Here is a 57,370-nt window from a genome sequence, read left to right as displayed (position 1 = left end):
TGGTCGGCCTGGGCTGGACCCTGGCCGGACTCGTGCCGCTGCTGATCGGCGTGGTGCTCAACGCCCGGTTGATCGCCTTCGCCGACCGCGACCGGAGGGTGCCGGCAACGGGCTGCGCCGGTCATTGCGCATTCCCGAAGGTGCGTGGTTGATGCCAAAATGTCACGGCCAGAGGTGGGCGGTCAGGCCGGCCGGCGCTGTGGTGGACCGCAGGTGTCAACCGGTCGGCCGTCCGGCCAGATACACCGGCAGCGAGCGGAGCCCGTTCATGATGAAGGTGCCGGGTGGCGCCAACTCGGCCGGCGGGACCGCGAGGGTCAGCGCGGGAAACCGCTCGAAGAGCGCCGGCAGTGCCACCGACGCCTCCAGCCGGGCCAGCGAGGCGCCGATACAGAAGTGTGCCCCGTAGCCGAACGACAGGTGGTCCTTGTCCGGCCGGGTGAGGTCGAACGTCTCCGCGCTCGCGCCGTACCGGTCAGGGTCCCGGCCGGCGGCGGCGAGGCAGATCAGGATCGGGCTCCCCCTCTCGATGGTGACGCCGTCCACTTCGATGTCCTCGGCCGCGAAGCGCAGCGGAAGCTGGGCGATCGGTGCCTCCGCCCGTAACGTCTCCTCGATCACGTCGGACCAGGAGGCCCGGCCCGTCGCCACCAGCTCACGCTGGTCCGGATGGGTGAGCAGGGCCACGATGGCCTTGGTCAGCAGGTTCATCACCGTCTCCGAACCCGCGCCGAGGACGTTGAACAACGAACCGACGAGTTCGGACTCGCTGAGCAGCCCTTCCCGGTCGTGCGCCTGGACCAGCCGGCTGGTCATGTCGTCGGCCGGAGCCGCCCGCTTGGCGGCCGCCAGCTCCCGCAGCGCCACCTGCCAGTGCGCCACGTTGGCCGCGGCCTCCTCCGGCGGCAGGGTGGTGTCGACGGCGAGTTCGAGGCCGCGCAACACCTCCGGCCGGGCCTCCTCCGGTACCCCGAAAAGCTCGCAGATCATCTGCGCCGGCAGCGGCGCGGCGAAGCTCGCCCGGAGGTCGACCGGCCGGTCCGTGGGACGTTCGGCGAGCCGGTCCAGCAGGTCGGCGACGATCCGCTCGACGAGCGGACGCTGCGCCTCGATCCGGCGCGGCCCGAAGTCCGGTGCGACCAGTCCGCGCAGTCGACGGTGGTCGTCCCCGTCGACCAGGGTCATGCTGTCCATCTTGACCCAACTGATCAACGGCCAGTCGTCGCCGATCTCGCCGTCGATGAACGCCGGCCAGTACCGGCGCGGATCCTTGACCACCCGCGGATCGGCGAAGAGCCGCCTGGCCAGCGCGTAACTCGTGATCGACCAGGCCGGTACCCCGCCGGGCAGCTCGACCCGGACCGCCGAGCCCAGTTCGCGCAGCCGGGCCGCCTCGGCCAGGATGTCGCCCCCGGTGCGGTCGATGACGTAGGGGCAGCGGTCGCTCTCCATGGCTCGTCTCCCGGGATCAAGAGGGGACCGCGGCGGAAGCCGCCGCCGGTCTCGGCGCTGGGTGCCGCCGGCCCAGTACCCGGGCCAGCATCCCGGGCCGCAGCAGTGCCTGCGGCCCGTCGATCAGGCCGGCCACCCGCAGGAAGGACTCCGCCACCACCGGATCCTCGGCCACCGCGCGGTGCACCCGGGCCAGGTACGCGCCGGCCAACCGGACTCTCGGGCTCCGGGCGCCGACGACCCCCGGGTACGCCAGGTCGCCCAGGACGTTGATGTCCCAGGCGGCCCGGATGGTCGGGGCGACGTCGGCGAAGAACTCGGCGGGGCGGGGCTCGGCACCACGGCGCAGGTGGTCGCGGAGCACCAGCGCCTCGACGGCGGTGATCGTGTTGCCCTGCGCGTAGACCGGATTGGGGCTGGCCATCGCGTCCCCCAGCACCAGCAGGCCGTCGGGGAACCTGGTCAGCCGCTCGTAGTGCCGCCACAGGCTCGTCGGGAACTGGTACGCCCGGATCTCGTCCAGCGGTTCGGCGATCCGCAGCGCGTCGTGGATCTCCGGCACCGGTACCGTCCTCGCGTACCCGAGGAAGCCGTCCGGCTCCGTCGGCGCCTGGTCGCCGAGGTGCGCGTTGAGGGACAGGACGTATCGTTCGCCGCCGTCCGGCAGGGCCCGCTCCCGGGCGAAGACCGCGCCGCGCGGGTGACTCGGCGTCTGCGCGACGATGTACGCCAGGTCCGTGCCGAGCACCCCCAGCGGCAGCCGGTAGTGCCGGGTGGTGTAGCTGAGCCTGATCTTTATCCGCTCCTCCGCCGGAGGCTGGTAACCCAGCTCCGCCAACCAGACCGGCAGCCGCGAGCCCCGGCCGGTCGCGTCCACGACGAGGTCGGCCGGAAGCAACTCCGACCGCCCGTCGCGCCGGTGCAGGATCCGCACCCCGGTCACCCGGCGGCGGTCCGGGCTGGTGACCAGCTCCCGGACGTCGTGCCCCTCCCGGAAGGTCACGTTGGGCAGGGCCCGGACCCGCTCGCGGGCGGCCTGCTCCAGCGCGGTCCTGGGGATGGCGAGGCAGACCAGCCCACTGCGTACCTTCGGCAGCCGCCGGCCGTTGATCACCCAGCGCAGGTCGGCCCCCACGTCGCCGGTCGGCACCCCGGCCGCCCGGGACTCCGCGGTGATGCCGGGGAACAGCTCCTCGATGGCGCGCTGCCCCCGGGCGAGCAGCGCGTGCGCGTGGAACGCCTGCGGGGTGGCGTGCCGGGTTCCGGTCACGCCGAGCAGGCGGTCCCGGTCCACGACGACGACCTCCCGGTACGCCTCGGCGAGCACGTGCCCGGCGAAGAGGCCGGCGATGCTGCCACCGAGGACCACGGCGCGCTCACCGAGGTGTACGCCGCCCGCAGGCTGGGTCACCTCGGCCCGTCCGGCAGCGGGATCGGGGCGCGGACCGGTGTGTTGCCGTACCCGGTGATGGTCCACTCGCCGTCCTGCTTGACGAAGACCCAGATGCCGCGGATCGCGTGCTCGACCGGGACCTCGGTGGCGCCCGGAGGGTACGCACCGCCCTGGGAGAGGAGCAGCATCACGTCGTCCCGGATGTACCGCAGCTCCAGCGGCGCCCCGAGCACGTGGGTCCCCTTCCACTTGCCGTCGAAGGCCTCCGCCATCCAGTCGCGGATGGCCGGACGCCCCTTCAGGTGGGCGCCGGGCAGCACGATCGAGGCGTCCTCGCTGTAGACCGTGCTCAGCTCGTCGGCGTTGTTCTCGTTCCACGCTCCGGTGATGCGCGCGACGATATCGCGTACCGCTTTCTCGTCTTCGGGACGGACCGGGGAGACGGCGTCGCTCATTGCGCTTTCCCTTCCTGGGATGGACGCGAAAGGTGGTGCCCCACCGGAGGCCGCTCATATGCCGCCGGTACTCCAAAATCGTCGTGTAGGAACGAACGCGACGCATCTCCTGCTGTGCGGTTGCTGCGCATCCACGAAGACGCGACGCCGGCCACGGCTGGCGACAATCGGTCGACGGAATGGTCCGCACCGCCCGAGGGAGGGCCCGAAGTGTTTGGTTTGGACGGTAAGAGCGCCGTGGTCACCGGTGCGTCCCGGGGCATCGGCCGGGCCGTCGCGCTCGGCCTGGCCAGGGCCGGCGCGAACGTGGCGGTACTGGCCCGTGGCACATCCGCGCTGGCCGAGGTGGCGAAGGAGATCGAGGCGTGCGGGCGCAGGGCCGTCGTGCTCACCTGTGACATCGACCGGCCCGACGAGATCGACGAGGCGGTGACGGCGGCCCGGGACGAGTTCGGCGGTATCGACGTCGTGGTCAACAACGCCGGCGGCTTCAGCCATGTCGGACCGTTTCTGGAGATGACACCGGCGGACTGGACGCAAATTCTGCGCACCAATCTGGATTCGGTCGCGCACATGTGCCGGGCGGTGGGCGGATATTTGACCGGAGTGGGTCGGGGATCGGTAATCAACGTGGCCTCGGTGGGCGGTTACAACGGCGTTCCGATGCTTTCGCCGTACGCGGTGGCGAAGGCCGGGGTCATCTCGTTGAGCCGTACCCTCGCGGTGGAATGGGCGGCCAGCGGAGTACGGGTCAACGTGATCGCGCCGGGCTGGACGCGTACCCAGTTGACCCGCAGCTTCGCCGGGAACCCGGAGCTGGCCGAGGGGCTGATCCGGAGCGTGCCGCTGGGCCGGTGGGGTGAGCCGGACGACCTCGTCGGCGCCGCGGTCTACCTGGCCAGCGACGCCTCCCGGATGGTCACCGGCGCCTGCCTGACCGTGGACGGCGGGGTGACCGCGTACGACACCGGGCCGGCGATGATCGACATGCTGAGCGTCGGCCGGATCCCGATCTAGGCTGTCGCCGGGCCGCCACCGATCTCGACGACCCGGGCCCAGGCCGGGGGTGCGTCCGGCACGTAGTCGGGATCGTCCTCCCGCCAGGACCGGTACGCCGCCGGCCGGGGAAAGAGTCCCACCACCGTCCGGCACGCCGGCCGGGCCGCCGGCCACGGCGTCTGCCCGTCGGTGAGCACCACCACGACGTCCGGGGCGGGTTTCGCCCGCAGCGCCCTGGCGAAGCCGGTGCGCAGGTCCGTCCCGCCGCCGCCGAGCAGCGGGATCTGCCCGGCCCGGCAGAGCGGGTGCACCACCCGGGCCGCCGCGTCGCAGGGCAGCACGGTGACCAGCTCGCGTCGGCCGCCCACCGCCCGACCGATCGCGGCGATTTCGAGCAGCGCGCTGCCCAGCTCGGCGTCGCTCACCGACCCGGAGGTGTCGACGACGACGCAGACCCGGGGCGGCCGGCGGCGCAGGCTCGGCAGGATCACCCCGGGCAGGCTGGCCGAGCGGCGGGCGGGGCGGCCGTACGTGTAGTCGTCGCCCGCCCCGGCGCTGCTGGCGGCCGAGCGGACCGCCGCACCCAGCAGGGCCAGCCAGGGCTGCGGCGGATGGAACGCCTCCTCGGCCCACCGCTGCCACCCCCTCGGGGCGGTACCCGGCCGGGCGGCGATGCCCTGCGCCACCCGGAACCGTACGGCGTCCCGCTCCTCGACCGTGAGCCCGTGCGCGCCGTCCGGTCCGAGGTCCCACTCCCGGTCCAGCCCGTCGGCGCCGCTGCCGCAGTCCAGCCAGACGAAGTCCTGGATGTGCGGCCCGAGCCGGAACTGGCGCAGGTAGTCCTCCATCAGTTCCCCCGGTGGGAGGCCCAGCACCGCCGGCCCGATCGCACCCTCGGGCCGGGCCAGCCCGTCCCCGTACACGTCGTCGTTGATCTCGCAGTCGGCCGCGATGTTGATCCGCAGCCGTTCTCCCGGCCCGACCAGCCCGCGCCGCAGGGCGACCCGGTCACCTCGGCCGTGGTGGTCACGCAGCAGGTGGGAGACCTCGTGCACCCAGACCCCGGCCAACTCCTCGACCGGGGTCCGGTCCACGAAGCCGGGGGAGACGTAACAGCGCCAGTGCCGGTCCACGGCCATCGTCGGCACCCGCCGGGACTCCACGGGGTGCAGCGCGAAGAGCGCCGTCGCAAGGTAGGGCCGGACCCGGGCCGCGTGCAGCCGGGCGGTGAAGAGCTTCTCGGTGTCGAGGGCACCGGCCGGGCGGTTCATCGGCCGACCCCGGTGGTGACGGCGGTCCGGGTCGCGACCTTGTCCGCCCGCCGGGTCAGCGAGACCACCCCGGCAAGCCGGTCGATCGCCGCCGGCACGTCCCAGTCGGGCTGGCGGAGCGCGGCGAGCGTGGCCGCGGGTACCACCACCAGGTCCGGGGCGCCGGTCTCCAGCGCCCGGACCAGCAGTTTCCAGGCCGCGTCCCAGCGGGACCGGTCGGGGCGCTTCCGGACCGCGTCGACCACCCCGTCGAGTACGGCCTGCCGCAGGTCACCCCGCTCGGGCAGGTCGGCCCGGGCCGGGTCGGCCAGCAGCACCTCGGGGTCCGGCAGGTCCAGCCGGTCCAGGCTGGCCAGCAACTCCAGCCCCGGGCCGTCGCCGACGGTGCCTCTGACCAGCATGGAGAGCACCTCCCGGGAGGTGTCGGCGGCGGTGGCGAAGGCGACCAGCCGCAGCGTCATGTCCCAACTGCGCGGTGACGGCCAGGCGCCGCCCCGGCGGGCCTCGTTCTCCGGTAGCCGGTGCACGAGCCCGGGGCGGGCGGTCAGGAATTCGCAGACCGCGCGCCGGGCGAACGCCACCGCCTCGGGCAGCCGCTCCGGTGCGAGCCGGGGAAGTGCGGCCCGGGGCCAGGTCCCGCCGAGCCCTCGCACCACGACCTGCGGGTCGTGTGTCCACTGTAGGTGGACGAAGCGGTTGGCCAGTGGCGGGCTCAGCTCCCAGCCGTCGGCGGCCGAGGAGCGGGGGTTGGCGGCGGCCACGATCCGGACGCCGGGCGGAAGCCGCAGTGCTCCGATCCGCCGTTCCAGCACCACCCGGAGCAGGGCGGCCTGCACGGCCGGGGGCGCGGTGGAGAGTTCGTCCAGGAAGAGCAGTCCCCGGCCGGCCCGCACCAGGCGTACCGCCCAGTCCGGTGGAGCCATCGGCACCCCCTGCACCGCGGGGTCGTCGCCGAGCACCGGCAGGCCGGCGAAGTCGGACGGCTCGTGCACGCTGGCGATCACCGTGGTCAGCGGCAGGTCGAGGGCCGAGGCGAGCTGGTTCAGTACGGCCGTCTTGCCGATCCCCGGCTCTCCCCAGAGCAGCACCGGCAGGTCGGCGGCGACGGCCAGGGTCAGCGCCTCCAGTTGCGGGTCGGGGCGGGGTTCGGTCGCGGTGTCGCCCAGCAGGGTGAGCAGGTCGCCCGCGACGTCGAGCTGGCCCGGCCGGGACGGTTCCGCCGAGCCGCCCGCGCCCGGATCACCCGGAGCGGCCGGATCGCCCGGATCGCCCGGAGCGCCCGGAGCGGCCGGAGCACTCGGATCGGCCGGAGCGCTCGGGGAGGAAGCCGGTGCCGGGGAGGAAGCCGAAGGGCGGGATGAGAGGGCGAAGCGGGCGGGGGAGACGGGCGCGACGGTGGAGGGGGCGGACGGCACGGAGATACGCATGTGAGATCACCTTGGGGTCGGGTCGGGTCCGGACGGACCGGTGCGGAAGCGAGGCAGGGAGGGACGCGCGGATCAGCGGGCGATGGCGTGCCGCGGACGTTCCCGGGAGGTACGCCGGGACCGGGCGACCAGTCGAGCCAGGTCACGGCGGCGCCCGGAGAGCCCGCTCGCCGGGTGTGGCGCTGAATTGACCAGCCCGGCGCGGTACAGCCCGTGCGAGACCCGGCGCAGCGCCGCCGTCTCCAGTTCCTCCCGCAGGGCACCGGCCCGGAGCAGCGCCTCCGGGCCGAGCAGGCGTTCGACGGCGGCGACGGCACCGTCGGTGTCGCCGTGGTCCAGGCGGGCCCGGATGTCGCCGAGGTTCTCCGGCTGGCGGTGTGCCCCGTCGATCGCCCGCAGACAGGGCAGCGGGGTACCGGTCAGCGCGGCCAGCAACTCCTCGCGGCGGATCTCGGCCGGATCGTGGTCCAGCGCGACGAGTACGCCGTCCACCAGGCCGATCCGGTGCCGGGCGCCCCGACACTCGACGAGGCGCGGTGCCGCCCCGTCGCCCGGGGGTGGCCGGGTTCCGGCGACCGGCCGGTCCGGTACGAGTGCCGGGGCGACCAGTGGATGCAGTTCGTCGGCGCGGATCAGTCCGGCCCGGAGCAGGGCCAGGTCGGGCAGGACCCAGGTCGCCGCGTCCGGCAGTACCGGTAGCGCCTCGGTGCGGCTCCGCGCCGGCACCGTCCGGATCCGTGACCGGCCGGGGCCGCCGGCCGGGTCCGGCAGCAGCTCCAGCAGCAGCCGGTGCCGGGAGCCGAGCCGGACGGTGACGTTGGTGCCGCCGTCCTCGTCCGGCCCCGGGACAGCGCCGAGGAGGCCGGCGGGATCATCCGCGTCGAGCAGCAACCGCGCCTCGGCGGCCCAGCGCGGCACGGCGCAGTCGAAGCCGGGCGGTATCGCGCCTTCCGGTTCGACCGGGCCGGCGTCGGGTCGCCGATCCGCCCCGGAGCGCACCCGCAACTCGCCGGCCCGGCGTACGTCCCAGAGGTGACGGTGCAGGTCGAGCCGGAACCGTCGGTCCGGACGGGGATGCGGATGCGGCCCGGACGACCCGGGCCGGGCCGGGTCCCACAGCGTCAGGCAGATCCGCTGCCCCGCGTCCGCCCAGGCCGGCGGGGTCCGGACCACCAGGTGCGGGGTGCCGGCCTCCGTCCCGGGGTACCGGGCCAGCGAGATGGTCAGGCCCGGTCGCAGCAGCCCGTCCGGGGCGACCCGGGGCAGGTGCCAGCGGAGCAGGTCAGGAGCGAGCTGGCAGAGATCGGCCCGGAGTCGTGCGGCCAGGTCGGCACCGTAGGTGCGCGCCACGGAACGCAGTCGTAGATCCACGTCGACGCGTGCGGCGGCGCAGGCTCCGGCCCAGTCGCCGACAGCGCGGCGGGCGGTCGCCAATTCGATCATCGAGGGCGGCACGGCGAACTCGCGCACGCGCAGCCAGAAGGATAGCCGGGAGTCTCTGTCCACAGGAGATGCGTGCATCAGCACTCACCTTGCGTGGGCTGGACCCCCAATCTGCACAGAGAGGTGTTCATCGCCGAGCAGAATACCGCCTCCCGCACCGGTGGGCCAGACAGCGCCCCGCTCGATGCTCCGCCGGACAACCCGGGGCGGGTCAGAGGCGGTCGTCGTTCAGGACGCTGCTGCACCGCCGGATCGTCGCCAGGTGCAGCCGTCCGGTCAGCGCTGGGGTGAGCAGCCGGCCGGCGAGCCGGGTCAGCGCTCCGGGCGGCCGGTTGGTGACCTCGCTCGCCGCCAGGCGGGAGATCCGGCGTACCCGGCGGCTGCGGATCCGCTCGTACCGGCGCAGCGCGGCGGCCGGGTCGCCCGGCATACCGAGTGCGCGGCGGAGCAGCCAGGCGTCCTCCAGCGCCTGGTTGGCACCCTGGGCCTGGGACGGCGGGAACGCGTGCGCCGCGTCGCCGAGCAGGGTCGACGGGCCGGTGCCCCAGCGTGCCGGCACCCGGTGCAGCACGTGCGGGTACGCCTGCACGTCCGACCCGGTGAGCCCGGCCAGCAACTCGCCGACCGGCTCGGCGTACGAGGCGAACCGGGTCCGCAGCCACTCCAGTACGGGGCGGTCGTCCGGTGCCGGTTCGGGTACGTCGAACCACCACTGGAGCAGGCCGGCGCCGGCCGGCATCAGCCCGCACAGTCCGGCGGGGCCGACCAGGCAGCGGGCGTGCACGTCACCGGCCAGTTCGGGTAGTGCCCTGGTCAGTCCCTGCCAGCTCACCCAGCCGGTCCGGGTCGCGGGTTCCCTGTCGAGCACGGTCCGGCGGACCACGGACCGGTAGCCGTCGGCGCCGACCAGCACGTCCGCGGAGTCCCCGCCGACGGTCACGCCGTCCGGGTCGACCCGGAGGTCGGAGACGGCGTGGCCGTACCGGACGGTGTCCGGCGGCAGTGCTCGGGTGAACCGTTCGAGGATGGCGGCGCGCGGCACGGTGGCCACCCCGAAGCCGGTGCGGTGGCGCGCCGTTCGCAGGTCCGCGCGGGCGAAGGGTCGCCCGTCCGAGGTGCAGAACTCCAGCGTCTCGACCTCGCCACCGAGCCCGTCCAGGGGTACCCCGAGCTGGGCCGCCGCGGCCGCACCGTTGCCGAAGATCGTCACCGCCGCGCCGTCGGTACGCGGTCCGGGTGCCCGTTCGAGGACCCGGACCCGGTGGCCGTCGGCCAGCAGGCCGTTCGCCAGGGCGAGTCCACCGATGCCGGCGCCGACGATGACCACGTGCATGACACACCCCGTTCACTACGATCGTTGTACTACGCATATTGGCATACGATCGGGAGGTGCCACCACCCAACCAACGGCGCCGGGCCGAACTCGCCGACGCCGCCATCGCGCTGCTGGCCGAGACCGGGGTGCACGGCGTCACCCACCGCGCGGTCGAGAAACGGGCCGGCCTGCCCCCGGGGACGGCCTCCAACTACTTCCGCAGCCGGGAGGCGCTGCTGGTCGCGGCGGCGGACCGGGTCGGCGAGCTGCACTACGCCGACATGGACGCGGCCGGCTCGGCGTACCGGCCGACCCCCTCGGCGGACACCCGCGAGCGCGCGGTGGAGCTGATCGCCGGGTCGCTGCTCACCGCCGCCACCGTGCACCGGGACCGCTACCTGGCGATCTTCGAACTCCGGCTGGAGAGCCTGCGCCGGCCGGTCCTCGCCGACGCGCTGCGCGGCCTGCTCCAGCGCTCCGTCTCGGTCACCGCCGGGCACCACGCCGACCTCGACCTGGCGATCCCGCCGGAAGCCGTGCCGACCCTCGTCACGCTCTACGGCGGAGCGCTCTTCACCCTGGTCAGCAGCGCGCCGGGCGAGATCACCCCCGAGGCGACCCGGGAGTTGGCGGGTGCGATCGTCCGGGCCGCGCTCGGCGACGGCTGAATCCGCGCCGGACCGCCAGGGGCAGCCGCCGGACCGCCAGGCTCAGCCGCCGGCCACCGGCGGAACCGGGCCGGCCGGTCCGGACGGCCGGTTGGCGGCCAGGAACTCGGCCAGCACCTGGGTGTGGGTGCTGAAGGCCAACTCCGCCGGCTCGGTGAGCACCAGCCACTCGGTGGCCTCCTCGGTCGGTGCCGAGGGCGGCAGCGACTCGACCGGCCGCGCCGGCAGTACGCCGAAGATCAGGATCGTGCCGCCCGCCGGAGCGCTGTGCACCGCGTACAGTTCCGCCGTCCGGGCGTCGGCGACCAGGCCGGTCTCCTCGCGGAGTTCCCGGACCAGCGCGTCGCGCCAGTCCTCGCCGTAGTCGATGAACCCGCCCGGCAACGCCAGCCGCCCCCGGCCCGGTTCGATGTCCCGGCGCTGCACCACGACGCCGATGCCGTCGCCGGTCAGCACCGGCAGGATCGCCAGCGCGACCGGGAAGGGGTTGCGCCAGGTGGTCTGGCCGCAGTGCGCGCAGATCCGGGGCCAGGTGGGTACCGAATAGGCGGTGCCGCAGTACGAGCAGTGCGAGTGCGGGACGCCGGTCACACCGGACGAGGCTACCCGCCCCGGTCAGCGGATATCGTGCGGGAAACGATCGTGAGGGACGAGGTGTTCTCGGGTGGGATGGCTCCGGCCCGCCGCCGGCCGGCTGCGCCAGGGCTGGCTGCCGATGGTCGAGGCGACGCTGGCCGCCACCGTCTCCTGGGCGATCGCGGCGGCGCTGCTCGGCCACCCGCAGCCCTTCTTCGCCCCGGCTGCGGCGCTGATCGTGCTGGGCCAGGCCCGGGGCCAGCGGATGCGCCGGGCCGTGGAGGTGGTGCTCGGGGTCGCCGCCGGGGTACTCGTCGCCGACCTCGTGGTGCAGGCCCTCGGCCGGACCACCTGGACGGTCCTCACCGTCGTACTGCTGACCGTCGCGCTCGCCACGGCGATCGGCGCGAGCAACGTCTCCGTGGTACAGGCGACGGTCTCCGCCCTCTATCTGGTGACGGTGCCGCCGACGACCGACGCGCTGGTGCCGTTCCGGTTCGTCGACGCACTGATCGGCGGGGTGGTGGCCCTGCTGGCGAGCCAGCTGGCCAGCGCCCGGCAGCCGCTCGCCCCGCTGCTGACCGAGTCGCGCCAGACCTTTGTCGCGCTGGCGGAGCTGCTCACCGAGATCAGCGAGGCGCTGGACCGCCGCGACGAGGAGGCGGCGCTCGCCGCGCTGTACCGGGCCCGCCGGCTGGACGCCGCCGTGGAGCGGCTCCAGACGGCGGTACTGGCCGCCGGGGAGGCGCTGCGGCTGCACGTACGGCGACGCCGGCACATCGGGCGGGTACACGCGCTCGACGCGTCCAGCCGGCAGGTCGACTACGCCGTACGCAACCTGCGGGTACTGGCCCGGGCCGGGGTGGCGCTGACCCGGCTGCCGGTGGCCGGCCCGCCGGAACTGCCCGAGGCGCTGCGGTTGCTGGCCGAGGCGATGCGCTGTGCCGGCGAGGCGCTCGCCGCCGACCTGAGCGGGCAGGACGAGGCGGCCGACCGGTACGCCGGGCAGACCGACGCCGCCGCCCTGGACGCGGTACGCACCGCCGGGCGGCTGCTCACCCGGAATCCGCCGCTGCCGATCATCATGATCGTGGGCCAGATCCGGGCGACCGCGATCGACCTGCTCCGGGGTGTGAACGCGGACGACGTCGCCGTGCTGGGCCGGGTCGACGAGGCCCTCGGCCTGCCGCCGCTCTGAGCGGGTGAGACGCGCTCTGCGCGGGTGAGACCTGGTTCGTCCGGTGCCGCTTCCCGTCCCGCGTTCCGGGCCCGGGGGGATCTTCCCGCGTCGGCCGATGGCGGCCGGCCCGGCCTATCCGCCGGCCGGGTCGCGGCGCAGTGCCAGCAGTGCCACGTCGTCGACGGGCTGTTCGACGCCGAGGGCGGCCATGATCGTCGCGCAGACCGTCTCGGCGGGACCGGGCTGGATCGCGGCGCGCAGCCGGTCCAGCCCGACGTCGATGAGTTCGTTCCGACGTTCGACGAGCCCGTCGGTGTAGCAGACCAGCATGCTGCCCGCCGGAAGCTCCACGGCGGTGCTGCGGCGGGCGGTGGGGCGGCCGGTGCCGAGCGGCAGGTCGACGGGGACGGCCACCATGTCGGCCTCGTGCCCGGGCCGGGCAATCATCGGTGCCAGGTGTCCGGCGAGCGAGACGCGGAAGTGCGTCCGGTCCGGGCTGACCAGCGTGTAGAGCACGGTGGCCAGCTTCCCGGCCTCGAAGTGCTGGATCTTGAGGTCGAGCCGGGTCAGCGCGTCGGCCGGGTCGTCGCACTCCAGGGCGTAGGCCCGCAGGGCGCTGCGTAGCCGTCCCATCACCACGGCCGCCGCGAGGCCGTGCCCGGAGACGTCGCCGACCACGATGCCGAGCCAGCCGGAGGGGAGGGTGAAGACGTCGTACCAGTCGCCGCCGACACCGGTGTGGTGACCGGGGACGTACCGGGCCGCCATGTCGACGCCGGCCGCCTCCGGTAACCGGGTCGGCAGCAGGCTGCGTTGCAGGGCGAGCGCGGCGGTCCGGTCGATGTTGCCCATCCGGGCCTGGCTGGCCAGGCTCGCCCGGTCGGCGACGAGTTGCAGCAGCCGTACGTCGTCGGCGCTGAACCGACGCGGGGTGAGGCTGCCGACGTGCAGGACGCCGACGAGTTCCGAGCCGGCGAACATGGGCACGCCGAGCATCGACCGGATGCCCTTGCGGTGCAGGATCGGGTTGACCACCTCGGCCGGGGTGACCCGTTCGAGCACCACCGGCTGCCGGTCCTGGGCGACCCGGCCGGCGAATCCCCGGCCGACGGCGATCCGGAAACCCTGCTGGACCTCCTCCTCCAACCCCTTCGCGGCGGTGGCGACGAGTTGCTGGGCGTGCTGGTCGAGCAGGAGGATCGCGGCCGTGTCGACCTGGAGCAGCCCGCAGACCCGGGCGAGCAGTTCGTCGAGTAGGTCCTCCACGCCGAGTCGGGACAGCGCGGAATCGGTTACCGCCTCGATTCGGCGCAGCCGTTCGTCGGCTCCGGAGTCGTCCACCTCGATCACGCCGGAAAGCCTAGCCCCTGCCGCCTCCGGCAGGACCCTGGTCGGCGGGTGGTTCGGCGCAGCTCTGCCGAGGGGTGGTGAGATGCCGGTTATATCCGGAGGAAGGTTGCGATCGACAACAAGTGGGCGTACCGAGCCGGGGGCACTAGGATCTGCGGGCGCGAGGCCGGTCGCAGGGCCAGACCAGCGTACGAGGAGGTCCAGATGATCTTTATCACCGCGAAGTTCCGAGTGCTGCCGGACTATGCCGACAGGTGGGCCGAGGTGGCCGGCGAGTTCACCCGGGCGACCCGGGCCGAGCCGGGCTGCCTCTGGTTCGAGTGGTCGCGCAGCCTCGACGACCCGAACGAGTACGTGCTGGTCGAGGCGTTCCGGGACGGCGAGGCGGGCGCCGCGCACGTGCGGTCCGAGCACTTCCGACAGGCGCAGCAGAGCCTGCCGACGTACCTCGCCGAGACGCCGAAGATCGTCAACACCTCGGTTCCGCAGGACGACTGGTCGATTCTCGGCGAGATGACCGTCCCCGAGCGGAGCTGAGCCCCCGGCCGGCCCGGGGCGGGACAGGGCGACCGGCACCCCGTCCGGGTCGGCCAGCCAGGAACCTCCAACCCGCCGTCCCGGTCGGTTCCCGAGCACTTCCCGCTGTGCGCGACCGCCGAGCCGACCAGGATGGACGGTGCCGTGGCCGACGGCGGTCCCGTCTCGACGAGGAGCGGCGATTCGGCGGTGACCAGCCGCGACCTGCCCCGCGCGCCGGCCGGGAACCGGTCCGCCGACGGGTGCCGCGCGGTTAGGCTGTCGGGAGATGTGTCAGATCCGACCAGGTGTGACATATCGAGAGGAGACGACCGGCGGCATGCGGCTCGGCCTACAGATCCCCAACATGACCTGGCCGAACGGTCCGGCCGGGCTCGGCGCCGACCTGGCCGCCGTGGCGCGTACGGCCGACCAGGCCGGGTTCGACTATCTGGCCCTGATGGACCACTTCTTCCAGATCGAGACGGTCGGCCCGCCCGAGGCGGAGATGCTGGAGGCGTACACCACGCTGGGCTTTCTGGCCGCGCACACCGAGCGGGCCACCCTGCTCACCCTGATCACCGGAGTGCACCACCGGCAGCCGGGGCTGCTCGCCAAGATCGTGACGACCCTGGACGTCCTCTCCGGCGGGCGGGCGATGCTCGGCATCGGCGCCGGCTGGAACGCCGAGGAGTCCCGGGGGCTCGGCATCCCGTTCCCGCCGCTCGCCGAGCGCTTCGAGCTGCTCGAGGAGACCCTGCGGTACGTACTCCAGATGTGGTCCGGCGACGACGGACCGTTCCACGGCAAGCGCATCCGGGCCGAGCGGCTGCTGAACTCGCCGCAGCCGCTGACCCGGCCCCATCCGCCGATCATGATCGGCGGTGGCGGGGAGAAGAAGACCCTGCGGCTGGTCGCCAGATACGCCCAGGCGTGCAACCTGTTCAACACCCCGGAACTGGAGCACAAACTCGCCGTCCTGCGGGAGCACTGTGAGCGGGAGGGCCGCGACTACGCCGAGATCACCAAGACCGTCTACCAGTTCATGGACGTCGGCGACAACGGCGAGAAGACCGGGCAACTCCTCGACGAGTTGCGCCGGCTGCACGACCTCGGCTTCGACGCGGCGATCGGGGCGGCGCCGCAACTGCCCCGGCTGGACGTGCTGGAACGGATCGGCGCCGACGTCATCCCGGTGGTACGGCAGTTCTGACCCCGTCCACCGGATCGGGCTGGCGACCGGCCGGGCCGATGCCGACGGCGGGCAGGATCGCCTGGTCGACGATGGCGGCGAGCACCTCGTCGCCGGGCAGGTGGTCGTTGTCGGTGCCGTACTTGAGCACCAGCGCCTCGCCGATGTCCATCACCACCGGGGTGAGCAGTGCGGGATCGAGCTGTCCCTGCCTGGCGTAGTGCCGCAGGACGGTACTGGTGAAGGTGCCGCCCCGGGCGTCGAAGACCCGGGTGTACAGCGCCGCCACCAGGTCGGGATGGCGGTGCCGCTCCATCAGGATCGCCACCACGGCGGTGGCGGCCGGGGTGACCATCCAGGCGACGAGTTGGCGCAGCGCCCGGATCAGGTCGCCGCGTAGGTCGTCCGCGCCGGGGGAGGGCACCTCCTGCGGGTGTGCCTCGTGCAGCGCGTCGAGCAGCAGTTCGCGCGGGGACGACCAGCGCCGGTAGAGCGAGGTCTTGGCGGTGGCGGCCTCCTTGGCGATTCCCTCCATGGTGAGCCCGCCGACGCCGACCTCGGCCACCTGGCGGAGTACGGCGGCGTGGATGGCCCGGATCAGCTCGTCGCCGCGCCGCCGGGTACGCCGTTCCGGCTCCGGGCCGGCTTCCTTCTCGCGCATGCTGCCTCGCTAGTAAGAAACGCTTGCGTATCTTATCGTCACGATGTTAGATACGGATCCGTAGCTAATCATCGCAGGTGACCCGGACGATTCTGCCGCCCACCGGCCCACGTCCGATCGCCGCGACCTGCCGTGCCCACATTCCTGGACCATCGGGGGAGAACAATGTCCAGACTCTCCGGCCCCACCGATCTCGCCGCCCCGCCCCGCCCGCCCGGGCCGCCAGCCGCCCGCTCCCTCGCCCCCGACCTCGCCCGGGGGACGATGCTGCTGCTCATCGCGCTGGCCCACGCCCACATGTACCTCTACGGTCACGAGACCCTGTTCCGGGGCTACCGCAGCGACGGCGGCACCGTCGACCGGGTGGTCGCCGGCCTCCAGGTGCTGCTGGTGGACGGCCGCGCGCTGCCGATGTTCGCCGCGCTCTTCGGCTACGGGATGGTCCGGCTGGCCGACCGGCGCGCCGCGTCCGGCGCCGACTGGCCGCAGGTACGCGGCCTGCTGCGTCGACGCAGCCGCTGGCTGGTCGTCTTCGGCTTCGTACACGCGCTGCTGCTCTTCTTCGGCGACATCCTCGCCACCTACGGCCTGCTCGGGCTGGTGCTGGTCGGCATGCTCCGGGCCCGGGACCGTACCCTGCTCTGGGTCGCCGGGCTCTGGACACTGGTCTTCGTCGCGCTCTCCGTCGTCCCGCCGCTCGGGATCATCGAGAACGGCTCGACGCCGATGCCGACCAGTTACGACTCCCCGCTGGCCGCGATCGGTCCCCGGGTCGGCACCTGGGCGGTGCTCGCCCCGATGCTGGCGCTGGACGTGGTCACCCCGATGCTGCTCGGCATCTGGGCCGCCCGGCGCCGGCTGCTCGACGAGCCCGGCCGGCACCGGCGACTGCTGACCCGGGTCGCGCTGGGCGGGATCGGCCTCGCGGTCCTCGGCGGTACCCCGCTGGCGCTGATCGACACCCGGATCTGGACGGACTGGAGCGCCGCGACCGCCGTGCCGGCGTACGTCCTGCACAGCGTGACCGGAATCGGCGCCGGCCTCGGCTACGCGGCGCTGACCGGCGTGGTCGCGCACCGGCTCGCGGCCGCCTCCGAGGTGCCCGGCCGGATCGCCACCGCACTGGCCGCCTGCGGTCAGCGCTCGCTGACCTGCTACCTGCTCCAGTCGGTGGCGTTCGTGGCGCTCTTCTCGCCCTGGGCCGGCGGGCTCGGCGGGCGGCTCGGCGACGCCGGCGCCTCGGCGGTGGCCCTCGGCGTCTGGCTCGGCACCGTGCTCCTCGCCGAGCTGATGCGCCGGGCCGGGCGGCGCGGTCCGGCCGAGGTACTCCTCCGCCGGCTCAGCTACCGAAACACCCCGCTGGCCGCCGCCGGCCAGACCGGGCCGGCGACCGGGCGGTAGCGCCGAGCCGGGCGAACCGGGCCGACTACTATCGTGATCTCAGCGGCCTGTCGCTGGATCGGGCGCCCGACGAGGTGTCGGGCTGCCAGCCGTCCAGCTCGTGGGGCCCGGCCAGATGATCGAGGAAGGGGCCACGCGGTGGCGGCCACAGAACGTACTCTTGTCCTGCTCAAGCCCGACGCGGTCGCGCGCGGGCTGACCGGACGCCTGGTGCAGCGCTTCGAGGACGCCGGACTGAAGATCGTCGGCATCAAGATGAAGCAGATGGACGCCGACTTCACCCGCCGGCACTACTTCGACCTGGAGGAGCGGTACGGCAAGGGCGTCTACGACGCCACCGCCAACTACATGCAGCAGGGGCCGGTGGTGGCGCTGCTGCTGGAGGGCGTCGAGGCGGTGGCGAACGTCCGCCGCATGATCGGCCCGACCTTTCCGGGGCAGGCGGCGCCGGGCACCATCCGGGGCGACTTCGCGCACATGTCGAAGGCGTACGCCGAGGCGACCGGCAAGGCCATCGCCAACCTGGTGCACGCCTCCGGCAGCGTCGACGAGGCGAAGTACGAGTCCGAGCTCTGGTTCGGCGCCGACGAGCAGTTCGACTACCAGGGCCTCGCCGAGCGGTACGTCTTCTGACCGCCCCGGTCCCGAGCTGACGACCGGGAACGGTCGATCCCGCCGGCCGGTACGCTCCGGCCGGCGGGGCAGGTCCGGGCCCGGGTGCCGCACCACCACCGCGACCCCCGGGGCGGTGGCTCAGCCGGCGCTGGCCGCCGACATCGCCCGGTGACTGCGCATCGCGTGTTCGAGCACGGCGATCAGCACCTCCTTGCCGGACTCCCGGCGCCGGGCGTCGCAGAGCATCACCGGTACGCCCGGGTCGAGGCTCAGCGCCTGGGTCACCTCGTCGAGCTGGTACTGGCGGGCGCCCTCGAAGCAGTTGACCGCCACGATGAACGGCGTGCCGTGCTTCTCGAAGTAGTCGACCGACGGGAAGCAGTCGGCCAGCCGCCGGGTGTCGGCGAGAACCACCGCACCGAGTGCGCCGAGCGCCAGCTCGTCCCAGACGAACCAGAACCGGTCCTGCCCGGGAGTGCCGAAGAGATAGAGCACCAGGTCGTCGTTGATGCTGATCCGGCCGAAGTCCATCGCGACCGTGGTGGTGGTCTTCGCCTCCACCCCGGAGAGGTCGTCGACGCTGACACCCTCCTCGGTGAGGAGTTCTTCGGTCCGAAGTGGACGGGTCTCGCTGACCGCGCCGACCATGGTGGTCTTGCCGACGCCGAAGCCTCCGGCAATCAGGATCTTGACGGCGGTCGGCATCGGTTCGTTCGACGTCCCGGCCAGGTCGGCACCGTCAGAGTGCGCGTAGCCCATTTATCACCTGTTCAAAGATGCTGTCATCGGTAAGGACCGGTGTCGGCCGCGGCTCGAACACCCGGACGAGCTGTCGTTCGAGCAGATCACCGAGGAGCACCCGGATGGTGCCGAGTGGCAGGTCCAGATGCGCCGCCACCTCGGCGACCGAGAGCCGCCGACGGCAGAGCGCGACGATCGCCAGATGCTCCGGCCCGAGCCCGACGTCCCGGGCGGAGACCGCCCGTACCGTGCTCACCTGTGAGATCAGGTCGAACTTCCCGGTCACCGGCCGGGCCCGACCCCGGGTCACCGCGTAGGGCCGGACCACCGGGCCGGCGTGCTCGTCGACCCAGTGCACTTCGGGCGGGTCCTCGTACTCGGTCATGGCCGGAGATCACTGCCGTTGGACCGGTGCGTCAGGTGCCCGGGTGCTCGACGCGAGGTACTTACCGGCCCGGGTCACCAGCATCGCCATCTCGTACGCGATCAGGCCGACGTCCGCGTCCTCCGACGCGAGTACGGCGAGACAGGCGCCGTGCCCGGCCGCGGTCACGAACAGGAACGCCGAGCGCATCTCGATGATGGTCTGCTGCACCGGACCGCCGCCGAACCGCTTGCCGGCACCCCGGGCCAGGCTCTGCACGCCGGAGGCGACCGCGGCCAGGTGTTCCGCGTCGTCCCGCTCCAACTCCCGCGACGAGGCCATCAGCAGCCCGTCGACGGAGAGCAGGATCGCGTGCTGGGTCTGTTTCACCCGACCGACCAGGTCGTCGAGCAACCAGGTCAGGTCGAGGTGCGACGCTGTCTTCTGCACGGGTTGGTCCCTCTCTCTACCGGTGATACTCCACATCGGAGACGGTGGCGGTCACGCCTCGGGCGGAGCCGAGCCGGTGGTGCCACGGTCGTCCAGCGGGCGCGCGGCGTCGGACCGTCCGCGCCGGGTGCCCGATTGATAGGAACTCATCATCCGGCGGATCTGTTCAGGAGTACGGGGGGCCTGTTCCTCCGCCGGCTCCGGTTCGGGCCGGTCGTCACCGTTGCGCAGCGGCGCGGCGAGGTTCGCCTGTCGGACCCGGACCGGCAGCCCGGACGGGGTCAGCGAGGCCGATCCGCTCACCCGGCCCGGCCCGGCCGGCGGCGGTGGGGAACCCGTCGGCGCGGACGCTCCAGCACCGGCCGCCGGTGCGGAGCCGGGGACCGGCCGGGCTCCGGGTGAGGCCACATCGGACGGTGCCGGTGCCTGCTCGGAGGGGCCGGAGGCCGGTCCGAGCCGTGTCGCCGACCTGGGGAAAGCCGTCGCGTCCGGTGCCGCCGCGCCGACCTCCGGCCGGGCGGAGGTGCGGTCGAGCCCGAGGGGCGGCAGATCGGGATTCCGGGGTACGAGGTCCGGGGCCGGCGGTGCCAGGTCCGGCTTCGGTGGTGCGCCCGGCGGCCGCCCCGGCGTGCCGAACGAGCCTCCGGCGCTCGGCCACTCAGGTCCGCGGCGTGACTCCTGGGCCGGGTCCGCGCCGGACTCCCGGCCCGTACGCTGCACCGACTCGCGACCCGGCTCCCACCCGGACGGGCCGGCCGACTCACGCTCCGGCAGCCGGTCGAGTTCCCGCACCGGGGGTCGCCGTACGCTGCCGCCGATCGCGCTCGCCGCGAGCCGCTCCACCGGCATCGCACCGGCGGCCGGCTCGCCCTCCGCGCTGCGGTCGGTGATCAGGTTCAACGGCAGGAGTACCACCGCCGTGGTACCGCCGTACGGCGACTCCTTCAGCCGGACCCGTACGCCGTGCCGCTCGGTGAGCCGGCTGACCACGTAGAGCCCGAGCTGGGCGGCACCGCCGGTGAGGGTGAACTCGTGCTGGGTGGCGATCCGCTCGTTGGCGGCGGCCCGGTCCTCGCTGCTCATGCCGAGGCCCCGGTCCTCGATCTCCACGGCGTAGCCGTTGGCGACCAGTTGACCGCTGACCTGCACCGCGGTGTGCGGGGGAGAGAAGGAGAGCGCGTTCTCGACCAGTTCCGCGATCAGGTGGATCACGTCGCCGACCGCCCGGCCGGCGAGGTCCACCGCACCGACCGGGAGTACGGTCACCCGGGCGTAGTCCTCCACCTCGGCGACCGCGCCGCGCAGTACGTCGATCATCGGGACGTTGCGCCGCCAGGCCCGGCCCGGTGTCGAGCCGGAGAGCACGATCAGGTTCTCCGCGTTGCGGCGCATCCGGGTGGCCAGGTGGTCCACCCGGAACAGGTCCTCCAACTCCTCGGGGTCGTTCTCCCGGCGCTCCATCGCGTCCAGCAGGGTGAGCTGCCGGTGGATCAGCGCCTGGGTACGCCGGGCCAGGCTGAGGAAGATGTCCCGGACGCTGCGGCGCAGCTCGGCCTGCTCCACCGCGGTGCGTACGGCGGTCTCCTGGGCGACGTTGAACGCCTGGGCCACCTGCCCGATCTCGTCCGGGCCGGCCCGCAGCGGCGGCGCCTCGGCGCTGACGTCGACCGTCTCGCCCCGGCCGAGCCGGCCGACCAGGTCGGGCAGTCGCTCGTTGGCGAGCCTGAGCGCCGCCTGGCGGAGCCCTTCGAGCTGGCGCACCAGCGAGCGCGCGGTGTTCACCGAGATGATCACGGCGATCAGGCCGAGGATGGACATGGCCAGCATCCGCAGGATGGTGCCGATGGCGCCGGGGGTGGCGGCCTTGACCACCTCGTCACCGCCGGCGATCTGCAACCGGAGCAGTTCCTGTAGCCCGGGGTCGATGGTGCCGCGCCACTCGTCGGCCGGGACGGCGGGGCGGCCGTTCGGCCGTCCGTTCAGGACGATGCGGTCCTCGACCGCGCGCAGCCGGGCGAGCGGCCCCTGCTGGAGCGCCTGGCGGTAGCGCTCCTGGTCGGTCCGGGGCAGTTCGGCCATCGCCTCGTCGGCGATCAGCCGCTCGGTCCCGATCAGCTGGACCACCCGGGCGTGCTCGGCCGGGCTGATCCGGTTGGCGGCGTACGCGCCGACCAGCAGCGCGTCGACCTGGGAGGCCAGCTCCCGCGCCTTGGTGAACCTGATCAGGTTCTCGACGCGGCGGTCGATGTCACCGGCGTCGAGGTCGCCCAGCGAGCCGTACATCCGGAAGATCGCCGCGATCGCGTCGCTGAACGCCTGCGCGGCGGCCAGCCGGTCGATGCGACGGGCGTCGACCGCCTCCCGGACGGCGGTCAGCCCGTCGAGCTTGGCCAGCGCCTCGTCGACCCGCCGTTCGAGTTCCGGCCGCGCCGCCAGCTTCGTGAACCACTTCCGGGTCTCCGATCGGAAGATCGCCACATCCGCGCGTACCCTGCGGCGCTCGGTCTCCAGCGTCTCCCCGGCCGGTGCCTGCACCGTGCCGAGATATCTCAGGGACTGTCGCCGCTCGTTCTGGAGGTTCAGGATCAGCGGCTCGCTCGGCGCGTACACCTGGGCTTCCAGGGTCTGCACCCAGATCAGGTTGAACCCGTCGCGCAGCGTCACCCATGCGCCGAACGCCCAGAGCGCCGTGAGGGTGAGCAGCAGGGCGACAACCTTGGTACGCAGGCGCGAAGCACGAAAGCCCATTACACCGTCCCGTGCCGGTCGAAGGCGATTGATCGACTACTCGCCAGGTTCTGGCGGTCGTGGGCGCCCTGGGTCGCATCCACGATCTTTGAGTACCCGGCGCACGCTAGCAGCGCCCGGTGTGATGCCTCAACCCCCGGTTTGAACGAAGATCACCTTTTTGGTCGCTCCCGGGCGGTTGGCCTGCTGATCAGAGGCACCGGGAATCTCCGCATCCGGCCGCCTCCACTTCGGCCGGTCGCACCGCTGGGCCGTCCACCTCGACGGCAGGGGGCCGGTGACCATTGATAACCTTCGTCGAGATCGGGATGTCCGGGCGGGCCTGTCGGGACCGGAGGGTGATCGGGGGCGGGTGATGCTCGACCAGCGGCTGCACCACCACCTGGTGACCTGGCTGGGCCAGTGGCCGGCCGGCGGGTCGCTGGACGTGGTCGGCTCCGAACGCCGGATCCAACCGGGCTGGGACGGCGCGCCGCACCCGGTCGTCGGGGTCGGCAATCCGCTCGGGGTCGTACTCTCGGTGCCGCCGGACCGGGTCGGCGCGGTACGCGCGCTCGGTGCCCGGCCGGTCGCGGCGCTGCTGGCCGACCTGCCCGCCGTGCTGGGCCTGCCCGGCTGGCTGGGCTACCGGGCGGTGTTCCGCTTCACGCTCGCCCCGGCACCGCTGCCGGACGGCGGTGAGTGGGTCGACGCCGGGGACGCGGTGGTGCCGCCGTGGCTGCGGCCCTTCGGCGGCGAGGTGCTGGTGGTGCGGGACCCGGACGGCGGCTACCTCGCCGGGGTGGGCATCAAACGGCACGACGGCTACGGGCACGAGATCGCCGTCGGCACCGAGCCGGCGGCCCGGGGACGGGGACTGGCGCGCCGGCTCGTGGCGCAGGCGGCCCGGCGGGTGCTGGACGAGGGTGCGGTGCCGACCTATCTGCACGATCCCGGCAACCTCGCCTCGGCCCGGGTCGCCGAGGCCGCCGGGTTCGACGACCGTGGCTGGTCCGCCTACGGGTTGGAGCGGGCGGACCGGCCGACGTCCGCCTGACCCGGCGACGTCCGATCAGGACTCTTCGGCTCAGCCGCAGACCTTGCCCACGCCGACTCCGCCCGACACCGTGCCCGGCACGCTGGCCGGCGGGTCCACGGTGTACGGATAGAAGCCGCGCGGTTCGACCACGGTGCCGGCGGTCTGCGGGGTGCCCGAGTTGACGTAGAGGTTGTTGCGCTCGACCACCCGGCCGGGGCCGCTCTTGTCGTACCCGACGTAGATCGGGTGCGCGACGTTCTCGAAGTAGTTGCCCTCGACCATCAGGCCGGCGTTCTCGGTGGAGGCGATGCCGTAGAGCGCGTTGTTCCGGTAGTAGTTGTTGAAGACGTGCACGGGATCCGCGAACCGCACCCGGGGGTGCCGCTGGTCCGTGCCGTCGAAGAAGTTGTGGTGGTACGTCACCCGGAGCTTCCCCACGTCGGCGGTGTACGTGTCGGAGTGCCCGACCAGCGACGACTTGCTGTGCTGGTGGAACCGGTTCCAGGAGACCGTGACGTAGTCCGACTCCCGCTTGATGTCGAGCAGCCCGTCGTAGCCGTCGGAGAGGTCGTTGTGGTCGATCCAGACGTGGTGGGCCTTGTTGGTGACGCTGATCGAGTCGTCCTCGGCGCCGGTGAACCGGATGTTCCTGATGATCACGTTGTTGCCCGGCCGGGTGGTGGAACCCATCTGGAGGCCGCCGCCGGTGATCTCGGCGGTGCTGCCGACGCCCAGGATGCTCTTGTTCGCCACCACGGTCACCATGTCGTCGAGCTGGATCCGACCGGAGATCCGGATGACGAAGGGCCCGGCCCGTCCGGCGTAGTCCTCCAGCGCGGCGGCGGTGGTCACGGTCACCGTCGGCCCGCCGGCGCCGCCGGTGGTGCCGGCGAAGCCGAGGGCGTTGACCGAGGCGAACCCGATCGGGGCGTCCGTGCAGAGGACGGTCGGGTTTCCGGCGGTGGCGGTCGGGTCGTACGGCCCGGCCTGGACCGGTCCGGTGGCGCCGGGCAGGGCCAGTCCGAGTACCCCGACCAGCCCTGCGGCGAGGCTGCTCCGGTGCCAGGCGACCGGACTGCGGCGGGTGGCGGGGCGGGACGGGGCGGTAGGGGGCCGTTGGGCGGCGGGTCCGGGGCGCGGGGCGCCGAGGTGTCGAGGTGTCATCCGGGTTCTCGGTTTCTCGGTACGCGTCGCCACCCGGGCGACGCGGGGCGTGGCGGGGACGGGTGCTGCCGGCGCGGTGCGCTCGGTCGAGAGGGGCCTCCGCCCGGGTGGCCGGTACGGATCGGGCGGAGGCGGGAAAGCGCTTTCCTAACCTCACGATAGGTCTCCCACCGACGTTCGTCAATGAGATCCGCCGCCGGCCGGCGTCTCGGTCACCCCGCCGAGCGGGCCCCGCGCATCTCCGGCCCGGTCGCGCCGAGACGTCGTCGCCGTGCTCTCCGCTGACCCGCGGGACGCTGGCGCCCGGAGCCGATCCGCCGGGACGGAGGCGCCCGGGGCGTCGTCCGCGGACCGTGGACCCGCGCCGGGTCCACGGTCCGCGTCCTCTCCCAGGCCGAGGTCCGGTGGTGACGCTGCTCGCGGTGCCGGTAACGCTACGTACGCGTACCGGTCGCGACAAGCCTGCGGCGGCCTCGTCCGAACTGGCCGTTCGGTGGATTTGACCTGGTATGGATCAAGATATGGCTAGGGGGTGAGCTGCAGGGCCTCGGCGGCGGCGCGACCGTTGGCGTGACTGGCGCCGTACGTGGTGACGAAGGCGCGTACGCCCGCGGGGCGCCAGCCGGAGGGCCAGCCCATCTCGACCACGGTCACCGGGTGGCTGCCGGCCAGCGCCTCGACCAGTTCGGGTCCGCCCGCCAGGCGGTGCAGGTGCCGGCCGACCAAGACGATCGGCCGTCCGGCGGCCCGGTCCCGGAGCGTCTGGGCGTCGGTCTCGGCGGCGACGACCCGGAGCTGCTCGGTGCCGTTCAGGTGTGGCCCGAGCCCCCACGGCACCCGCCCCTCGGCGATGGTGGAGGCGGCGACGAGCTGCACCACCAGCGGCGCGGTGAGTCCGTCGAGGGTCCCCTCGACCCGTACGGCGCGGCGCGCTGCGGCGTACCCGAGATCTGTTCCGGCGGCCCGGACCGGCGCGACGGCCCGGGTCCACGCGGCGAGTGCGGCGGTCCGCTCGGCGGCCTGCTCGACCCGGGCCCGGTCGAGCCGGCCGTCGCGCAGCGCCGCGACGATCTCCGCGACCACCAGTTCGACCAGTTCGGCGTCGACCTGGGCGCCGATGCAGAGCAGGTCGGCCCCGGCGGCCAGCGCCCGGACGGCGCCCGGGCCGACCCCGCCGGCGGCCACCGCCGCACCCTTCATCTCCAGCGCGTCGGTCAGCACCACGCCGGTGAAGCCGTATTCGCCCCGGAGCAGGTCGCCCAGGACTGCCGGGCTGAACGTGGCCGGGTCGTCCCCGGTGAGCGCGGGCACCCGGATGTGCGCGGTCATGATCGCCCTGCTGCCCGCCTCGATCACCGCCGCGAAGGGCGGCAGGTCGCGGGCCCGGAGCAGCTCCACCGGTACGTCCACAGTGGGCAGTTCGAGGTGCGAGTCGGCGATCGTGGCGCCGTGCCCGGGGAAGTGCTTGGCGCAGGCGGCCACCCCGGCGGACTGGAGCCCGGTGACCGCGGCGGCGGCGTGCGCGGCAACCCGGGTCGGGTCGGCGCCGAACGCCCGGGTACCGATGATCGGGTTGTCGTCGGCGGTGTTGACGTCGACGGTGGGCGCGAGGTTGAGGTTGACTCCGACCGCCACCAGGTCGTTGCCGATCGCGTGGTAGACCCGCTCGGTGAGCCCGACGTCGTGCACCGCGCCGAGCGCGGCGTTGCCTGGATAGGGGCTGCCGGTGGCGTGCGCCAGCCGGGTGACGTCGCCGCCCTCCTCGTCGATCGCGATCAACACGTCCGGCCGGGCCTGGCGCAGCGCGGCGGTGGTCGCGGCGACCTGGTCGGGGTGGTCGATGTTCCGGCCGAACAGGGTGTGCCCGGCCAGCCCCTCGGCGAGCAGGTCGAGGGCCCAACCGGGCGGGCTGGTTCCGGGGAAGGCGGCGAGCAACGTACCCAGCGCCAGCCGGCGGATTCCTGGATCGGTCGGCACGTTCCTCCCCCTTCGGCCCTTTCCCCGGCTCCGAGTGTCGCACCGGGGTGGACCGTCTCGGAGCCAAGCGCTACCGGATCGGCTTAACACTCCGGCCGCACCGGACCATTACGCTACGGCTACTCCCACGAAGGTTAGCCTAGCTATTAGGAAAGCTTCTTAAACAAGAGGGACACTGCATGGCGAGCACCCGGCTACCTGGCACACCCCGCCTGCTCCGCGCGCTCAACGACCGGGCGGCGCTGGAGCTGCTGCTCGCGCGGGGGCCGCTCACCCGCGCCCAGTTGGGCGAGCTGACCGGGTTGTCCAAGGTCACCGCTTCCCAACTCGTGGAACGCCTGGAGGAGCGCGGGCTGGTCAGCCGGGTCGGTGAGCAGGCCGGCGGGCGCGGCCCGAACGCGCAGCTCTACGCCGTACGGCCGGGCACCGCGCACGTGGTCGGCGTCGACGTCGGGCCGGACCGGGTGGTGGCGGCCTGCGCCGACATCACCGGCGAGGTGATCGGTCGGGTGGAACAGTCCACCCGGGACACCGACGACCCGGTGGGCGTCGTGCACAACGCGGTGGTGCAGGCGGCGAGCGACGCCGGGGCCCAGCTCTCGACGGTACGCCGGGTGGTGCTCGGCACGCCCGGCCTGGTCGACCCGGCCACCGGGGACATCACCTTCGCGTTCAACCTGCCCCGCTGGCACCGGGGACTGCTCGCCGCGCTCCGCGAGGACCTGGACACCCCGGTGGTCTTCGAGAACGACGTCAACCTGGCCGCGGTCGCCGAGGCGGAGTCCGGCGCGGCACGTGGGGTGGACGACTTCGTGCTGGTCTGGCTCGGCGTCGGCGTCGGCCTGGCCATCGTGCTGAACGGCCGGCTGCACCACGGCAGCACCGGTGCGGCCGGCGAGATCGGCTACCTGCCGGTGCCCGGCGCTCCCATTCCCCGGGACGCCTCCCGGCGGGCGAAGCCGGCGTTCGGCCAGCTCGCCGGCTCCGACGCGGTCCGCGCGGTGGCCCGGGAGCACGGCTTCCGGGCCGGCTCGGCGGCGGACGCGATCCGGGCCGCCATCGCGGCCGGCACCGAGGGCGGGCCGGTACTCGACGAGGTGGCCCGGAGGCTGGCGCTCGGCGTGGCCAGCAGTTGCGTGGTGCTCGACCCGCCGCTGGTGGTGCTGGCCGGCGAGGTCGGCCAGGCCGGCGGCACCGCGCTGGCCGAGCGGGTGCAGCACGAGGTCGCCGCGATCACCCTGGTCACACCCCGGGTGGTGCCCACCGAGCTGACCGACGAGCCGGTGCTGCGCGGTGCCCTCCGGGTGGCGCTGGACGCCGTCCGCGACGAGGTGTTCGGCTCCACGCTCGGCTGATCCGCCGCACCGCAGGGCGTCGGCCGGGGGCACCCGTCGCGCTGGCATGTAAATATCTTTCGCTACCGACGAGTTGGATGCAAGGTCTCGACATAGACGGATGTGAGGCTATACCGTACGGCCACCCGGCGTCCCGACCCCCGGGACGTCCGCCCCTCGGGGAGGAGTGACGGTGACCGAACGGAACCCCCAACCGCGTGCGAGCCACCTGCTCGGCGCCACCCTGATCGCGTCCCTCGCCATCGGCCTCACCGGCCAGCCCGCACTGGCCGGCCGACCCGGAGCCGACCTGCCGGCCGCCCCCGGCCCGGCCACCGTGACCGGAACACTCGCCGCCGCCTTCGACACGGCGGCAACCAGATACGACGTACCCCGTGACCTGCTCGTGGCGCTCGGCTACGCCGAAACGCACCTCGACGGGCACGCCGGAGCGCCCAGCGCCTCCGGCGGCTACGGCGTCATGCACCTGACCAGCAACCCGAAGCTGCACACCCTGGACGAGGCGGCCGCGCTGACCGGCCTCGGCCGGGACACCCTGCGCGGCGACTCCGCCGCCAACGTCACCGGCGCGGCGGCGGTGCTGCGGTCCTACGCCGACGCGGCCGGGCTCACCACCGCACAGCGCCGCGACGTCAACCGCTGGTATGGCCAGGTCGTCCGGTACGGCGGCGCCAGCACCCCCGCCGTCGCCCGGCTCTACGCCGACACCGTCTACGACCTGCTCGGCTCCGGCCTCGACGCCAGCACCGCCGAAGGGCCGGTACGGGTACCCGCCCGCAAGGTCGCCCCGGACCGGGGAGCCCTGCGCGACGTGGCCCCGCTCGGCAGCCCCGACGGGATGGGCATCATGAGCACCGACTACGGGCCGGCGGCCTGGGCCCCGGCGCACTCGGCCAACTACACCGTCGCCAACCGCGAGTCGACGTACCCGATCAACTACGTGGTGATCCACGTGACCCAGGGCTCGTACGCCGGCTCGATCAGCTGGTTCCAGAACCCGGCCTCACAGGTCAGCGCCCACTACACGATCCGCTCCTCGGACGGCGCGGTGACCCAGTCGGTACGGGAGAAGGACGTCGCCTGGCACGCCGGCAACTGGACCTACAACACCCAGTCGATCGGCATCGAACACGAGGGGTACGTCACCCAGCCCTCCTGGTTCACCGACGCCATGTACCGCTCCTCGGCCGCGCTGACCCGGCACCTCTGCGACCGGTACGGCATCCCGAAGGACCGGTCCCGGATCATCGGACACAACCAGGTCCCCGGCGCCACCCACACCGACCCGGGCCCGCACTGGAACTGGACCTACTACATGCAACTCGTCACCGGCTCGACCCCGCCGCCCGGCGGCTGGTCGCAGACGGTCGACAACTCCACCGCCGGCCGGTTCACCGCAGGGGCGAACTGGGGCACCTCGACGTACTCGTCCCAGAAGCAGGGCGCGGACTACCGGTTCGCCGACCCGGTCGAGTCGAGCGACCCGGCCTGGTACAAGGTGAACATCCCGGAGACCGGCAGCTACCGGGTGGACGCCTGGTATCCGGCCGACCCCGGCTACAACAGTTCGGCGCCGTACATCATCGCCACCACCACCGGCAACCAGACCGTCTACGTCGACCAGCGCTCCGGCGGTGGCGCCTGGCGCACCCTGGGCACCTTCACCCTGGCCGCCGGTGACGCGAACAAGGTGGCGGTGAGCCGGTGGACCGGCGGCACCGGCCTGGTCATCGCGGACGCCATCCGAGTCACCCGAGTCTGACGTGTAAGGAAGGGCCCCCGCTTATCGTTTTCTGTTGTAGCGGGGGCCCTTCCTTGCACTCAGGCGAGGTCGCGGCGGTGGAAGGCGGCGAACGCGCCGCCGAGGGCCAGCAGCGTCAGCCCGAGCAGCACGACGAGCCCGGCCGGCCAGAGGATCGAGTACGACAGGTCGCAGTAGCCCGACCCGGCCGCCGGGGCGCAGTCCCCGGCCATCGCCCAGAGCCTGATCCGGCCACCGACCCAGGCGATCACGTAACTGCTCAGCATCAACTGGTCCGGGCGGGCGACGTCGACGAGCCCCATCACGATCCGGCCGCCCACCTCCCACACCACGCCGTACGCGGCCGCCACGCCGAGCGCCGCCGAGGTGTGCCGACCCAGCGTCGCCGTGGCGAAACCCAGCGCGGTGACCATCAGCACCAGCAGCAGCCCCCGGGCGACGGTGCCGGTCAGATCGGTCCAGAACGCGGCGCCCGGACTGCCGGGCAGACCGCGTACCTCCGCGATGAGCCGGAACGCGCCGAGATAGACCGCCGAGGCGGCCACCGACACCCCCAGTACGCCGGCGAGCAGGGTGCCGAGCTTGGTGCCGAGGACGACCATCCGCCGTGGACGCCACAGCAGCAGGTTGGTCATCCCGCCGGAGGTGAGGTCCGCACCGATGTAGGAGGCGCCGACCAGGAAGCCGAAGAGGCAGAGGAAGGCGATCAGGAAGTACGTCAGGTCGAGGATCTGCCGGTCGAAGACGAAGACCCCGGTCAGGAAGTCCGAGGCGTCGATCCGGTCCGGGTGCAGGTCCGCGCAGTTCCCCTGGTAACGCACCTCCGGGGCGGACGCACCGGCGCGTTCGGCACGCAGGCAGTCGGCGTACCACTGCCGGGCGTCCACCCGCTGCTGCTCGGCCCGGGCCTCGGCCACGCCGATCTCGGCGGCGGTGGGCTGGTGCGAGCCGGCCAGCGTGGTGGCGACGGTGACCCCGAACGCGGTGACCAGCAGCACCAGCATGAGCTGTACGAAGCGACGCGCGGCCAGCCGGCCGATCTCGGCGCGTACCAGGTTCACGGCTCCGCCCTCGTCTCGTCGCTGCTGACGGTCATCTCGAGCGGGTCCTTCGGCGGGGCGTCCGGCAGCACCGACTCGTCGACCTGACGCGGCACCCCGGGGCGGGGCCGGGTGCCGGTGAGTTCCAGGAAGACGTCCTCCAGATCCGGGGTGAGCGGGACCAGCTCGCGGAGCCAGAGGCCCTGCTCACCGAGGATCCGGCTGACCCGGGCCGGGTCGTCGACCCCGGAGACGACCAGGTGGTCGGCGTGCACCGCGACCGGCAGCCCGGCCGCCTGGACCAACTCGACCGCCCGGGGTTGGTCGTCGGCGACCCGGATCCGGAACTCCCGGTGGTCGAAGCCGGCCAGCACCGCCTCGACGGGACCGGCGGCGACCCGGCGGCCCCGGGAGATGATCGTCACATGGTCGCAGATCTGCTGGATCTCGGCGAGGAGATGGCTGGAGACCAGCACCGTGACCCCGTCGGCGGCGAGGCCGCGCATCATGTCCCGCATCTGGCGGATCCCCGCCGGGTCCAGGCCGTTGGCCGGCTCGTCCAGGATCAGCAGCTCGGGCTCCTTGAGCAGGGCGGAGGCGACCGCCAGCCGCTGCCGCATGCCCAGCGAGTACGCCCGGACCTGCTCGTCGGCCCGGTCCCGCAACCCCACCTGCTCCAGTACCGCGTCGACCCGGCCGTGCGGCAGCCCACCGGCCACCGCGAGCAGCCGCAGGGTACGGCGGCCGCTGAAGTTGCCGAAGAACTGCGGGCTCTCCACGATCGCCCCGAGCCGGCCGACCACGGCGGGCAACCGCCCGGGCGTCGGCTCGCCGAACAGGGCCATCCGGCCGCTGTCCGCGCGGACCAGGCCGAGCAGCGTACGCAGGGTGGTCGTCTTGCCGGAGCCGTTCGGTCCGAGGAAACCGTGCACCTGGCCCGGCTCGACCCGCATGTCGAACCCGTCCAGCGCCACCCGGCTACCCCGGCGCAGACTCGTGAACGTCTTGCGCAGACCGGCTATCTCGATCACCGGCGGCACGTCCCACCTCCCGGCAACGTGACATACGACACGGCGCATCACCCTACGGCCCGGACGCTGCTCGCGGGGGGAACGGCGCTGCGTGGTTGGATGGTCGGGTGCGTGATGATCCGGTTTCCGTCCCCGCCGACGCCGGCTCCCCGGCACCGGTACCCCCGGACGTGGTGATCGACTTCCACGGCGTCGGCGTACTGCGCTCCGGCACTCCACTGTTGCGTGACGTGACCTGGCGGGTGTGGCCGGACGAGCGCTGGGTGGTCCTCGGGCCCAACGGCGCGGGCAAGACGACCCTGCTCAACCTGGCGGCCGGGCGGCTGCACCCGACCACCGGCCTGGTGCACGCGCTCGGCGAGCGGATCGGGCGTACCGACCTGGCCGAGCTGCGTACCCGGATCGGACTGACCACGGCGGCGCTCGCCGAACGCGTCCCGGCGGAGGAACGGGTCCGGGACGTGGTGCTGACCGCCGCCTGGTCGGTGGTGGGCCGCTGGCGCGAGCAGTACGACGAGATGGACGAGGCGCGGGCCAACGCCCTGCTCGGCCAGCTCGGCGTGCTGGCCCTGGCCGACCGCACGTACGGGACCCTCTCCGAGGGCGAGCGGAAGCGGACCCAGATCGCCCGCGCGCTGATGACCGACCCGGAGCTGCTGCTGCTCGACGAGCCGGCGGCCGGGCTCGACCTCGGCGGCCGGGAGGACCTGGTGGCCCGGCTCGCCGGCCTGGCCCACGACCCGGACGCTCCCGCACTGGTGCTGGTCACGCACCACGTGGAGGAGATCCCGCCCGGCTTCAGCCACGCCCTGCTGCTCCGCGAGGGTGGCGTCGTGGCGCAGGGGCCGCTCACCGAGACGGTCACCGGCGAGTACCTCTCCAAGACCTTCGGGCTACCGCTGGTGGTCGAACGCTCCGGCGACCGCTTCACCGCCCGCGCCGCCTGACCGACCCCCGCCCCGCGCACGTCAGCGGGTGGGAGCCTCGGCGGTGGTCGCGGTCGTGGTCGCGGCGCGGAGCATCGGCAGCAGCGTCTCGGCCGCCAGGGTGATCTGGGCGACCGCCGACTGGGCGTCGCGCGGTGGCACGAAGACCACCGCGTCGGCACTCGCCTCCCGCAGCCGGGTCACCGCCGTCGCGCACTGCTCGGCGCTGCCGGCCGCGGTGAACCGGTCGAGATAGTGCTCGGGCAGGGCCGCCGCCAGCGTCTCGGTGCCGGACGACCCGGCCAGCATGGCGGTGATCTCGTCGGCCAGCTCCGCGTCGGCCGGTGGCAGCACCCAGCCGCCGGCGAGCTGGGCGGCGAACTCGCGGCGCGCGCTGGCCCGGCCCTCGTCGAAGTCCAGGTGGGCGTAGACGGTGAGCCGGTGGTCGTCGGTACGGCCGGCCTCCCGGCGCCCTTCGTCGATCAGCCCCCGGGCCCAGCGCACGTACGCCGGACTGGCTCCCTCGGCCAGGATCGTGCCGTCGGCCACCCGGCCGGAGAGCCGCAGCGACTTCTCGGCGCGTACGCCGGTCGAGACCGGGGGCGGTTGCTCCGGCGGAAACTCCAGCGCCACCTCGTGCAGCCGGGCGTGCCGGCCGGCGACGGTGACCCGGTCCCCGGCCAGCAGGGCGCGTACCGCCGCCACGGTCTCGCCGAGCACCGCCAGCGGCGACGGGTGGCCGGCGCCGACCTGCCGGACCCAGTCCGGCACCCCGTGCCCGAACCCGGGCAGGATCCGGCCGGGAAAGAGCCGGGCGAGGTTGGCCAGCTCCATCGCGGCCAGCGCGGGGTTGCGGAACGCCGCCGGCAGGATCCCGATGCCGATCCTGAGGTGGTCGGTCACCGCCGCGGCGACGGCGGCACTGGAGACGGCTCCGCCGAAGAAGCAGTCCTCGACCACCCACAGCTCGTCGTAGCCCAGCCGCTCCACCAGCCGGGCGTACGCCGGAAGCTGCTCCGGGGCGGTGTCACAGCGGTACATCACTCCGATCGGCATCTGTCCCATGTCTGGCAGCCTGCCAGACGACACCGACGACGGCGCGTCCTAGACTCAGGCGGTCGCCGAAACGGGAGGTGCCGCCGGTGAGCCGGCCACGGGTCGTAGTCATGGGCAGCGCCAACATGGATCTGGTGGTCACCACCGGCGTCCTGCCGAAACCCGGCGAGACCGTCTTCGGCACCGACTTCGTGATGGTGGCCGGCGGCAAGGGCGCCAACCAGGCGATCGCGGCCACCCGGGCCGGCGCCGACGGGGCGCTGCTCGGCGCGATCGGCTCCGACTCGTTCGGGGTGACGCTCAAGGCCCGGATCTCGGCCGCCGGGGTGGACACCGAACGGGTCCGGGTGGTCTACGGCGCCTCCGGGGTGGCGGTCGTCACCGTGGACGCGGAGGGCGAGAACACGATCGTGGTCACCCCGGCCGCCAACTCGGCGTTCATCGGACTGACCGAGAGCGAGCTGACCGCCGTACGCGAGGCGGACGTGCTGGTCGCGCAGTTGGAGATCCCGGTCGGCACGGTGACCGAGGCGGCCCGGGCGGCCCGGTCCGCCGGCACCCGGGTGGTGCTGAACGCGGCGCCCGCCCAGCCGGTACCGGCCGAGTTGCTGGACGCCGTCGACCTGCTGGTGGTCAACGAGGCCGAGGCGCGGGCGATCGCCGGGTGCGGCCGGGAGAATCCGGCGGCGCTGCTCGACGTGGTGCCCCGGGCGGTACTGACCCTGGGCCGGCACGGTGCCTGGTACGGCGACCGCGACGGCACCGACGTGCACGTACCCGCGGTCAAGGTGGACCTGGTCGACTCCACGGCCGCCGGTGACGCCTTCACCGGCGCGCTCGCGGTGGCCTGGGGCGAGGGCCGGGAACTGGTCGACGCGGTGCGCTGGGCGAGCGCGGCCGGTGCCGCCTGTGCGCGCCGGCTCGGTGCCTCGGTCGCGTTGCCGCTCCGGGCCGAGATCGACGCCCTGTACGTCCCCGGGAGTTGATCCGGGGGCGCACGATGGAGGCATGGTGCGATTCGTCCTCAACCTGCTCTGGCTGATCTTCGGTAGCGGCATCGCCCTCGCCATCGGGTACGGGATCGCGGCCCTGATCTGCTTCGTGCTGGTCGTGACCATTCCGTTCGGCGTCGCCGCGCTGCGGCTGGCGTACTACTCGCTCTGGCCGTTCGGCCGGACCCTGGTGGCGAAGCCCGGCGCCGGGCTCGGGTCAGGGCTGGCCAACGTGCTCTGGGTGGTGCTGGCCGGTTGGTGGCTGGCGCTGGCGCACATCGTCGCCGGGATCGCGCTCTGCGTGACGATCATCGGGATCCCGTTCGGCATCGCCAACTTCAAGCTGGTCCCGGCGGCGTTCTGGCCGCTCGGCCGGGAGGTGGTGGAGGTCGACGACCTCCGGCGCCCGGCGGCGACGTCGGCCCCGGCAGCCTGACCCGGGCAGGCTGCCGCCGCACACCGAGCCGGTCGGTGGGTGGGGCCGGCGCCGGGCGGAGTCAGGTGGTGCCGGGCAGCGCCTGGCGGCTGCGGCGCAGGAAGTCCTGCTCGACCGCGTTGCGGCTCAGCGCGGCGGCGGCGTCGTAGGCGTGCGCGGCCTCGGCGGTACGGCCCAGCCGGCGCAGCAGGTCGGCCCGGACGGCGTGGAACACGTGGTAGCCGCCGAGGTCCAGGTCGTCTACCAGGGCCAGCGCGGCGGCCGGCCCGGCGACCTCGGCGAGCGCGACCGCCCGGTTCAGCGCCACTACCGGGCTCGGGGCGATCGCCAGCAGGTGGTCGTAGAGCTGGAGGATCTGCCCCCAGTCCGTCTCGGCGGCGGTCGTCGCGTCCGCGTGCACCGCGTTGATCGCCGCCTGGATCTGGTACGGCCCCGGCCGGTCGCGGCGCAGGCAGCGCCGGACCAGCGCCTGCCCCTCCGCCACGAGCCGCCGGTCCCAGCGGTTACGGTCCTGCTCGGCCAGGCGCACCAGGGCGCCGTCCGGACCGGTGCGGCTCGGGCGGCGTGACTCGACCAGCAGCATCAGGGCGAGCAGTCCCAGTACCTCCGGCTCGTCGGGCATGAGCTCGGCGAGCAGCCGGCCGAGGCGGATCGCCTCGACGGCGAGGTCCGGCCGGCCGAGCCGCTCGCCGGAGCTGGCGGTGTGTCCCTCGTTGAACACCAGGTACAGCACGGCGAGTACGGCCCCGAGCCGGTCCGGCAGGTCGGCCTCGGCCGGCACCCGGTACGGGATGCGGGCGGCCCGGATCTTGCCTTTGGCGCGTACCAGGCGTTGGGCCATGGTCGGCTCGGGGACCAGGAAGGCGTGTGCGATCTGCGCGGTGCTCAGTCCACCCAACAGGCGCAGGGTCAGGGCGACCCGGGCGGCGGGGGCGAGTGCCGGATGGCAGCAGGTGAAGATCAGGCGTAGCCGTTCGTCCCGCACGGGTCCCTCCTCGTCCGGCCCGCTGCCGACGTACGGCGCCGGTTCTTCGGGGGTGTGCAACAGGGCGGCCCGGGCGTGCCGGTCCGCCCGGGTGGACTCGCGGCGGAGCTGGTCGATCGCCCGGTTCCGGGCGGTGGTGATGATCCAGCCGGCCGGGCTCGGCGGCGTGCCCTCGACCGGCCACCGCCGGATCGCGGTGGCGAACGCGTCCTGCACCGCGTCCTCGGCGGCGTCGATGTCGCCGAGGACGCGGATCAGTACGGAGACGGCCCGGCCGTACTCGGCCCGGAACGCCCGCTCGACGTCGGCGGCGGTCGCCGGCGCCCGCCCGGGGCGGTGCTCCGGGCGGGGCGCCTGGCCCGACGCGGCGCCCCGCTTCCGACGAGGTGCCCGTGCCGGGTGGGGCGGCTCAGGCACGGGGCGGATCGCAGCTGTCGGCCTCGTCGGCCAGTGGCCGTACCTCGATCGGCAGCAGACCGATCGCCCGGGCCAGCTTGCCGCCCCACTCCAGCGCCGCGTCGAGGTCGGGAGCCTGGATTACGGTGAACCCGCCGAGGTGCTCCTTGCCCTCGGTGTACGGCCCGTCGGTCATCAGCACCTCGCCGCCGTGGTGCCGGAGCACGGTCGCGGTGCTCGCCGGGTGGAGTCCGGCGGAGAAGACCCACGCTCCGGCGGCCTTCATCTCCTGGTTCAGGGCCGCCAGGTTCTCCATGATCGGGTCCAGGATCTCCGGGCCCGGCGGCTCGCCGTCGCCCTGGTAGATGCTGAGCAGGTACTGCTGCATGGTCCGCGACCTCCTGTTCCACCGCCGGCACGGCACCGGCGGCCTCTCCACCTCTACACGAACGGCGGCCCGCCGGATCGACACCTTCGTCGAGGAATTCGCCCGGCCGGTGCCCGTACTGCCGCGCTGAGCAGGGACGAAACATTTTCGTAACGGGGTCTTGACGGGTCGCGGGGAGCGGACCAGACTTCCCGGAAACGTTTACAAGTCAGGAGCGGAGGTTCGGTGCATGGGTCGTAAACGTTTACAACCCTCCGCCGACGGCCGGCCGACCGTGCATACCGTGGCGGCCCGGGCCGGCGTCTCGATCGCCTCGGCCTCGCGCGTCCTGAACGGCGTCGGCGGCAGCGCCGAGACGGTCCGCCGGGTCCGCGAGGCGGCGGCCGAGGTCGGCTACGTGCCGAACGCCATCGCCCGGTCCCTCCAGGCCCAGCGCACCGGCCTGGTCGCGCTCGCCGTGGCGGACATCGGCAACCCGGTCTACGTGGCGATGATGCGGGCCATCGAGGCCGTCGTCGCCTCCTCCGGCCGACAACTCCTGGTGCACGCCACCGGCGGCGAGATCGACAGCGAGACCGACCTGCTGCGCCGGCTCGCCAACCGCTACGTGGACGGCATGATCATGTCCCCGATCCGGATCACCGATCGCCACCTCGACGCGATCGTGGTCAGCCCGGTCCCGGTCGTCGTGGTCGGACAGTTGCCCGACGACGCGCCGGTGGACAACGTCCGGACCGACTCGCGGGCCGGCGTGGCGCTCGCCGTCGACCACCTGGTCGCGGCCGGGCGGCAGCGGATCGGCTTCGTCAACGGCCCGCTGGACACGGTGCCGGGCGCGGCCCGGGACGCCGGCTTCCGCGCCGCGCTGGCCAGCCACGGCATCCCGGTCGACGAGCGGCTGATCGAGGTCGGCGACTTCCAGTACGCCGCCGGCCGGGAGGCCGCGGCCCGGCTCTTCGCCCGGGCCGAGCCCGACGCGCTGCTCTGCGCCAACGACCTGATCGCGGTCGGTGCGCTGCACGCGCTGCTCACCGCGGGGCGCCGGGTGCCCGAGGACGTGGCGCTGGTCGGCATGGACGACACCGAACTGGCGCAGATGGCCTTTCCCCAGCTCTCCAGCGTCTCGCTGGGCTCCGCCGACCGGGGACGGCGGGCGGCCGAACTCCTGCTGGAGCGGGTCGCCGACCCCAGCCTGCCGCCCCGGCGCGAACACGTCGCCCCGAGCCTGGCGGTACGCGCCTCCAGCACCGTCGGCGGCCCGACCCGAAGCGATCTACCGCCGGCCCGGCGGCCCGCGACCGGCCCGGCGAGCCGCCCCTCGACGGCTCCGGCCGGCGGCACCGGTGGGGTGACCTCGTGACCACGCTGGCCGAACGACCCGACCTCGACCGGACCGGTCGGGGCGGCCGCTCCCGCCGCCGCTCCGACCGGACCACCGTCTACCTGCTACTGCTCCCGTCCCTGCTGCCGGTACTGGTGCTGTCGGTCTTCCCGCTGCTGCGCGGCATCTACCTCGGCTTCACCGACGCCCGGGCCGGCCGGAACGTCGAGGTCAGCTTCACCGGCCTGGCGAACTACCGGGAACTGCTCGGCGACAGCCTGTTCTGGAGTTCGTTCCGGATCGGCCTGCTCTGGGCGTTCGGGGTGACGGTGCTCCAGTTCCTGCTCGCCCTCGGGCTGGCCCTGCTGCTCGACCAGCGGCTGCGGTTCCGGGGCGTGGCCCGGGTGCTCGCCGTCGTGCCCTGGGCGATGCCACCGGTGGTGGTCGGCATCCTGTGGCGGCTGGTCTACCACCCGGATGCCGGGCTGCTCAACGAGTTCCTGCACCGGATCGGCGCGGACGGGCTCCGCACCACCTGGCTCGGCGACTTCAACACCGCCCTGCCGGCAGTGATCATCGTCGGGGTCTGGGCCGGCATGCCGCAGACCACCGTCGTACTCCTGGCGGGGTTGCAGGGCGTGCCGCGCGAGTTGCACGAGGCGGCCGCGATGGACGGAGCCGGGGCGTGGCAGCGGTTCCGCAACGTCACGCTTCCCTCGCTGATGCCGGTGATCGTGGCGATCACCTCGCTGGACTTCATCTGGAACTTCAACTCGTTCGGCCTGGTCTACGTGCTCACCGCCGGTGGGCCGGGCGGCCGCACCATGCTGCCGATGCTCTTCGCCTACGAGGAGGCGTTCCGGTACGGCAACTACGGCTACGCGGCGGCGCTCGGCAACGTGATGGTGGTGATCGTCGTGGCGTTGCTCGCGGTGTACCTGCGGCGCCGGCTACGGGAGGCGAACTGACGATGGCGCGGACCGACGTAACGCGCGGGACCGGCCGCCGCAGGCGGGTCGGCCGGGGACTGCAGTACCTGGCCCTCTCGGCGTACCTGGTGTTCCTGGCGTTCCCGCTGGTGTGGCTCCTCTCCACCTCGTTCAAACCACCCCGTGAACTGGTCAAGCTGCACCCCACGCTGATACCGGAGAGCCCGACGCTGGCCAACTTCGTGCAGGCCTTCACCGAGCAGGAACTCGGCCGGGCGGCCTGGAACAGCATCCAGGTGTCGCTGGCCTCGGCCCTGCTCACCGTGCTGATCGCGACCCCGGCGTCGTACGCACTCGCGCGTTTCCGGACCCGGCTGGGCACGGTCGCGCTGGGCTGGGTACTCCTCTCCCAGCTCTTCCCGTTCGTCCTCCTGATCATCCCGATCTTCCTGGTGTTGCGGCAGGCCGGACTGGCCAACACGCACGCCGGGCTGGTGCTGATCTACGTGGTCTGGGCGCTGCCGTTCGCGCTCTGGATGCTCCAGGGCTTTGTCCGCAACATTCCCCGTGAGCTGGAGGAGGCGGCCTCGGTCGACGGCGCCAACCGGGTACAGACGCTGCGCCGGGTGATCTTCCCATTGCTCACCCCGGGCCTGGTCGCCACCGCGCTGTTCGCGTTCATCTCCGCCTGGAACGAGTTCTTCTTCGCCCTGGTGCTGATCAAGACTCCGGAGCTGGCGACCCTGCCGGTCGCGCTGGCCCGGTTCGTCGGCATCGAGGGCACCGCCCGGCTCGGGCCGCTGGCGGCCGGCTCGCTGCTGGCCACCCTCCCCAGTCTGGTCTTCTTCGCCGTCATGCAGCGCCGGCTGGCCTCCGGGTCGCTCGCCGGTGCCGTCAAGGGATAACGCACACAACCACCACAGGAGGTAGCCCCCGTGCTCGACAGAGTTTCCCGACGAAGAGTTTCCCGGCGGGTCGCCGCCGCCGCGCTGGCCGGCGTCGTCGGACTCGGTGCGCTCGCCGCGTGTGGCGGCGGGAGCGGAGACGACGAGAGTTCCGGTCCGGCCAAGCTGCGCTTCCTCAGCCTGGCCTGGCAGAAGGAGTCGCTCCAGGCCAACAAGGACCTGGTCGCCAAGTGGAACGCCGAACACCCGGACATCCAGGTCGAGTACGTCCAGGGCGACTGGAACTCGGTGCACGACCAGTTGCTGACCGCCTTCGAGGGCGGCGACGCCCCGGACATCGTGCACTACGAGGCGGCGTCGATCGGCGAGTTCAGCAAGCAGGGCTACCTTGCCGACCTGGCAGGCCTGCTCTCCGACGACTTCAAGGGTCAGATCGACAAGGGGATCTGGGACACCGCGACGTTCGACGGCAAGGTGACCGGCGTGCCGTTCCTGCTGGAGTCGCAGGTGGTGATCGCCAACAAGAAGCTGCTGGACGCGGCCGGCGTCGCGGTGCCGCCCGCCGACGGCGGCTGGACCTGGGACGAGTTCCAGGCCAACGCGCAGAAGCTGACCGGTCCCGGCAGGTACGGCGTCGCCTGGGCGCTGAAGTCGCCGACGAACCGGGTGATGAACCTGGCGCTCAACTTCGACGGCAAGTACTTCTACACCGACGGCGGCAAGACCGAGGTGCGGATCGGGGAGGCCGAGAAGGAGGTGCCGAGACGGATCCACGACATGCTCTACACCAGCAGGACCGCCTCGCCGGAGGCGCTGGGGATGAGCGGCGCCGACACCCTGCCCGGCTTCTTCGCCGGCAAGTACGCGATGATTCCCGGCTCGGTGTCGCTGCGCCAGCAGATGGTCGAGCAGGCGCCGGCCGGCTTCGAGTGGGTGACGATCCCGCCGGTGAAGGGCGTCTCGGCCAACCAGGCCGCCAACCCGCAGACCCTTTCGGTCGCGGCCGACTCGGCGCACCAGAAGCAGGCGGCGCAGTTCCTGGAGTACTTCCTCAACCCGACCAACATGGCCGCGCTGGCCAAGGGCGACTGGCTGGTGCCGACCGGGAAGCAGGCGAACGAGGAACTGGTCAAGGCGACCGGCGGCAAGCAGGGCTGGGATGTCGCGGCGGACAGCGCCAAGGACCTGACGGTGGCGCCGTTCCAGATGGTCGACGGTTACCCGGAGTGGAAGCTGAAGTACGCCACCCCGGCCCTCCAGCAGTACTTCGCCAACAAGATCACGCTCGACCAGCTCGGTACGCAGCTCGTCGACGGTGGGAAGCAGGTCCTGAGGTAACCATGGAACACTTGCTCGACAAGTCGGTCGGCTGCCTGGTCGGCGCCGCGGTGGGCGATGCGCTCGGCGGGGCCACGGAAACGGCGCTGCCCGAGCAGATCCGGGCCCGGTACGGCGACTGGGTGCGGGGCGTCGCACCGCCGTTCCACGCCGACTGGGCCACCGCGCGGCCATTGGCGCCGTACCACAAGGGCGACGGGCACATCACCGACGACACGTTGATGACCCACGCGCTGGTGCGGGCGTACACGAGCAAGCGCGACCACCTCGACGCGTACGACGTGGCGGAGCTGCTCGTGCCCGACCTGCTCGAGCGGGTGGTCTACATCCCGGACCTGGAGCGGGAGGGGGTGACCTTCCACCGCCTCGCCGCCGCCGAGCGGTGGCTGGTCACCCGCCTGCACCACGCGCACGCCGACCCTCGGGAGGCCGGCGTCGGCAACATCGTCAACTGCGGTGCGGCGATGTACATGGCCCCGGTGGGGATCGTGAACGCGGGCGACCCGGCCGGTGCGTACGCCGAGGCGGTGGAGATCGCCGGGGCGCACCAGCACAGCTACGGCCGGGAGGCGGCGGCGGTGCTGGCCGCGGCGGTGGCGGCGGCGATGGCCCCCGGCGCGGGCGTGGACGACGTGCTGGCCGCGGTGCTCGACCTGGCCCGGGACGGCACCCGGGCGGCGATCGCCGCCGTGGTGGAGGAGGCCGAGGGGTACGCCGACTGGCGCGACGCCATCGCACCGCTGCGCGCCGCGGTGGCCCCGTACGACACGGTCGGCGAGGAGTACCGCAACCCGGGGTTGGGGGCGCGGCGACCCAGCCGGCTGCACTCGATCGAGGAGTTGCCGGTCGCCCTCGGCATGCTGGTGGTGGCCAAGGGAAACCTGCCCGAGGCGGTGCTCGGCGCGGTCAACTACGGCCGGGACGCCGACTCGACCGCCACCATGGCCGGGGCGATCGCCGGGGCGCTCGGCGGTGCGGCGGCGGTCCCGGCGCAGTGGTCGGCGACGGTCGCGGAGGCGTCCCGGACCGACCTGGTCGCACCGGCGAAGGAGCTGGCCGAGGTGGCGGCGGAGGTCTTCGCGCGGGACCGCGAGCGGTTCACCCGGCGCGCCGAGCGGTTCGCCGGACTCTCATGAGGCTCAGCTGGGTGCAGCCGGAGGATCTGCTGCCGCACGAGCTGGCGGCCAGCGCCGACGAGGGGCGGGACGTCTCGGCGGTCGCGCGGCGCTGGACGGCGGCCGGTGGTTCGGTGCTGCCGCCGGTCAGCGGGGCGTCGGCCGAGCCCGCCGGCCCGGAGCTGCGGGCACTGGCCGTGGAGCTGCTCGACGAGTGCGACGCGCTGCCGTCGACCCGTTCGGCGGCCGAGCCGACCGAGCTGGCCGCGATCCGGGCGAGCTGGCCGGCGTCGTACGGGCTGCCGACCGGGGCGCCGGAGCCCGACCGGTTGCACGGCGGTTGGCTGGGCCGGGCGGTCGGCTGCCTGCTGGGCAAGCCGGTGGAGAAGATCCCCCGGCAGGGCATCCGGGAGATCCTGACCGCCACCGGGCGGTGGCCGCTGGCCGGCTACTTCACCGGAGTCGGGCTGCCGGCCGAGGTGGCGGCCCGCTGGCCGTGGAACCGGCGCAGCGCGCCGACCAGCCTGGCCGAGAACATCGACGGGATGCCGGAGGACGACGACCTCAACTTCGCGCTGCTGGCGCTGCGGATCCTGGAGACGCACGGCCGGGAGTTCACCAGCGCCGACGTGGCCCAGGCGTGGCTGGACTGGCTGCCCGGGGGACGGGTCTTCACCGCCGAGCGGGTGGCGTACCGGAACCTGCTGCTCGGGCTGGCCCCACCGCAGACGGCGCTGCGGCACAACCCGTTCCGGGAGTGGATCGGCGCCCAGATCCGCACCGACGTGTACGGCTGGGTGCACCCGGGCCGGCCGGACCTGGCGGCCGAGCTGGCCCACCGGGACGCGGTCGTCAGCCACGTCCGGGGCGGGGTGCACGGTGCGCTCTGGGTGGCGGCGATGACCTCGGCCGCCGTGGTGGCCTCCGACGTGGACGCCGTACTCGACGCGGGCGAGTCGGTGCTGCCGCCGCAGAGCCGGTTCGCGGCGACGGTACGCGAGGCCCGCGCCCTCGGCGCCGGGGCGGCGGCCCGCTCGACCGACTGGGAGTCGGTGCTGGACACCCTCTACGCCCGGCACGGCCACCTGCACTGGGTGCACGTACGCAACAACGCCGCCCTGGTGGCGGCGGCGTTGGCGTACGGCCGGGGCGACCTGGTCCGGTCGATCTGCGCGGTGGTCAGCGGTGGCTGGGACACCGACTCCACCGGGGCGACGGTCGGCTCGGTGACCGGGGCGCTGACCGGTGCCGCCGGGCTGCCGGCCGAGTGGACCGGACCGCTGCGCGGGCGGCTGCGCAGTAGCATCGCCGGCTTCGACGGCGTGACCTTCGAGGAGTTGGCCGAACGGACCGGGCGGCTGGGGGAGGAATCATGACGACGGTGGAATCCGGCGAGGTCCGGGTGGTGGTGGTCGGCAGCGCCAACCTGGACCTGGTGGTGTCGACGCCGACGCTGCCCCGGCCCGGCGAGACGGTGCTCGGCGACGCGCTGCGGACCGTTCCCGGCGGCAAGGGCGCCAACCAGGCGGTGGCGGCTGCCCGGGCCGGGGCCAGGTGCGACTTCGTCGGCGCGGTCGGGCAGGACGGCTTCGCCGACCAGCTCCGGAACAACCTGGCGGAGGCGGGGGTGGACCTGCGCCGGCTGCGTACCGTGCCGGGTCCGTCCGGGGTGGCGCTGATCGCGGTGGACGCGCGGGCCGAAAACCTGATCGTGGTGGCGCCGGGCGCGAACGGCGAACTGACCAGCCTGGACGCGGACGACCGGACGACGGTGGAGGCGGCGGACGTGCTGCTCTGCCAGTTGGAGGTACCGCTGCCGGCGGTCGCCCAGGCCGCACGGTGGGGCCGGGGCGCCGGTACCACGGTGGTGCTGAACGCCGCGCCGGCCCGCGCGCTGCCGGCGGACCTGCTCGACGTCGTCGACCTGCTGGTGGTCAACCAGGTCGAGGCGGCCGTGGTGGCCGGCGTCGCCGCCGAGACCGGCGTGGAGACGCTGCTGGACGCGCTGCTGGCCCTGGTACCGCGGGTGGTCATCACGCTCGGCGCCGACGGCGTGCGCTACGCCGACCGGCTCGGCCTGCGGCTGGCGGTCGAGGCGCCGACGGTCGAGGCGGTCGACACCACCGCGGCCGGGGACGCGTTCACCGGTGCGCTGGCGGTGGCCTGGGCGCAGCGGCGCGGGCCGGTCGAGCCGGCGGCGGTGACGGCGGCGCTGCGCTGGGCCTGTGCGGCGGGTGCCGCCTGCGCGCGGCGGCCCGGCGCCTCCACCGCGCTGCCCAGCCGGGACGAGATCGACGCCCTCTACGCACAGACCTACCCGGAGCCGGCATGACGTTCAACCCCTATGTCCCGAGGCCGATCGACCTGCCCACGGCGGTGCCGCTGGCAGCGCACGCCGACCTGTCGGTGCTGGACGAGGCGAAGATCTTCGCCGCTCCGGAGGATCCGGCCCGGTGGCCGGCCTGGCGGGATCGGCTGACCCGCTGGCGGACCGAGGCGCGGGCCCGGCTCGGCTACGACGGCGGGCACTACGCCGAGATCGCCGGGGACTGCTTCACCGTCTGCCTGGTCTGGCTCTGGGACGAGACGCTCTACGACGCCGAGCGCGGCGTCTTCACCGTCGAGGGCTTTCTCGACCGCGCGGAACGCGACTTCGGCGGCTTCGACGGGGTGGTGCTCTGGCACGCGTACCCGGTGATCGGGCTGGACGACCGCAACCAGTTCGACTTCTACCGGCAGGTGGCAGAGCTGCCCGAGCTGGTCCGGGCGTTCCAGGCGCGTGGCGTCCGGGTTTTCGTCGACTACAACCCGTGGGACGTCGGTACTCGTCGGGCGCGGCGCTCCGACGCCGACGAGGTCGCCGCGCTCGCCGGCTGGCTGGGCGTGGACGGCGTCTTCCTGGACACCCTGAAGGAGGGCGCGGGCGAGCTTCGGAAGACCCTGGACGCGGTCCGGCCCGGAATGGTGCTGGAGGGCGAGTCGCGGGTGCCGCTGGCCCGGATCGCCGACCACGCGATGTCCTGGGCGCAGTGGTTCGCCGACTCGCCGGTGCCGGGGGTGCTGCGGGCGAAGTGGTTCGAGCGGCGGCACATGCTGCACCACACCAGGCGCTGGCACCGCGACCACCTCGACGAGCTGCACTCGGCCTGGCTCAACGGGGCCGGGGTGCTGGTCTGGGAGAGCGTCTTCGGGGTCTGGGTCGGCTGGAACGAACGGGACCGGGCGCTGCTGCGGGCGATGCGCCGGGTGCAGCGCGGCCACGCTGCCTGGCTGCGCGCCGAGGACTGGACCCCGCTCGCCGACCACGTCGCCGGAACCGAGGTGTACGCCTCGCGCTGGCTGCACGACGGCACTCCGCTGTGGACGGTGGCCAACCGGGGCGGGGCGTACGACGGGCCGTGGCTGGTCACCGAGGAGCGTCCCGGCCACCGCTGGTACGAGCTGACCACCGGTGCCGAGCTGACCGCCACCCCGGCCGGTCCCGGTCGGGTAGCCGTCGGCGGCGCGCTTCCGGCGGGTGGGATCGCCGCCGTGCTCGCCACGGTCGAGGAGTTGACGCTGCCCCGGCACGCCCCCGCCGGAGGTGACCCGAACTTCCCGGCCCGGGCAGCGGTCCGCCGGGCCGCGCCGGTGGCGCGCCGCGACGACGTACCCGACGGGATGCGGGCGGTCGACGGCGGGCGGCGGGAGTTGCTGGTCCGGTACCGGCAGCGGGAGACCGGGCTCTACGGCGAGGCGCCGTACGTCGACGAGTGGAAGCCGCTGCCGCCCCGACTGCACCAGCCGGTGACCCTGCACCGGACCGTTCAGATCGGACGGTTCGCCATCGCCGAGCGTGAGGTGACCGTCGCCGAGTACGCCGAGTTCGTCCGGGTCACCGGCTATCGCCCGCTCCGGCCGGAGCGCTGGCCGTGGGCGGACGGTGGGCTGCCGGGGCCGGCCGACGGGCCGGCCACGCACGTGGAGCTGGCCGACGCCCGGGCGTACGCGGGCTGGGCGGGGCTGCGGCTGCCGACCGAGGACGAGTGGCAGGTCGCCGCCGAGTCGGGACTGCTGCGCCGGGCCGAGCCGCTGGTCTGGAACCTGACCGAGAGCGAGCACACCGACGGGCGTACCCGGTTCGTGATCCTCAAGGGCGGTGCCGCGTACCGGGCGGACGGCTCGGACTGGTATCTCGACGGCGGGCCGCAACCGCCGGAGGCGTCGGTGAAGCTGCTGACCCTCGGCGCCGGACTGACCCGTTCGGAGTCGATCGGCTTCCGCTGTGCCGTCGACCTGTAGCCCGTGGCGCAGCTAGGAGGAAGGAACCCGATGAGGAGACCATGGCGGCTCGGCGGTGTGGCCGGGGTACTGCTGCTCTCGGTCGGCCTGGTCGGCGCGGTGCCCGGCGGCGCCGTGGCGGGCCGGGACCGGGCCGGGACGGTGAGCACCGCCAGCGCACCGTCGGCGGCGCTCGGCTCGCCGATCGACTACACCGTCTACCTGCCGCCCGGCTACGCCGACCGGCGTAACACCACCGTCCGGTATCCGGTGCTCTACCTGCTGCACGGGCGCGGCGACACGATGTCGGCCTGGACCCGGGTGACGGCCGACCTGGACCGGATGATCGCCGACGGCGAGCTGCCGCCGGTCATCGCGGTACTCCCGGACGCGCCGTGGAGCGGCCGGGGAAGCTGGTACGTCGACTCCGGCTACACCGGGGCGGACGATCCGGGCCGACCGGTCGAGACCGCGCTCACCCGCGACCTCGTATCCTATGTGGACTCCACTTATCGCACCGCCGCGCACCGGGGCGCCCGGCTGGTCGGCGGCTATTCGATGGGCGGGTACGGCGCACTCCGCTACGCGCTGGCCCACCCGGACCTCTTCGCGAACGCGCTGGTGCTGAGCCCGGCGGTCTACCACCCGCTGCCGCCGGCCGACTCCTCGGCCCGGGAGTACGGCGCCTTCGGCGTGGGCGACGAACGCTTCTCGGCCGAGGTCTACCGCCGGCTGAACTATCCGGCCCTGCTGCCGACCCTCGACCCGGAGCTGCCCGTGCGGATGTTCATCGCCGTCGGCGACGACGAGTGGGCCAACCCGGACCCGGCGGAGGCGGCACACGACCTCGACTACGAGGCCGCCACGCTCTACAACACCGTGCGACGCTCCGAGGTGGTCTCGGCGCAGTTCCGGGTCGTCGACGGCGGCCACGACTGGGACGTCTGGCGGCCGTCCTTCGTGGACGGGCTGCGGCAGCTCGCCCCGACCCTGAGCGCCGCCCCGCCGGCCGCACCGCCCGGACCGCCGCACGGCACTCCCGGCACCGACTGGGCCGGTGGCGTCGCGGCGGCCCCGGACGGCGGCGCGACCATCGGGTACGCCGCCAGCGGCCCGGTCGCCGGCCAGCCGTACGCGGGCGGGCTCGACGCCGTACTCACCCGGCTCGGCCCCGACCGCCGTACGCCACAGTGGACAGCGCAGTTCGGCACTCCGGCGAACGAGCGGCTCTACGGTGTCGTGCCGACCGCTGACGGTGGCGTGCTGACCGCCGGCTACACCCGGGGCGACCTGGACGGGACGCATCCGGGCAGCCCGGCCGACGACGGGTTCGTGACCAGGCTGACCGGCACCGGAGAGCGGGCCTGGCTGACCCAGCTCGGCGACCCGGTCAAGGCGGACCGGTTCTACGGCATCGCACCCGCCCCGGACGGCGGTGCCTACGTCGCCGGCTACACCAGCGGCGCGTACGCCGGCACCAGCGCCGGGGACAAGGACGCCCTCCTGGTGCGGGTCGGCCCCGACGGGCGGGTCGCCTGGAGCCGCCAGTTCGGCGGCAGCGGCGAGGACAAGGCGTACGCGGTCGCGGCCGACGCCTCCGGCGTCTTCCTCGCCGGCAGCAGCTCCGCCGGGATGCCCGGCGCCGCCCACCTCGGTGGCGCGGACAGCTGGCTGGCCCGGTTCACCCCGGCCGGTAGTCGACAGTGGACGGTCGCCGACGGTGGCCCCGGTGATGACCTGCTGACCGGGCTCGCCGTGACCACCAGCGGCACCGTGGTCGCCACCGGCGGTACCGGTGGGGAGGCCACGGCCGGCGGCACCGACGTGCTCACCGTGGCGTACGACGCGAATGGCCGGCAGCGGTGGCGGACCGTCAGCGGCGGCTCCGGCGACGACGCCGGGGCCGAGGTGCTGGCGCTGCCCGACGGTGAGGTCGCCGTGGTCGGCTTCACCCACAGCGCCCTTGGCGTACCGGCCGGTGCGGCGGACGTGCTGACCCTGCGGCTGGACCGGCGCGGCAAGCAGGTGCTGGCGGCGCAGTACGGCACCGCCCGGGACGACGCGGTGGACGCCTTCGGCGAGGAGAACGTCTACGCCACCCGGACCGGCGACGGAAAACTGCTGGTCAGTGGCTTGACGATGGGAAGTCCGGCCGGTGCTGCGGCGCTCGGCAACGGCGACGTCTTCGTGGCGTCGGTCGACCCGACGGGAGGACTGCCGTGACGGAGAAAAGTTCCGGTCCGGCCGCGCTGGCCGGGGTGAAGGTGGTGGAGCTGGCCACCCTGTTCGCCGGGCCGCTCGCCACCGCGTTCCTCGGCGACTTCGGTGCCGAGGTGGTCAAGGTGGAGCACCCGGCGAAACCCGACCCGTCCCGGGGACACGGGCCGGCGAAGGACGGGATCGGGTTGTGGTGGAAGGTGCTCGGCCGCAACAAGCGGACCGTCACCGCCAACCTCTCCGACCCGGCCGGCGCCGAGGTACTGCGCCGACTGGTCGCCGACGCCGACGTACTGGTGGAGAACTTCCGGCCCGGCACGCTGGAGCGCTGGGGGATCGGCCCGGCCGAACTGCACGCGGTCAACCCCCGGCTGGTGATCGCCCGGATCAGCGGCTTCGGCCAGTTCGGCCCGTACGCCCGGCGGCCCGGGTTCGGCACCCTCGCCGAGGCGATGAGCGGGTTCGCCGCCGCTACCGGCGAGCCGGACGGTCCGCCGACGCTGCCGCCGTTCGGGCTGGCCGACTCGGTGACCGCGCTCGCCACCGCCTACGCGGTGATGCTGGCGCTGCGCGCCCGGGACGTCACCGGGGCCGGTCAGGTGGTCGACCTGGCGATCATCGAGCCGATCATGGCGATGCTCGGCCCGCAGATCACCTGGTACGACCAGCTCGGCTACCTCCAGCCCCGGCTCGGCAACCGGTCGAACAACAACGCGCCCCGGAACACGTACCGGTGCGCGGACGGGCGCTGGGTGGCGGTGTCGACCAGTGCGCAGAGCATCGCCGAGCGGGTGCTCCGGCTGGTCGGCCGCCCCGAACTGGTCGACGAGCCGTGGTTCGGCACCGGCAGCGGACGGGCCGCACACGCCGACGAGCTGGACGCCGCCGTCGGGACCTGGGTGGCGGCGCGGGACCGGGACGAGGTGGTGGCCGCCTTCGAGGAGGCGCAGGCGGCGGTCGCGCCGATCTACGACGTACCGGACATCCTCGCCGATCCGCAGTACACGGCGCTGGGCACGGCGGTCTCGGTGCCCGACCCCGACCTCGGGCCGGTGCGGATGCAGAACGTGCCGTTCCGGATGTCGGCGACGCCGGGGAAGATCCGGCACACCGGTCGGGCGCACGGCCAGGACACCGACGAGGTGTTGGCCGCGCTCGGCCTCACCGCCGAGGAGATCGCGCGGTTGCGGGCGGCGGGAGCGATCTGATGCTGCTCACCCTGCTCTACGTGCCCGGCGACCGGCCGGACCGGTTTGCCAAGGCGGTCGACTCCGGTGCCGACGCGGTGATCGTGGACCTGGAGGACGCGGTGGTGGCGGCCCGCAAGGTGTACGCCCGGGACGCCGCCGCCGAGTTCGTCGCCGCCCCCCACCGGGTGCCGGTCTTCGTCCGGGTCAACGAGCTGACCGGACCGGATGTCGCCGCCGACCTCGACGCGCTGGCCGGTGCACCGGGGCTGGCCGGGCTGCGACTGCCCAAGGTGGAGTCGCCGGAGGCGGTGCGGGCGGTCGCCGCGCGGGTGCCGGTGCCGCTGCATCCGCTGGTCGAGTCGGCGGTCGGGGTGGAGCGGGCGTACGAGATCGCCGGGGCGCATCCGGCAGTCGCCTCGATCGGGCTCGGCGAGGCGGACCTCCGCTCCGACCTCGGGGTGACCGCCGAGGACGGGCTCTCCTGGGTACGCGGCCGGATCGTCGTCGCCGCCCGCGCCGCCGGCCTGCCGCCCCCGCTCCTGCCGGTGTACGCCAACGTCACCGACCTGGCCGGGCTGGCCGAGTCCTGTGCGGCCGGCCGCCGGATGGGTTTCGTCGGCCGGACCGCGATCCATCCCCGGCAGTTGCCGGTGATCGTGGCGGCGTTTCGGCCCTCGGCCGAGGAGGTGTCCCGGGCCCGGGAGCTGCTGGACGCGGTCGCCGAGGCACAGACCCGGGACTCCGGCACGGTGGTGCTGCCGGACGGCCGGTTCGCCGACCGGGCCATGGTGGCGGCGGCCCGCCGTACGCTCGACCTCGCCGAGCGGTACCTGACCCGGAGCTGACCTGGCGGCGGTCGTCCGGCGACGCGGCGATGCCGCTCCCGGTGGCTCACCCGGGCGGCGCCGGCCGCACCGCCTCCTCGTCGAGCAGCCGAAGGTCGGCCCTGGTGATCGTCGTGGTGACGAGGAGCTCCGTGATCAGGTTGTGGTTGAGGGTGTTGCCGACCGGCGGCGGGATCTCCTTCTCCAGCAGCCCCGGGACCCTGCGGCTGAGCCGGGTGCGGACCTTGGCGACGATGTGGGCCGACCGCCGCCAGCTCCACTCTTCGGTCGGCTGCAACGCGCCCAGTTCGGCGGCGACCTGAGCCCAGGTGAGCGGCTGCGGCTGCGGCTCGTTCCGCAGGTACCGCTGGCCGAGGCAGACCAGCACCAGCTTCTCGACCGGGCTCAGCTCCCACCTCTCACGGTCGCGTGTCTCGACCTCGGGCCCGTCCGTCGCGCCCGGCTGCGAGGTCGATGCCGCGACCCGGACCTCCAGCAGGTGGTCCTGGCGCGGCCCGACGATGAACAGCGGGGTGTACCCCGGCGGCAGCTCGGCCCGGTCGCCGCCGAGCACCAGAAACGAGCCGGGCAACCGGATGGGCAGCCGGCCGATGTTGTTCAGCACCCACCGCGAGTGCTCCCGGGTGATGATCCCGTGTCGCCGGCTCACGTGTGGATCACCGGCACCGACGCAGACGTGCACCTGCGGCTCGTTGCGTCCGAAGACCAGCGGAAAGCCGGCATCCGGGGCGACGCTCATCCCGCCGTTGACCCCGAGCACGAACAGGGTCTCCGGCCGGGCCGGCGGAAGCCCGCGCGCCAGGCTGCCGGTCTGGCTGGACAGCAGGCTGACCTTACTGGCCGACCTGGGAAACGGCATCGTCACCGCTCGTCTCCTTCCGCTCGCGCCTCCGTGGCCACGCTAGGTGACCCGGTCCGGGAGGGGTCCCGGGTCAGACCGTGCCGTCGGCGAACTTCTGGGTCTCGTCGCCGGTGGTGGAGGCGGTGCCGGTGCCGCGCTCTACGCCGTCCACCAGGACGACGTAGTTGAGATTGCCGGTGGTGATGCGGTAGTCGATCCGCCAGGTGGTCTGGTTCAGGGTCATCGGTATCTCGACGGTCCGCTGGTACGGCAGCCGCACGTCGCGTACCGTCACCGCCTCGCCGTTGACGGTGGTGGTCAGGGACTTCAGCGTGGTCCTGCCGAAGACGTAGAACTCCAGCGTACGCGTCTGGCGCGCCGCGAGGGTGCTGGCCGGCGGCGGCGCGGGCGAGGTGGTCGGCCGGGGTACGGCCGCCTCCGGTTCCGGCTCGTCGGGGAGCAGCGCCAACAGCCCGGCGGTGGCGCCGACCACCGCGAGTACCGCACCGGAGAGCAGCAGCGCCCGTCTGTCCATCCCGGACCGGTCGGCGACCATCTCGGCTCCCGGCGGCGTCCTCCCCGGGGGCGGCGGCGGTGCGGCGGGCGGGGACGGCGGGACGGCCGGGAGCCCCGGCGGGAGCGGGATCGGCGGGTTCTCCGCCTCGCTGGCCCGCAGGTCGATCTCGGTCGTCACGGCCGGCGGCAGGCTGACGGCACCACCCGGTCGCCCCCGTACCGCCGGGGCAAGTCGACCGGTCAGCTCGGCCAGCGTAGGGCGGGCGGCCGGATCGGGACGCAGGCAGTCGGCGATCAAGGTCCGCAACTCGTCGTCGGCGATACCGGCCAGCCCGGACGCGGAGGGCGGGGCGCCGGTGCAGGCGTACGCGATCGTCGCGCCGAACGAGAAGACGTCGCTCGCCGGTCCTACCGCCGCCCCGGACAACTGCTCCGGGGAGAGGAATCCCCAGGAGCCGGCCCGGGTCCCGCCCGGTTCCGTCGGGCCGGACCCCGTCGCGGCGGCGATCCCGAAGTCGATCACCTGTGGACCGTCGGCGGTCAGCAGCACGTTCGCCGGTTTCAGGTCCAGGTGCACGATCCCGGCGGCGTGGATCGAGGTGAGCGCCTCCGTGAGGCCGGCCGCCAGCGGCCGGAGCGCGCCGGGAGCCAGCGGACCGAACCGGCGTACCGCGTCACGGAGCGACACCGCCGGCAGGAACTGGGTCGCCATCCAGGGGCGCGGGGCGTCCGGAGCGGCGTCCAGAACCCCTGGGCTGTACCGTCCGCCCGCCGTCCTGGTGGCGGCGACCTCGTGCCGGAAGCGTGCGCGATACGCCGGATCGGTGGCGAACTCGGCGTGCATCACCTTGACCGCCGCCGCCCGGCCGCCGATCGAGCGTCCGAAGTAGACGAGCGCCATGCCGCCCGCGCCGATCCTCGCGAGGATGCGGTACTGCCCGATCACTCGCGGGTCGTGCTGCTCAAGGGGTCGCACCGGTGACTCCCGCCGGCGGGGCCAGGGCTTCCACGTACCCCTCTCGGGTGCCGACGAACACCAGGCCGCCCGTACTCACCAGCCCGCTGTTGTCCCGCACCGGCCGCTGGACGATGCTTGCCTCGTACGTCCAGTGCAGTCGACCGTCGGCCGTGCTCAGCGCGTACAGCATCTGGTCGGTGCTCGCCGCGTAGAGCGTGTCCCCGGAGAGCCGCAGCGCGCTGTCGGCCGCCAGGCCCCGGGACCAGCGCGGCTGCCCGGTGGCGGCGGTCAGCGCGAAGACCTCGCCCCGGCCCCCGCTGGCGTAGAGGGTGCCGCCACCCAGCTGCGGTGGCGAACTGCCGGCGAACGTCCCTATCCGCCAGGCGGTCGCCCCGGTGTCGGCGCGTACCGCGTGCAGGGCGCGGTTGCGGTCGATCGCGAACACCAGTCCCTCGCCGGCCAGGAGGTAGATTCCGTAGTCCATCGGGCACCGCCACCGGGTACGCCCGGTCTTCGCGTCCAGGGCGATCAGCTCGGTTTCGGTCACCGCGATCACGGATCCGTTACCCGCGGCGAGATTGTTGACCTCGCCGATCCGCGCCGTCCACCGCTCCCGACCGTCCCGTACGCCCAACGCCCTGACCGGACCGTGACCGGAGCAGACCACACCTCCGGCGACCACCGGAAAGAGCGGTGCCTCGGGAAACCGTACCCGGTAGCGCCACCGGGTCGCCCCGGAGACGGGGTCGACCGAGGTCAGCCGGGGATTGCTGCTCTGTGCCTCCAGCACCAGCCCGCCGGTCACCGTGCCGATCAGTGTCGCGGGATGCTTCCAACGGGTCCGGCCGGTCCGCGCGTCCAGCGCGTACAACTCCTGCTCCCGCGTCTTCGCCAGCACCACGCCACGGGTGGTGAACAGCTCCGGGTAGTAGTCGCTAACCTTCGCCGTCCAGCCGGGTACCGCCGTCGGCGGGGCGGAGGTCGGGGTCGGCGGGGCGTTGGACGGGGACGGCGTACCGGCCGGGGCGGCCCGGTCCGAACCCCGCCGGTGGATCAGGAATCCGGCGCCGGTGGCCACGGCGAGCGCACCGACGGCGCCGCCGAGCAGGTGCCGCCGGTCCAGCCGCCGGTTGCCGGTGGGGGTGTGGAGCCTCCCGGGCTGTGCCGCCTCGGCTGCCGACCACCCGACCGCCGGACCCGGGACTGCCGCACCCGGGGCTGGCTCGCCCGGCTCCCGCGAGCTCTGCCCCGGGGTTCGGGTGTTCTCGCCCGGCGCCCGCGTGTTCTCGGCCGGGTCCCGGGTGCTGTCGCCGGGGTCCGTTGGATTCGCGCTCGCTGCCGGGGCCTTCCCGCCCGGCGCGAGAGTGTTTCCGGGTGGCGGCGCCGGCATCGTCGCCCGGTTCGCCGGGCCGGCAGCCGCCCCGGCCGTCGACGCCCCGGTCAGCTGGCGGGCTTGGGCGGTGCGCCGGTCGATCTCCTCGGCGAGCGACGCGGACAACCAGCCGACACCGGTGATCGCCCGCGTCGTCCCGCCGAGCCGGTCCAACAACTGAGCGGCCGACGGTCGTTCCCCTGGTGCCACCCGCAGGCAGGCCGCGATCAGCTCGAACAACCCGGGGTCGGTGATGCCGTCCAGGTCCGCCTGGACGGCCTGTACCCGGTACAGGGTGGCCAGGGTCGCGTCGGACCCGAACGGCTCCCGACCCGTCGCCGCGTACGCCAGCACCGCGCCGAGCGCGAAGATGTCGCTCGGCGGTTCGGTCACGCCGCCCGAGACCTGCTCCGGAGACATGAACCCCGGGGTACCGATGATGGAGCCGACCTGGGTGATCGAGGTGGCGTCCTCGGGGCGGGCGATGCCGAAGTCGATCACCCGTGGGCCGTCGCCGGTCAACATGACGTTGCCGGGCTTCAGGTCGCGGTGCGTCAGGCCGACCCGGTGAATGTCGGCGAGCGCCTCGGCCAGGCCGGCGGCCAGCAGGCGTACCGCCGCAGGCGCCAGGGGCCCCTCGACGCGCACCGCCTCCCGCAGCGACAGGCCGGGCAGGTAAGCGGTGATCACCCAGGGCGCGGCGGCCTCCGGGTCGGCGTCCAGCACCGGGGCGGTGAACGCGCCGGTCACCCTGCGGGCGGCGGCCACCTCGCGCCGGAACCGGGCCCGGAACTCGAAGTCGCTGTGGAAGCGTTCCCGGACGACCTTGACCGCGACCGCCCGGCCACCGGGCGAGCGTCCGAGATAGACCACGCCCATTCCGCCCGCGCCCACCCGGGCAACCAGGTGGTACGGGCCGACGCGCTCTGGGTCCGATGGCAGTAGCGGCTTCAACCCCCTGCCCTCCTGGTGCCCGTGACACAGTGCAGTGCGGAGGTCGGCGATCGGGCATCGCCGTTACATCGACCTTGCTGCCTACGGTGCGACTGTAGTCACTCCGGCCAGACCGTCGACAGTCCGGCCCGGAGCACGGGACCGCCAGTCGGGCGAGGACCCCCGGGGTGCGCCGGCCTGGCTCGGCCGGACGGCAGGAACCTTCGCCCGCCCCGTTGCCGGGGAGGGGTCCGCGCTTAGCCGGACACCAGTCGCAGTACGCCGGCACCGTCGGAGGTCCAGCCAACCAACTGCACCAACAACGCTCCCCGCTCCCGTGCCGGTCGCTCCGTTACGCCGTCGGCCCCGCACGTCACCATGCCCCCGCCGCCGCCGTGATAGAACTTCATCACACCGCAGCTCTTCAACGTGCCGGATCCACCGGCACCGGTCGACATCGTCAGCTTGAAGTCGAGCTGCACGTCCCGCTGCACCTTGGTCACCGCGAAGGTGCCACCGTCCACCCTGATCCGGACGGGCTTGGTCACGGCCACCTCGCAGGTGCCGTCCGCGCAGGCCGCGTAACGCCTGCCGTCGGCGGCGGCGCGGATCCGGACCGGAGGTGGGGTCGTCACGGCGTCGGGCGACGGGGTGGTGCTTGGCGAGGCGGTGGCGACGGGGGATGGGGCGGCGCTGGACGGGCTACCGGTCGGCTTCTCCGCTACCCCGCTGTCACGCCGGGCAGCGCAACCGGTCGAGAGCAGTACGGCGAGCAGTGCGCAGCCGGTGCGCCACGAGATGCTGCGGGCGTGGCCGGTGGCGGCGGTAGGGACAGTCATCGTCGGCTCCTGGTGCTGGGCTCGGATGTCCATTCGTTTCTAGCGGGGACTTCCGGGGACCCCTCCCGGCGGAGCGGCGTGCTGGCGAGGCCAGATGGTGGAGGGGAGAGACGACCCCGCTCTGCGAGGGCGGCTGTCGTCGACAGGTCATCCCTCTGGACTGTGCTGTTCGATGGCGCGCTGGATCGCCCGGTAGATCTGCCCGAACCGCAACGCGTCCGAGCTGCTGAGCAGCATCACCTCCTGCCCCCGGTACTGCACCCACAACTCGAGCACCTTCGCGCCGCGCTCGTACGACCGGTCCAGCCAGTACAGCGGGACCTCCAGGAACGGGAACAGCGCCAGCCCGCCGACGACACAGACCGCCAGCACGATCGCGGCCAGCCGCCACTCGCCCCGGTCCTGTGCCGAGTAGGCCAGCGACAGCACGCAGACGATCACCACCAGCGGCGGGATCGAGAGCAGGAAGATGAGTACGCCCCGACCGGCGAGCCGGCCCCGGGTCCGGGCCGTACCCCGGCCTCTGGCGTGCCAGACGTACGACACCTCGGCGACCGGCACGCCGCGTCCGTTGACGTGGATGGTCTCGGAGGTTATCCGTACCGTGTCGTCCCGGTAATAGAGCGTCACCGTTCCAGCAAAGCGCGGTGGCCGGGGTGAGCGCCACCGCCCCGCTCGGTCGGATTCGGGTCAGCCCTCGTCGGCGTCCAGGGTCAGCCCTTGTTGGCGCCGAGCGTCAGCCCGGCGACGAACTGCCGTTGCAGCACGAAGAAGACGATCAGCGTCGGCAGGGCGACCAGGATCGATCCGGCCGCCAGCAGGTTGTAGTCGGTGAAGTACACCGAGCGGAGGTTGTTCAGCGCGCTGGTCACCGGCAGCTTGTCCCCGGTGGACATCAGCACCACCGCCCAGAGGAAGTCGTTGTAGATCCAGGCGAACTCCAGGGTGCCGAGCGCGCCGAGCGCCGGGCGGGCCAGCGGCAGCACCACCCGCCAGTACTGCCGCCACACCCCGGCCCCGTCCACCGTCGCCGCCTCGATCAGCTCGC

General features: G+C 73.4%; 53 protein-coding genes (2 of these 53 cut by a window edge). 26 read left to right on the top strand and 27 right to left on the bottom strand.

Annotation, left to right across the window (positions count from 1 at the left end; translation table 11 throughout):
* Positions 1–152 carry the 3' portion of a hypothetical protein gene (locus V1634_RS09260; RefSeq protein WP_331207322.1) on the top strand. The gene continues 55 nt to the left of window position 1, outside the view, so the window shows 152 of its 207 coding nt (coding positions 56–207); its start codon lies beyond the left edge, outside the window; its stop codon occupies positions 150–152.
* A gap of 64 nt (positions 153–216) precedes the next feature.
* Here the strand turns inward: V1634_RS09260 and V1634_RS09255 are convergent, their stop codons facing one another.
* The 3 genes from V1634_RS09255 to V1634_RS09245 are packed head-to-tail and all read right to left on the bottom strand — an operon-like array spanning position 217 to position 3,300.
* A complete protein-coding gene (locus tag V1634_RS09255) occupies positions 217–1,452 on the bottom strand; it encodes a cytochrome P450 family protein (RefSeq protein ID WP_331207321.1) in 1,236 nt (411 codons plus the stop codon).
* 16 nt (positions 1,453–1,468) lie between these two features.
* Positions 1,469–2,863 (bottom strand): FAD-dependent oxidoreductase, encoded by a 1,395-nt coding sequence (locus V1634_RS09250; protein ID WP_331207320.1) that lies wholly within the window; start codon positions 2,861–2,863, stop codon positions 1,469–1,471.
* Complete coding sequence (locus V1634_RS09245; RefSeq protein ID WP_331207319.1) at positions 2,860–3,300, bottom strand: SgcJ/EcaC family oxidoreductase; 441 nt, start codon at positions 3,298–3,300, stop codon at positions 2,860–2,862. The genes V1634_RS09250 and V1634_RS09245 overlap by 4 nt, the downstream gene beginning before the upstream one ends.
* Before the next feature lie 210 nt (positions 3,301–3,510).
* Between V1634_RS09245 and V1634_RS09240 the strand changes: the two genes are divergently transcribed.
* The gene (locus V1634_RS09240; RefSeq protein WP_331207318.1) at positions 3,511–4,317 is read left to right on the top strand and encodes an SDR family NAD(P)-dependent oxidoreductase; all 807 of its coding nucleotides are present in this window, start codon (positions 3,511–3,513) and stop codon (positions 4,315–4,317) included.
* Here the strand turns inward: V1634_RS09240 and V1634_RS09235 are convergent.
* From V1634_RS09235 to V1634_RS09220, 4 genes are all read right to left on the bottom strand, one after another.
* Positions 4,314–5,570 (bottom strand): vWA domain-containing protein, encoded by a 1,257-nt coding sequence (locus V1634_RS09235; RefSeq protein ID WP_331207317.1) that lies wholly within the window; start codon positions 5,568–5,570, stop codon positions 4,314–4,316. The two genes, V1634_RS09240 and V1634_RS09235, sit on opposite strands and share 4 nt — an antisense overlap.
* Entirely contained in the window at positions 5,567–6,997 is a 1,431-nt protein-coding gene (locus tag V1634_RS09230) for an AAA family ATPase (protein WP_331207316.1), read from the bottom strand. The genes V1634_RS09235 and V1634_RS09230 overlap by 4 nt, the downstream gene beginning before the upstream one ends.
* 72 nt (positions 6,998–7,069) lie before the next feature.
* Positions 7,070–8,518 (bottom strand): hypothetical protein, encoded by a 1,449-nt coding sequence (locus V1634_RS09225; RefSeq protein WP_331207315.1) that lies wholly within the window; start codon positions 8,516–8,518, stop codon positions 7,070–7,072.
* Between the two features lie 133 nt (positions 8,519–8,651).
* Positions 8,652–9,773, bottom strand: a complete 1,122-nt coding sequence (locus V1634_RS09220; protein ID WP_331207314.1) for an FAD-dependent monooxygenase — start codon at positions 9,771–9,773, stop codon at positions 8,652–8,654.
* Between the two features lie 56 nt (positions 9,774–9,829).
* Between V1634_RS09220 and V1634_RS09215 the strand changes: the two genes are divergently transcribed.
* A complete protein-coding gene (locus V1634_RS09215; RefSeq protein WP_331207313.1) occupies positions 9,830–10,423 on the top strand; it encodes a TetR/AcrR family transcriptional regulator in 594 nt (197 codons plus the stop codon).
* A gap of 42 nt (positions 10,424–10,465) precedes the next feature.
* On the opposite strand, the gene V1634_RS09210 is transcribed toward V1634_RS09215, so the two are convergent.
* Positions 10,466–11,014 (bottom strand): NUDIX domain-containing protein, encoded by a 549-nt coding sequence (locus V1634_RS09210; protein WP_331207312.1) that lies wholly within the window; start codon positions 11,012–11,014, stop codon positions 10,466–10,468.
* Positions 11,015–11,087: 73 nt separating this feature from the next.
* On the opposite strand from V1634_RS09210, the gene V1634_RS09205 reads away from it, so the two are divergent.
* Entirely contained in the window at positions 11,088–12,197 is a 1,110-nt protein-coding gene (locus V1634_RS09205) for an FUSC family protein (RefSeq protein ID WP_331207311.1), read from the top strand.
* A gap of 114 nt (positions 12,198–12,311) precedes the next feature.
* Here V1634_RS09205 and V1634_RS09200 read toward each other — a convergent pair whose 3' ends face one another.
* Positions 12,312–13,529, bottom strand: a complete 1,218-nt coding sequence (locus V1634_RS09200) for a PP2C family protein-serine/threonine phosphatase (RefSeq protein WP_331207310.1) — start codon at positions 13,527–13,529, stop codon at positions 12,312–12,314.
* 204 nt (positions 13,530–13,733) lie between these two features.
* Between V1634_RS09200 and V1634_RS09195 the strand changes: the two genes are divergently transcribed.
* A complete protein-coding gene (locus V1634_RS09195; protein WP_331207309.1) occupies positions 13,734–14,066 on the top strand; it encodes a putative quinol monooxygenase in 333 nt (110 codons plus the stop codon).
* Between the two features lie 289 nt (positions 14,067–14,355).
* Positions 14,356–15,258: an LLM class F420-dependent oxidoreductase gene (locus tag V1634_RS09190; protein ID WP_331207308.1), complete on the top strand. Its 903-nt coding sequence runs from the start codon at positions 14,356–14,358 to the stop codon at positions 15,256–15,258.
* Here V1634_RS09190 and V1634_RS09185 read toward each other — a convergent pair.
* Entirely contained in the window at positions 15,233–15,898 is a 666-nt protein-coding gene (locus tag V1634_RS09185; protein WP_331207307.1) for a TetR/AcrR family transcriptional regulator, read from the bottom strand. The two genes, V1634_RS09190 and V1634_RS09185, sit on opposite strands and share 26 nt — an antisense overlap.
* Before the next feature lie 165 nt (positions 15,899–16,063).
* Here V1634_RS09185 and V1634_RS09180 point away from each other — a divergent pair, with 165 nt between their 5' ends.
* Both V1634_RS09180 and V1634_RS09175 read left to right on the top strand, forming a co-directional pair.
* The gene (locus tag V1634_RS09180; protein WP_331207306.1) at positions 16,064–17,299 is read left to right on the top strand and encodes a DUF418 domain-containing protein; all 1,236 of its coding nucleotides are present in this window, start codon (positions 16,064–16,066) and stop codon (positions 17,297–17,299) included.
* Between the two features lie 138 nt (positions 17,300–17,437).
* On the top strand, positions 17,438–17,932 hold the full coding sequence (locus V1634_RS09175) for a nucleoside-diphosphate kinase (RefSeq protein ID WP_331207305.1): 495 nt from the start codon (positions 17,438–17,440) through the stop codon (positions 17,930–17,932).
* A gap of 120 nt (positions 17,933–18,052) precedes the next feature.
* Here V1634_RS09175 and V1634_RS09170 read toward each other — a convergent pair whose 3' ends face one another.
* From V1634_RS09170 to V1634_RS09155, 4 genes are read right to left on the bottom strand one after another with little or no spacing between them, the layout of a single operon-like run.
* Positions 18,053–18,673: a GTP-binding protein gene (locus V1634_RS09170; RefSeq protein ID WP_331207304.1), complete on the bottom strand. Its 621-nt coding sequence runs from the start codon at positions 18,671–18,673 to the stop codon at positions 18,053–18,055.
* On the bottom strand, positions 18,654–19,040 hold the full coding sequence (locus tag V1634_RS09165; RefSeq protein ID WP_331207303.1) for a DUF742 domain-containing protein: 387 nt from the start codon (positions 19,038–19,040) through the stop codon (positions 18,654–18,656). The genes V1634_RS09170 and V1634_RS09165 overlap by 20 nt, the downstream gene beginning before the upstream one ends.
* Before the next feature lie 9 nt (positions 19,041–19,049).
* Positions 19,050–19,469 carry a roadblock/LC7 domain-containing protein gene (locus tag V1634_RS09160; RefSeq protein ID WP_331207302.1) on the bottom strand — a complete coding sequence of 140 codons (420 nt, stop codon included), beginning with the start codon at positions 19,467–19,469 and terminating at the stop codon, positions 19,050–19,052.
* Positions 19,470–19,520: 51 nt separating this feature from the next.
* Positions 19,521–22,217, bottom strand: a complete 2,697-nt coding sequence (locus tag V1634_RS09155; RefSeq protein WP_331207301.1) for a sensor histidine kinase — start codon at positions 22,215–22,217, stop codon at positions 19,521–19,523.
* A gap of 355 nt (positions 22,218–22,572) precedes the next feature.
* Between V1634_RS09155 and V1634_RS09150 the strand changes: the two genes are divergently transcribed.
* Positions 22,573–23,253 carry a GNAT family N-acetyltransferase gene (locus tag V1634_RS09150; protein WP_331207369.1) on the top strand — a complete coding sequence of 227 codons (681 nt, stop codon included), beginning with the start codon at positions 22,573–22,575 and terminating at the stop codon, positions 23,251–23,253.
* A 30-nt stretch (positions 23,254–23,283) separates the two neighbouring features.
* Here the strand turns inward: V1634_RS09150 and V1634_RS09145 are convergent, their stop codons facing one another.
* Both V1634_RS09145 and V1634_RS09140 read right to left on the bottom strand, forming a co-directional pair.
* Positions 23,284–24,399 carry a pectate lyase family protein gene (locus V1634_RS09145; protein ID WP_331207300.1) on the bottom strand — a complete coding sequence of 372 codons (1,116 nt, stop codon included), beginning with the start codon at positions 24,397–24,399 and terminating at the stop codon, positions 23,284–23,286.
* Between the two features lie 525 nt (positions 24,400–24,924).
* Positions 24,925–26,376, bottom strand: a complete 1,452-nt coding sequence (locus V1634_RS09140) for a glycoside hydrolase family 3 protein (RefSeq protein ID WP_331207299.1) — start codon at positions 26,374–26,376, stop codon at positions 24,925–24,927.
* 179 nt (positions 26,377–26,555) lie between these two features.
* Here V1634_RS09140 and V1634_RS09135 point away from each other — a divergent pair, with 179 nt between their 5' ends.
* Both V1634_RS09135 and V1634_RS35430 read left to right on the top strand, forming a co-directional pair.
* Positions 26,556–27,731, top strand: coding sequence for an ROK family transcriptional regulator (locus V1634_RS09135; protein WP_331207298.1), 1,176 nt, complete (start codon positions 26,556–26,558; stop codon positions 27,729–27,731).
* Between the two features lie 838 nt (positions 27,732–28,569).
* A complete protein-coding gene (locus V1634_RS35430) occupies positions 28,570–29,493 on the top strand; it encodes a golvesin C-terminal-like domain-containing protein (protein WP_407951742.1) in 924 nt (307 codons plus the stop codon).
* 59 nt (positions 29,494–29,552) lie between these two features.
* Here V1634_RS35430 and V1634_RS09125 read toward each other — a convergent pair whose 3' ends face one another.
* Both V1634_RS09125 and V1634_RS09120 read right to left on the bottom strand, forming a co-directional pair.
* Positions 29,553–30,554: an ABC transporter permease subunit gene (locus tag V1634_RS09125; protein WP_331207296.1), complete on the bottom strand. Its 1,002-nt coding sequence runs from the start codon at positions 30,552–30,554 to the stop codon at positions 29,553–29,555.
* Complete coding sequence (locus V1634_RS09120) at positions 30,551–31,573, bottom strand: ATP-binding cassette domain-containing protein (protein WP_331207295.1); 1,023 nt, start codon at positions 31,571–31,573, stop codon at positions 30,551–30,553. The genes V1634_RS09125 and V1634_RS09120 overlap by 4 nt, the downstream gene beginning before the upstream one ends.
* Positions 31,574–31,671: 98 nt before the next feature.
* On the opposite strand from V1634_RS09120, the gene V1634_RS09115 reads away from it, so the two are divergent.
* On the top strand, positions 31,672–32,511 hold the full coding sequence (locus V1634_RS09115) for an ABC transporter ATP-binding protein (protein ID WP_107269283.1): 840 nt from the start codon (positions 31,672–31,674) through the stop codon (positions 32,509–32,511).
* A gap of 21 nt (positions 32,512–32,532) precedes the next feature.
* Here the strand turns inward: V1634_RS09115 and V1634_RS09110 are convergent, their stop codons facing one another.
* Positions 32,533–33,555 carry an LLM class flavin-dependent oxidoreductase gene (locus V1634_RS09110; RefSeq protein ID WP_331207294.1) on the bottom strand — a complete coding sequence of 341 codons (1,023 nt, stop codon included), beginning with the start codon at positions 33,553–33,555 and terminating at the stop codon, positions 32,533–32,535.
* 77 nt (positions 33,556–33,632) lie between these two features.
* On the opposite strand from V1634_RS09110, the gene V1634_RS09105 reads away from it, so the two are divergent.
* Positions 33,633–34,532 (top strand): ribokinase, encoded by a 900-nt coding sequence (locus tag V1634_RS09105; protein WP_331207293.1) that lies wholly within the window; start codon positions 33,633–33,635, stop codon positions 34,530–34,532.
* Positions 34,533–34,554: 22 nt separating this feature from the next.
* On the top strand, positions 34,555–34,974 hold the full coding sequence (locus tag V1634_RS09100; protein ID WP_331207292.1) for a YccF domain-containing protein: 420 nt from the start codon (positions 34,555–34,557) through the stop codon (positions 34,972–34,974).
* A gap of 61 nt (positions 34,975–35,035) precedes the next feature.
* Here V1634_RS09100 and V1634_RS09095 read toward each other — a convergent pair whose 3' ends face one another.
* Entirely contained in the window at positions 35,036–36,376 is a 1,341-nt protein-coding gene (locus tag V1634_RS09095; protein WP_331207291.1) for an RNA polymerase sigma factor, read from the bottom strand.
* Positions 36,369–36,743: a YciI family protein gene (locus V1634_RS09090; RefSeq protein WP_331207290.1), complete on the bottom strand. Its 375-nt coding sequence runs from the start codon at positions 36,741–36,743 to the stop codon at positions 36,369–36,371. Before V1634_RS09090 ends, V1634_RS09095 begins: the two co-directional genes overlap by 8 nt.
* Between V1634_RS09090 and V1634_RS09085 the strand changes: the two genes are divergently transcribed.
* The 12 genes from V1634_RS09085 (at position 36,742) to V1634_RS09030 (ending at position 50,863) form a co-directional block, all read left to right on the top strand.
* On the top strand, positions 36,742–36,873 hold the full coding sequence (locus V1634_RS09085; RefSeq protein ID WP_331207289.1) for a hypothetical protein: 132 nt from the start codon (positions 36,742–36,744) through the stop codon (positions 36,871–36,873). The two genes, V1634_RS09090 and V1634_RS09085, sit on opposite strands and share 2 nt — an antisense overlap.
* A 153-nt stretch (positions 36,874–37,026) precedes the next feature.
* Positions 37,027–38,103, top strand: coding sequence for a LacI family DNA-binding transcriptional regulator (locus tag V1634_RS09080; RefSeq protein ID WP_331207288.1), 1,077 nt, complete (start codon positions 37,027–37,029; stop codon positions 38,101–38,103).
* Positions 38,100–39,032 carry a carbohydrate ABC transporter permease gene (locus V1634_RS09075; protein ID WP_331207287.1) on the top strand — a complete coding sequence of 311 codons (933 nt, stop codon included), beginning with the start codon at positions 38,100–38,102 and terminating at the stop codon, positions 39,030–39,032. The genes V1634_RS09080 and V1634_RS09075 overlap by 4 nt, the downstream gene beginning before the upstream one ends.
* A gap of 2 nt (positions 39,033–39,034) precedes the next feature.
* Positions 39,035–39,898 carry a carbohydrate ABC transporter permease gene (locus tag V1634_RS09070; protein ID WP_331207286.1) on the top strand — a complete coding sequence of 288 codons (864 nt, stop codon included), beginning with the start codon at positions 39,035–39,037 and terminating at the stop codon, positions 39,896–39,898.
* Positions 39,899–39,928: 30 nt separating this feature from the next.
* A complete protein-coding gene (locus tag V1634_RS09065) occupies positions 39,929–41,236 on the top strand; it encodes an ABC transporter substrate-binding protein (protein WP_331207285.1) in 1,308 nt (435 codons plus the stop codon).
* Between the two features lie 2 nt (positions 41,237–41,238).
* Entirely contained in the window at positions 41,239–42,372 is a 1,134-nt protein-coding gene (locus V1634_RS09060) for an ADP-ribosylglycohydrolase family protein (protein ID WP_331207284.1), read from the top strand.
* A gap of 11 nt (positions 42,373–42,383) precedes the next feature.
* Positions 42,384–43,727 (top strand): ADP-ribosylglycohydrolase family protein, encoded by a 1,344-nt coding sequence (locus V1634_RS09055; protein WP_331207283.1) that lies wholly within the window; start codon positions 42,384–42,386, stop codon positions 43,725–43,727.
* Complete coding sequence (locus V1634_RS09050) at positions 43,724–44,683, top strand: ribokinase (protein WP_331207282.1); 960 nt, start codon at positions 43,724–43,726, stop codon at positions 44,681–44,683. The genes V1634_RS09055 and V1634_RS09050 overlap by 4 nt, the downstream gene beginning before the upstream one ends.
* Entirely contained in the window at positions 44,680–46,632 is a 1,953-nt protein-coding gene (locus tag V1634_RS09045; RefSeq protein WP_331207281.1) for an SUMF1/EgtB/PvdO family nonheme iron enzyme, read from the top strand. Before V1634_RS09050 ends, V1634_RS09045 begins: the two co-directional genes overlap by 4 nt.
* A 30-nt stretch (positions 46,633–46,662) precedes the next feature.
* Positions 46,663–48,834, top strand: a complete 2,172-nt coding sequence (locus tag V1634_RS09040; protein WP_331207280.1) for an alpha/beta hydrolase-fold protein — start codon at positions 46,663–46,665, stop codon at positions 48,832–48,834.
* On the top strand, positions 48,831–50,036 hold the full coding sequence (locus tag V1634_RS09035) for a CaiB/BaiF CoA transferase family protein (RefSeq protein ID WP_331207279.1): 1,206 nt from the start codon (positions 48,831–48,833) through the stop codon (positions 50,034–50,036). The genes V1634_RS09040 and V1634_RS09035 overlap by 4 nt, the downstream gene beginning before the upstream one ends.
* On the top strand, positions 50,036–50,863 hold the full coding sequence (locus V1634_RS09030) for an HpcH/HpaI aldolase/citrate lyase family protein (RefSeq protein ID WP_331207278.1): 828 nt from the start codon (positions 50,036–50,038) through the stop codon (positions 50,861–50,863). Before V1634_RS09035 ends, V1634_RS09030 begins: the two co-directional genes overlap by 1 nt.
* A gap of 46 nt (positions 50,864–50,909) precedes the next feature.
* On the opposite strand, the gene V1634_RS09025 is transcribed toward V1634_RS09030, so the two are convergent.
* From V1634_RS09025 to V1634_RS09000, 6 genes are all read right to left on the bottom strand, one after another.
* The gene (locus tag V1634_RS09025; RefSeq protein WP_331207277.1) at positions 50,910–51,728 is read right to left on the bottom strand and encodes an FHA domain-containing protein; all 819 of its coding nucleotides are present in this window, start codon (positions 51,726–51,728) and stop codon (positions 50,910–50,912) included.
* A 67-nt stretch (positions 51,729–51,795) separates the two neighbouring features.
* A complete protein-coding gene (locus V1634_RS09020; RefSeq protein ID WP_331207276.1) occupies positions 51,796–53,196 on the bottom strand; it encodes a serine/threonine-protein kinase in 1,401 nt (466 codons plus the stop codon).
* Positions 53,183–55,504 (bottom strand): protein kinase domain-containing protein, encoded by a 2,322-nt coding sequence (locus tag V1634_RS09015; protein WP_331207275.1) that lies wholly within the window; start codon positions 55,502–55,504, stop codon positions 53,183–53,185. The genes V1634_RS09020 and V1634_RS09015 overlap by 14 nt, the downstream gene beginning before the upstream one ends.
* A gap of 236 nt (positions 55,505–55,740) precedes the next feature.
* A complete protein-coding gene (locus V1634_RS09010; RefSeq protein WP_331207274.1) occupies positions 55,741–56,322 on the bottom strand; it encodes a hypothetical protein in 582 nt (193 codons plus the stop codon).
* A 147-nt stretch (positions 56,323–56,469) separates the two neighbouring features.
* Entirely contained in the window at positions 56,470–56,952 is a 483-nt protein-coding gene (locus tag V1634_RS09005) for a DUF6232 family protein (RefSeq protein WP_331207273.1), read from the bottom strand.
* A gap of 83 nt (positions 56,953–57,035) precedes the next feature.
* Positions 57,036–57,370, bottom strand: partial view of a carbohydrate ABC transporter permease gene (locus V1634_RS09000; RefSeq protein ID WP_331207272.1) — the end only. It continues 598 nt past the right edge of the window; 335 of the gene's 933 nt are visible here — the last part of the coding sequence; its start codon lies beyond the right edge, outside the window; it ends in the stop codon at positions 57,036–57,038.

The organism is Plantactinospora veratri (genome assembly GCF_036421995.1).
Classification (GTDB): Bacteria; Actinomycetota; Actinomycetes; order Mycobacteriales; family Micromonosporaceae; genus Plantactinospora; species Plantactinospora veratri.
Note: the sequence above shows the minus strand (reverse complement) of the source record. Positions and strands in the feature narration are given on the sequence as shown.

Coding starts and splice junctions, on each gene's coding strand:
- V1634_RS09255 (WP_331207321.1), bottom strand. CDS start 1,452: ATGGAGAGCGACCGCTGCCCCTACGTCATCGACCGCACCGGGGGCGAC.
- V1634_RS09245 (WP_331207319.1), bottom strand. CDS start 3,300: ATGAGCGACGCCGTCTCCCCGGTCCGTCCCGAAGACGAGAAAGCGGTA.
- V1634_RS09235 (WP_331207317.1), bottom strand. CDS start 5,570: ATGAACCGCCCGGCCGGTGCCCTCGACACCGAGAAGCTCTTCACCGCC.
- V1634_RS09230 (WP_331207316.1), bottom strand. CDS start 6,997: ATGCGTATCTCCGTGCCGTCCGCCCCCTCCACCGTCGCGCCCGTCTCC.
- V1634_RS09225 (WP_331207315.1), bottom strand. CDS start 8,518: ATGCACGCATCTCCTGTGGACAGAGACTCCCGGCTATCCTTCTGGCTG.
- V1634_RS09220 (WP_331207314.1), bottom strand. CDS start 9,773: ATGCACGTGGTCATCGTCGGCGCCGGCATCGGTGGACTCGCCCTGGCG.
- V1634_RS09195 (WP_331207309.1), top strand. CDS start 13,734: ATGATCTTTATCACCGCGAAGTTCCGAGTGCTGCCGGACTATGCCGAC.
- V1634_RS09185 (WP_331207307.1), bottom strand. CDS start 15,898: ATGCGCGAGAAGGAAGCCGGCCCGGAGCCGGAACGGCGTACCCGGCGG.
- V1634_RS09180 (WP_331207306.1), top strand. CDS start 16,064: ATGTCCAGACTCTCCGGCCCCACCGATCTCGCCGCCCCGCCCCGCCCG.
- V1634_RS09170 (WP_331207304.1), bottom strand. CDS start 18,673: ATGGGCTACGCGCACTCTGACGGTGCCGACCTGGCCGGGACGTCGAAC.
- V1634_RS09165 (WP_331207303.1), bottom strand. CDS start 19,040: ATGACCGAGTACGAGGACCCGCCCGAAGTGCACTGGGTCGACGAGCAC.
- V1634_RS09155 (WP_331207301.1), bottom strand. CDS start 22,217: ATGGGCTTTCGTGCTTCGCGCCTGCGTACCAAGGTTGTCGCCCTGCTG.
- V1634_RS09150 (WP_331207369.1), top strand. CDS start 22,573: ATGCTCGACCAGCGGCTGCACCACCACCTGGTGACCTGGCTGGGCCAG.
- V1634_RS09145 (WP_331207300.1), bottom strand. CDS start 24,399: ATGACACCTCGACACCTCGGCGCCCCGCGCCCCGGACCCGCCGCCCAA.
- V1634_RS09135 (WP_331207298.1), top strand. CDS start 26,556: ATGGCGAGCACCCGGCTACCTGGCACACCCCGCCTGCTCCGCGCGCTC.
- V1634_RS35430 (WP_407951742.1), top strand. CDS start 28,570: ATGGGCATCATGAGCACCGACTACGGGCCGGCGGCCTGGGCCCCGGCG.
- V1634_RS09110 (WP_331207294.1), bottom strand. CDS start 33,555: ATGGGACAGATGCCGATCGGAGTGATGTACCGCTGTGACACCGCCCCG.
- V1634_RS09100 (WP_331207292.1), top strand. CDS start 34,555: ATGGTGCGATTCGTCCTCAACCTGCTCTGGCTGATCTTCGGTAGCGGC.
- V1634_RS09085 (WP_331207289.1), top strand. CDS start 36,742: ATGGTCCGCGACCTCCTGTTCCACCGCCGGCACGGCACCGGCGGCCTC.
- V1634_RS09090 (WP_331207290.1), bottom strand. CDS start 36,743: ATGCAGCAGTACCTGCTCAGCATCTACCAGGGCGACGGCGAGCCGCCG.
- V1634_RS09070 (WP_331207286.1), top strand. CDS start 39,035: ATGGCGCGGACCGACGTAACGCGCGGGACCGGCCGCCGCAGGCGGGTC.
- V1634_RS09060 (WP_331207284.1), top strand. CDS start 41,239: ATGGAACACTTGCTCGACAAGTCGGTCGGCTGCCTGGTCGGCGCCGCG.
- V1634_RS09050 (WP_331207282.1), top strand. CDS start 43,724: ATGACGACGGTGGAATCCGGCGAGGTCCGGGTGGTGGTGGTCGGCAGC.
- V1634_RS09045 (WP_331207281.1), top strand. CDS start 44,680: ATGACGTTCAACCCCTATGTCCCGAGGCCGATCGACCTGCCCACGGCG.
- V1634_RS09040 (WP_331207280.1), top strand. CDS start 46,663: ATGAGGAGACCATGGCGGCTCGGCGGTGTGGCCGGGGTACTGCTGCTC.
- V1634_RS09030 (WP_331207278.1), top strand. CDS start 50,036: ATGCTGCTCACCCTGCTCTACGTGCCCGGCGACCGGCCGGACCGGTTT.
- V1634_RS09010 (WP_331207274.1), bottom strand. CDS start 56,322: ATGACTGTCCCTACCGCCGCCACCGGCCACGCCCGCAGCATCTCGTGG.